Source organism: Nocardioides sp., from assembly GCF_025965415.1.
Classification (GTDB): Bacteria; Actinomycetota; Actinomycetes; order Propionibacteriales; family Nocardioidaceae; genus Nocardioides.
In genome coordinates, this window is the sequence record NZ_JAOPWY010000183.1 from 1 (window position 1) to 53,878 (window position 53,878).

Consider the following 53,878-nt stretch of genomic DNA (forward strand, 5'->3'; position numbering starts at 1 on the left):
CGTACGCCGCCACCACGCTCGGCCACCCAGGCCTGCCCGTGCTCTGGCTGCCAGATCCACCCGCGGACGGTGACCCCGTCGAGCACCTCCGCGATCATCACGGCGTGGTCCTTCGACCCGTTCACGAAGTTCTTCGTGCCGTCGACCGGGTCGACGGTGAAGCCGTGGCCGGCCGCACGGAATTTCCCCATGAGAGAAGGGGATTCGGCGTAGTGCTCCTCGCCCAGGATGACCGCCTCGGGGTAGGCGTCCTGCAGGGCGCGGGTGAGCAGGGCCTCCGCCTCGCGGTCGGCGACGGTGACCAGGTCACCGGGCTTCTTCTCGTGGATCTGGCTCTGCGAGAGCGACCGGAACCTCGGGGTGATCACCTCGGCGGCGACGGACTGCATCAGCTCCATCACGGCATCGGTGGTGAGGGGCACGGCTCGGCGTCCGCTCAGCCTGCGAGGTGGTGCAGCAGGAGGGTCTCGGCCAGGCAGACGCGTTCGAACTCGGCGAGGTGGAGACCCTCGTTGGCTCCGTGGGCGCGGGTGTCCGGGTCCTCGACGCCGGTGACCAGGACGCTCGCCTCGGGGAAGGTCTCGAGGAACTCGGCGATGAACGGGATCGAGCCACCGACGCCCATGTCGACCGGAGCGGTGCCGTCCCAGGCCTCGGCGAACGCGGCGCGCGCGGCGTCGTACGCCGGACCGCTGGCGTCGATCTGCGTCGCCTCGCCGGTGTCGACGACCGTGGTGCTCAGGGTTGCGCCCCAGGGGACGTGCTTCTCCAGGTGGGCCTGCAGGCGCGCCACCGCGTTGGCGGTGGTGTCGCCGGGGGCGATGCGGAGGCTGATGCGGCAACGGGCGGCCGGGACGAGGGTGTTGGACGCGCCCTCGACCTTGGGGGCGTCGAAGCCGGTGATCGACAGCGCCGGCTGGGTCCAGAGCCGCTCGACGACGCTGCCCGTGCCGATCCACTCGATGCCCTCGGCCGCGCCGGACTCCGCGCGCAGGCGGGCCTCGGGGTACTCGACGGCGGCGGCGGGACCGGAGAAGAGGCCCTCGATCGCGACGCTGCCGTCGTCGTGGTGGAGGCTCGCGACGAGGCGGCTCAGCGTCATGATCGAGTCGGGCACCAAGCCGCCCCACATGCCGCTGTGCACGGCGTGGGTCAGGGTGCGGACCTCGACGTCCATCCGGACCAGGCCGCGCAGGCTCGTGGTCAGAGCGGGCACGCCGATGTCCCAGTTGCCGGAGTCGGCGATGACGATGACATCGGCCTCGAGGCGGTCCTTGTGGGCGGCGAGCAGCTCGACGAGGGTGTCGGAGCCGACCTCCTCCTCGCCCTCGATGAACATCACCAGGTTGACCGGCAAGTCGTCGCCGAGGATCCGGACGGCGCCGAGGTGGGCGGCGATGCCGGCCTTGTCGTCGGCCGCGCCGCGGCCGTAGAGGCGGTCACCGCGCTCGGTGGGCTCCCACGGCGGCGAGTCCCAGTCGGCGTGGTCGTTCTCCGGCTGGACGTCGTGGTGGGCGTAGAGCAGGACGGTCGGCGCGCCCGCGGGGCCCGCCTTCCTGGCGATCACCGCCGGCGGGGCGCCGTCGTGGGCCCGGACGATCTCGACCTCGAAGCCCTCCGCGGCGAAGAGGTCGCGCGCGGCCTCGGCGCTGCGCTCGACCTCGCCCGCACGAGCCGGGTCGGCCGACACCGACTGGATGCGGACCAGGTCCTCCAGGTCGCGGCGGATGCCGGGCATGACCTCGGCGAGACGAGCGGGGATGTCGACAGTCATGGCACGACCCTAGCCGGGAGCGACGGAGTCGCTCACGGCGTGGGTCGGGAGGTCGAGCACGCCCGCGCCCGAGCCCGCGGAGGCGCGACAGGCGCGTCGGAACCCGACCAGATCAGGCCTCGTCCATCGAGGCCCACTCACCGCTCCGCTTCTCCATCATCAGCTGGCGCTCGGAGTCGGCGAAGCCGAGGCGGCGGTAGATCCCGATGGCCTCGCCGTCGGTGTCGGCGACGATCACGAGGGTGCGTACGCCGAGCCGGTCGAGCGCGTGCTGCCCGGCCGCGTGGACGACCGCCGAGGCCAGTCCCTTGCGGCGGTGCCCGGGGTGGGTCTCGACGCTCTGGTAGCGGGCGATGCCGTCCTCGGTGACGAAGATCCCGGCCGTCGAGACCAGCGCGCCGTCGACGAAGGCGCCGAAGCGCTGGCCGCTACCGCCCTCGACGAGCCGTCGCTCCTGGGCGTTCTTCTGGCGCGCGAAGGTCATGAACGCCTCCTCGGAGGTCTGCGGGTAGAGCTGCTGGCTCAGCCGGGCCCGCGCCTCCCAGTCCTCGTCACCGGCGAGCACCCGGACCTCGGCGTCGACCTCACGGGGCGGCTGGAGCGTCGAGGCGGTCAGCACGGTCGCGTCGTCGACCGTCAGGCCGGCCGCCTCGAAGGCCGCGCGGGCCTCGTCGGTGAGACCCGCCGCGTCGATGCCGATGCTGACGTGGTCGGCCTGCGGGAACTCGGTGTGGAACGCGCCGACCACCTCGCGCTCACCGCCGGGGACCGGCGGTCGCGCGAGGAGCAGGAAGTTGCCCCAGAAGTACGACGGGTTGTCGGGCGAGCGCACCACCAGGTGCGTGCCGCGGTCCTCGACGATGCTGCCGGAGGCGGTCAGGAGAGCCAGGTCGGTGCGGAAGCCGAGGGAAGTGACGTGCATGGTGCGAAACCTAGTCGCTGACGACGTTGGCCAGCGGAACGCCGGCGACCGCTCGCTCGAGCTGGTCGCGGACGAGCGCCGAGATGCGGGGCAGCATCGCCGTCGTACCTCCCGCGATGTGCGGGGTGATGAGCACGTCGGGGGCGTCCCACAGCGGGTGACCGTCGGGGAGCGGCTCCGGGTCGGTGACGTCCAGGGCGAAGCGCAGGCGACCGGCGTGGCGCAGCACCGCGTCGGTGTCGACGACGGGGCCACGGGCGACGTTGACCACCAGCGCGCCGTCGGGCAGCAGGGACAGAGCTGCGTCGTCGAGGAGTCCGCGCGTCGCGTCGCTGAACGGGACCAGCGCGACCACGACGTCCTGCTCGGGCAGCAGCGACGCGAGGTCGTCGATGCCGCGCACCCGACCGACCAGGTCGTCGTCCCGCTCGCGGGAGGCGACCGCGGTGACGCCGGCCTTCATGGGGAGCAACCGCTCGGCGAGGGCGCGGCCGATCGAGCCGTAGCCGAGGACCAGGACCCGGGAGTCCGCCAGCGAGCGGCGACCGGGCAGCGACCGCCAGCGCCCGTGCTGGCGCACCGACTCCGGGATGCCGCGCAGGCTGGCCAGGACCAGGCCGACGGCGTGCTCGGCGGTGGCGTCGTCGTGGACCCCGGTCGCGTTGCAGAGCGTCACGCCCGCGGGCAGCCGCTCGGCCACGCCGTCGTACCCCGCGCTCTGCAGCTGGACGACCTGGAGTCCCCGGAGGTGGTGGCCCTGGTCGATGACGTCGGCGCGGGTGGCGTAGCGCGGCACCCAGAACTCGACGTCACCGTCGGGGACCGGTCCGTCGCCGTTCCACACGACGACCTCGACACCGGCGACCGGCCCCACGGCCTCCGCCAGCTCGGCGGTCGCGAGCGCGGCCCTCACGGGGTCACCAGCGGGAGGTAGGCGGAGAGGTCGGTGCGCTCACCGCTCGCGCGCACCGAGCCGTCGTGCACGGCCTCGTGCCAGGTCGTACGACCGGTGGCGAGGGCGAGCCACGTGTCGGCGTCGGTCTCGATGACCGCCGGCGGGGTGCCGCGCGTGTGCCGGACCCCGGGCACCACCTGGACGGCCGCGTAGGGCGGCACGCGGACCTCGACCGAGCGTCCGGGGGCGCGCTCCTCGAGGACGGCGAGGTAGTGCTTGACGAGCGCCTTCGTGTCGGCGCCGTCGAGCTGGTCGGCGGTCAGGATCCTCAGGCGGGCGGGCACGGTCCGAGACTAGTCAGGCGATGCGGTCGAGGATCTCGACGGTCGCCGCCCACGCCTCGCTGCCCGGGTCGATCACGACGGGGTGGTCGCCGGGGACCCGGACGACCTCGGCCTGCGCGCCGGCCGCCTGCGCGTCGACGACGTAGCCCTCGGACTGCCCCAGGGGGACGATCGCGTCGTCGATGCCGTGGACGCACCAGACGGGCACCTCGAGGGGGATCTGCTGCTGCGGGTCCCACTGGGCGTCGTCGGGGCCGGGCGTGTGGCCGAGCAGCGCCGCGGCCGCGCCGCCGCCGAGACCCATCCGCTCGGACATGACCAGGTCGAGCACCCCGGCCTGCGAGACCGCATGGGTGACCGCGACGCGCGGGTCCTTGCGGCCGGCCGCCCAGACCGCGAGGTGCCCGCCGGCGGAGTGGCCGAGCGTCACGACGGTGGACGTGTCGAGGCCCTCGACGTCGGCCAGGGCGTCGATCGCGGCGGCCACGTCGTCGAAGGTCTGCGGCGTGCCGCCACCGTTGCCGACCCGGCGGTACTCGATGTTCCACGCCGTCCACCCCTCGGCCACGAGCGCACGCGCGAGCGGCTGGCCGAGGGTGAGGTCGTAGGCCGACTTCCAGAAGCCACCGTGGATGACGACCACCACACCGCGCGAGCGTCCCTCGGGGCGGTGGAGCTCGGCGAGCTGCGAGGGGTCGTCGCCGTAGGCGACGACCTCGGCGCCCTCGCGTCCGTCGGTAGCGGGCCCCGAGGTCGGGTCGGTGGTCACGGCGGACTCCTCGGAGCAGGCGCTGAGCAGGGCGGACGGGACGAGCCCGAGTGCGGGCAGGACGAGCAGCGTACGACGGCGCATGCCGGGGGTTCGGAGCCGAGCGGCGGATCGCTCGGTCGCCTGCCCCGGCCTCACTCGAACGCGGACGCCGTCGTCGTGGCGGCGCTCGGCCTGGTCGTGGGCATGCGCTCGATGCGCCACGCCGACCGAGCCCACTCCCGCCGGTCGAGGAGCGGCGGTGGCTCAGGAGCCGAGGACCGCCGGGAGCGTCGCCTGCCAGACCGACTTCGCCTCGGCCACGGGCAGCTCGAAGGCACCCTCGACCGCGATGGTGTCGCCGCCCGTGCGGCCGAGCGGCGTGATCGGTACGCCGTGGCGCTCGGCCAGGGCGACCAGGGCGTCGGCCCGGTCGTCGGTCACCGTGACGAGCGCGCGGGCGGTCGACTCGGCGAAGAGGGCCACGAACGCGTCGCCGCCGGCGACCGAGGCCAGCGAGACCGAGACACCGATGCCGCGACCGAAGGTCGACTCCGCCAGAGCCTGCGCCAGCCCGCCGTCGGACAGGTCGTGGGCGCTGGTCACGACGCCGTCGCGCGATGCGTCCTGCAGCAGTGAGGCCAGGGCCTGCTCGGCGGCGAGGTCGAGCACCGGCGGCAGCCCGCCGAGGTGGCCGTGCGCGACGTGCGCCCACTCCGACCCGGAGAGCTCCTCCCGGGTCTCGCCCAGGAGGAAGACCCGCTCGCCCTGCGCGCCGAAGCCGGTCGGCGTACGCCGCGTGACGTCCTCGATGACCCCGAGGACCGCGACCACAGGGGTCGGCAGGATCGCCGTGGTGCCAGTCTGGTTGTAGAGGCTGACGTTGCCGCCCGTGACCGGGATGCCCAGCTCGAGGCAGGCGTCCTTGAGGCCGCGGCAGGCCTCGGCGAACTGCCACATCACGTCGGGGTCCTCGGGCGAGCCGAAGTTGAGGCAGTCGGAGACGGCCAGCGGGCGCGCCCCGCCGGTTGCGACGTTGCGGAAGGACTCGGCGAGCGCGAGCTGGGCCCCGGCGTAGGGGTCGAGCCTGGCGAAGCGGCCGTTGCAGTCGGTGGAGACCGAGACACCCAGGTTGGTGTCGGCGTCGACGCGCACCATCCCGGAGTCGGCCGGCTGCGCGAGGACGGTGTTGCCCTGGACGTAGCGGTCGTACTGGTCGGTGATCCACGACTTGTCGCAGAGGTTCGGGCTCGCGACGAGGCGCAGCAGCGTCTCGCGCAGCTCGGCACCGGAGGAGGGACGAGGCAGCGCCTCGGCCCGGTCGGCCTGGAGCGCGTCCTGCCAGCCGGGGCGAGCGAAGGGCCGGTGGTAGGTCGGGCCGTCGTGGGCCACCGACCGCGGAGGTACGTCGACCACGCCCTCGCCGTGCCAGTCGATGTGGAGGCGCCCGCTGTCGGTCACCTCGCCGACCACCACCGCCTCGACGTCCCACTTCTCGCAGATCGCCATGAAGGCGTCGACGTCGCCGGGCTCGACGACCGCCATCATCCGCTCCTGCGACTCGCTCATGAGGATCTCCTCGGGCGCGAGCGTGGAGTCGCGCAGCGGCACCCGGTCGAGCTCGACGTGCATGCCGCCGTCGCCCGCCGAGGCGAGCTCGGAGGTCGCGCACGAGAGCCCGGCGCCGCCGAGGTCCTGGATGCCGGCGATCACGCCGGCGGCGAAGAGCTCGAGGGTGCACTCGATGAGGAGCTTCTCCATGAACGGGTCGCCGACCTGCACGCTGGGGCGCTTGGCCGGACCGCCCTCGTCGAAGGTCTCGCTCGCGAGGACCGAGACGCCGCCGATGCCGTCGCCGCCGGTGCGCGCGCCGTAGAGGACGACCTGGTTGCCGGTGCCGGTCGCGTTGGAGAGGTGGAGGTCCTCGTGGCGGAGCTCGCCGACACAGAGCGCGTTGACCAGCGGGTTGCCGGCGTACGTCTCGTCGAAGACCGCTTCGCCGCCGATGTTGGGCAGGCCGAGGCAGTTGCCGTAGCCGCCGACGCCGGCGACGATCCCGGGCAGCACGCGCGCGGTGTCGGGTGCGTCGAGCGGGCCGAAGCGCAGCGGGTCCATCACCGCGACCGGTCGCGCGCCCATCGCGAGGATGTCGCGGACGATGCCGCCGATCCCGGTGGCCGCACCCTGGTAGGGCTCGACGAACGACGGGTGGTTGTGGCTCTCGACCTTGAAGGTCACGGCGTAGCCCTGGCCGATGTCGAGGACGCCGGCGTTCTCGCCGATGCCCGCCAGCATCTTGCCGACCGGCGTCTCCTGGGGGATCTCGCCGAACTGCTTGAGGTGGACCTTGGTCGACTTGTAGGAGCAGTGCTCGCTCCACATGACGGAGTACATCGCCAGCTCGGAGCTGGTCGGGCGCCGGCCGAGGATCTCGCGGATCCGGGCGTACTCGTCGGCCTTCAGGCCCAGCTCGGCCCACGGCTGGTCACGCTCGGCGTCGGCCGAGGCCAGCGCCACCGTGTCGAGGGTGCCGGTCGCGCCGGAGGTCGTGAGGCCGGCGTTCGTGCGGGAAGGGGACTGCGGAGCGCTCGTGTCGGGCACGGCGTCAATCTACCGGCGATCGATGCGAGGTCGACTCTCGGTCCACCCAGGTCTCGGCACGCTCCGTCCCGGCGGCACGGTCCCGGGGCAGCTCGTGCCCGGGCTGCAGGCGCGACCCGTTCGACCGGTCAGGGCAGACCCACGCGCTCCTCGCCCTCGGCGCCGGCCCCACGGCCGGCGTCGAGGTCGGCGTCGTCCTCCGACGGCTCGAGGTCGTCGGCGCGATCCCGTCCGTCCTGCTCGGACTCGCGCTCGGCCCTGCGGGCGGCGCGCTCGGCACGCTTCTCGGCCAGGGCGGCCCGCTTCGCGTCCTTCTCAGCCTGCTTGGCGGCCTCCTTCTCACGCGCGAGCCGGGCCGCCTCGTCGTCGGTGGCACCCTTGAGCGTTGGCGTGGCCAGCCGGGTGGGCCCCGAGCGACCGCTGGCCATGCCGCGCGACATGGTCCCCGCCCGCGCGCCCATGGCGCCGGCGCCCATGCCCCCGACGGGCGGCACGCCGGTGGTCGTACGACCAGCGCCGCGACGCGCCGCGATGCCGTTGGCTGCCGCGGCGGCGAGGGGCGCCAGCCCTGGCGTGGAGAGGCCGGTCAGGCCGTGCAGGTCGGGCATCGACACCGAGAGGGGGGCGATCGGCGGGAGCGCGGACACCCCGGACTGGGCCGAGCCGAGCACCGACGTGGAGGCCGGCAGCACGGTGCCGACGCCCGACGCCTCCTGGCCCGGCGCCATCCACGAGGGGAAGGCGCCGCCCTTCAGGGTCGTGAGCTCGGTGCGGACGTTGACGAGCTCGGCGCGCGCGGACCGGAGCCGGGTGCTCTCCTGGTCGAGCGACAGCGCCAGCCGGCGCCGGATCTCGTCGGCCTCCTCCTGCCCCCGGGTGACCGTGCCGCGGTCCTCCTCCTCGGTGGGGCGGAACACGAGGTAGCGGGACTCGCCCACGACGTCGTGCGGGATCATCGCGACGGTGGTCCAGGCCTGGTCGAGCTCCTTCTGCGAGGCGGTGATGATCGAGCCGATGGCCCGCAGGGAGCCGGCGATCTCGCCGGCCAGCGAGGTGAACCGGTCGAGGTGGACCAGCACCTGTCGCCGGTGGCGCTCATAGCTCTCGGCAGCCGCCGCGTCCCACCCGTCGGTGGCTCGGCGGGCAGCATCGACGATCTCGTCTCCACGACGCGCCATCAGCACGGCGATCTCGGTCCAGCGCAGCGCGGCAGCCTCCAGCGGACGCACGTCTGCGCGCAGCTCCCACGGGTTGGCCGGCACGGTCAGCGACCTCCGCGGCCCGGCATGCGACCGAAGCCGCCGTCGCCCAGCTGGTGGGTGGTCCGGTCGAGCTCGGAGGCCGCCGTGTCGTCGGCGCGCACGGCATCGTGCGCGGCGTCGACGAGGCCCGCGACGCCGAGTCCCAGGGCCTCCGCGAGGCCGGCCACGACCTCGCCCGCGTCGGCCAGCGAGTCGGCGTACGAGGACTGGACGTTCATCGTGCCCTTGGCGTCACCCAGGCCCTGGCAGGCGCCGGACAGGTCGTCGAGCGCGACCGCCCAGTCCTGCACCATCGAGTCCAGGATCGTCTCGGACGACGCGGCGAGCTCGACCAGCCTGGTCGGCTCGACCTGCATCAGGGAACGTCTTCCGTCTCCGCTCACCCCAGCGGGATACCCGCGATCCGCGGACCCAAACACCGCGCTCCGCAGCCTGTGGGCACACACGTCGAGGGCGGAGGTTTCGCCCCCGGCACATCGGGGAACGTCAGACCACACCCCACCGCCCGCAGGAATGCCCCAGGAGCTGCGATGAACGCCGTGATGACCGTCGACCTCTCCGAGCTCGATGCCTGGTCCACCCAGGTCCAGCGCGCCAGCGACGACCTGACCGGCATCGCCCGCAACGGCGGCACCCATCTCGTCCAGACCGACTTCGGCCCGATCCTCGAGACCATGATGGGCGCCTACAACGCCCTCCTCCCCTCGGTGCACCAGTCGCTCGAGGACAACGGCACGGGGATGCGCGACCACGCCGAGGCGCTGCGCGCCACCGCCCGCGACTTCACGCTCACCGAGGACGGCGTCGTACGCCGCCACCAGGCCACCGGCGTCGACGGCCGCGACGGGTCGAGCGCCTTCTGGGACGTCGCCGACACCACCATCCGCCGTGCAGGACCGACCGAGACCAGCCTCCCGCAGATCAGCTTCGGCTTCCCCTACGACACCGTGTGCGACCTGGTCCGCATGCTCACCGGCTTCGACATCCGCGCGGAGCTGGCCGAGAAGATCGGCGGCGACGTGGTCGGCGCCTCCTCGCAGGGCTCGTCCTTCGGCAGTTTGGGCACGTCGATGAAGGGCGTCGCGGCCAACCTCCAGAGCGGCGGCCAGACCATCTCGAAGACCTGGTCCGGTGGCGCCTCCGACGCCGCGATCAAGCAGATCGGCACGTGGGTCGGCTCGCTCGACACCCAGGCCGGTCAGCTCGTCCAGATGGGCCAGAACGTCGTCCAGATCTGCCGCGACGCCTGGCAGACCGCGCTCTCGGTCGTGCAGTGCGTCAAGTCTGCCGTGCAGACCGTGTCCTCGGCGCTGGCCACGATGAGCATCCCCGGTGTCGGCTGGGCGCGCATCGTGCAGGCCGTCTTCCAAGCCTTCCAGGCGGTGATGAAGGCCTACAAGGCGATCACGAAGCTGATCAACATCCTCAAGCAGGTGAAGTCCTTCATCGAGACCGTGAAGAACTTCTTCGACGGGGACAAGGCGCCGGTGTCGACGCCGACCGCCCCCACCTCGACCGGCACCCCCAGCAGCGTCACCCGCGACCCGAGCACCATCGCCACCCCGACGGTGGGGCAGCGCCCGGCCCCGGTCGCGCCGCTCGCACCCGCTCCCGCCACGGCATGAGCGACGAGCCGCGCAGCCAGGCCGAGATCCTGGCGGCGATCGCCGGGGCCCGCGAGGAGCTCGACGCCAGCCTGGCCGACCTCAAGGCGACCGTCGACCAGCTCAATGCCCGTCCCCTCCTCACCGAGGAGGAGAAGACGGCGCTCGAGGAGCAGGCGGAGTCGGGCGAGCTGGGTGAGGACATGCAGGAGCTCGTGGGCAGGATCAAGGGTGGCGAGGACACCTGGGAGCGGGTCTTCTCGGGCGAGTCGCCCCACGGGTCGCTCCTCCAGGGCCACCTGACGCGGATGTTCGAGGAGCACAAGGAGGACATCGCGCTGGCCTTCGAGGAGCTGATCGAGGAGGAAGAGGCCAAGGGCAACTTCATCCTCGACGAGGTGCCGACCAGCGACTCCTGAACTACACCTCTGTAGTTCACGCGAACCCCTGTTACGGGTGTGACTGGTGTGGTTCTCTGGCGTCTCGTCCCGCCCGCGTCACCCCTTCCCCATGCCGGAGTCACCCATGCGTCGCGCCTCGACCACCACCGCCCGTACGCTCCTCGCCGCGCTCACCCTCATGCTCGCGGCGTCGACCGTGACCTCGGCCCCGGCGAGCGCGGACGACAGTCGTACGACGCCGCGGCTCGCCTCGCAGCGCCAGATCGCCCTGGCGACACCGGGCGACTTCACCGGCCATGGCTTCGACCAGTGCCTCGCACCGACCCAGTCGGCGATGGACGCGTGGTGGAAGAAGTCGCCCTTCTCCGCCGTCGGGATCTACATCTCCGGCGACTCGCGCGCGTGCCGCTCGCAGCCCAACCTGAGCTCCACCTGGGTCGCCACCCAGGTCGCTCGCGGCTGGCGGCTGCTGCCGATCGCGCTCGGTCCGCAGGCGTCGTGCCAGCCGCGCTTCCCGCGCTACAAGGACGACTTCACGATCTCCCCGTCACCCGCCGGCGGCTACGCCAAGGCGGCCGCGCAGGGCGCCGTTGAGGCCGACAAGAACGCCGCGGACGCGATGGCGTACGGCATCGGGCCGGGCAGCACCCTCTGGTACGACCTCGAGGGCTTCGACCTCACCAACACGGCGTGCCGCGAGTCGGCGCTGGTGTTCGTCTCCAGCTGGGTGACCCGCATCAAGGCGCTGGGCTACGTCGCGGGCTTCTACTCCAGCGTCAGCTCGGGCATCAAGATGCTCGACGACGCGCGCGTCCAGCGGCCCGGCCAGTTCGCGCTGCCCGACCGCATCTGGATCGCCCGGTGGGACGGCGCGGCCAACACCTCGTCGTCGTACATCCCCGAGGACGGCTGGCGCCCCGGTGGCCGGATGAAGCAGTACCGCGGTGGCCACAACGAGACCTGGGGCGGCGTGACGATCAACATCGACAGCAACTACCTCGACCTCGGCGCCGGCTCGGTCGCCGTGCCCGAGGGCCGCTGCCCCGGCACGCGGCTCGGCTACTGGAAGTACCCCGCGCTCTCCCCTGCCTCCGCGCAGCCCACGCGCGTCAAGGTGCTGCAGTGCCTGCTGACCGAGCAGGGCACCTACACCGGTGCGATCACCGGCGCCTACGACGCCGCCACGATCGCGGCCGCCCGCGCCTGGCAGGCCTCCCGCAGGTTCACCGCCACCGACACCTTCGAGAGGCGGCACTGGAGGGCCCTGCTCTCCGCCGGAGCCCGTACGACGATCAAGCGGGGCTCCGTCGACGAGTCGGTGCACCGCCTGCAGCGGGCGCTCAACGCGGCCGGTGCCGGGAGGTTCCGGGCGAGCGGCGTGTTCGACGCCAAGACCGAGACCGCCCTGCGTGCCTACCAGTCGCGCCAGCGCATCGTCGTCTCCGGCGTCGCCACGCCCCAGACCTGGAACAAGCTGCAGCAGGGCAAGTAGCCCTCAGGCGGGCGGACCGACGACCAGCGCCACGCCGGTCAGGCCGGCAACGGCCACCAGGCCGACGAGGAGCCCCTGGACGGGCCGGCGGAGCAGCCACGAGACGAGCGACTCGACCGCGCCGCGCGGCGCCTCGGACCGCAGGCGCCAGCGGTCGCCGAGCAGCCCCGAGCGCTCGGCGTACCTCTCGAACGGGACCGTGGCGAAGGGCGGGACGGCCGCCACCAGACCCAGGACGAGGCGGCTGGGCCGCCACCCACGGTCGACCCACAGCAGGACCGTCGTCAGGCAGTAGGCGATGAAGACGACGCCGTGCACCATCCCGAAGACCTGCACGCCGAGCTCGGTCGTCTCGGTGACGTACTTGAGGAACATGCCGGTCAGCAGCAGCGCCCAGGTGATCGCCTCGGCCACCGCGACGGTGCGGTAGAGGGTGCGCGGGCTCATGCGGAGGCGCTCACGCGAAGGCCTGCTCGACGAGCGAGGTGAAGAAGCCCAGCCCGTCGGTGCCCGGCCCGGTGAGGTCCTCGACGGCGTGCTCGGGGTGCGGCATCAGGCCGACGACGTTGCCGCGCTCGTTGGAGATGCCGGCGATGTCGCGCAGCGAGCCGTTGGGGTTGTCGCCGAGGTAGCGCGCGACCACGAGGCCCTCGCCCTCGAGGCGGTCGAGCGTGGGCTCGTCGGCGACGAAGCCGCCCTCGCCGTTCTTGAGCACGATCGTGACCTCCGCGCCGGCGGCGTACGCCGAGGTCCACGGGGTGTCGACGCGCTCGATGCGCAGGCGCTGGTCGCGGCAGACGAACTTGCGGTGGTCGTTGCGGATGAGCGCGCCGGGCAGCAGGTGGGACTCGCAGAGGATCTGGAAGCCGTTGCAGATGCCGAGGACCGGCATGCCCGCGCGGGCCGCCTCGATCACCGACGTCATGACCGGGGCGAAGCGCGAGATCGCGCCGCAGCGGAGGTAGTCGCCGTAGGAGAAGCCGCCCGGCAGCACCACCGCGTCGACGCCGCGGAGGTCGTCGTCGCCGTGCCACAGCGCGACCGCCTCGTGTCCGCCGATGCCGACCGCGCGGCGCGCGTCGACGTCGTCGAGCGAGCCGGGGAAGGTGACGACTCCGACCTTCATGCCGGTCGCACCTGGCCGGCGATCTCCGCGACGGAGTGCTCCTCGACGTGGACCTCGTAGTCCTCGATGACCGGGTTGGAGAGCAGCCCCTCGGCCAGCTTCGCGATCTCCTCGAGCACCTCACCGGTGATCTCGCCCTCGACCTCGAGCTCGAACCGCTTGCCCTGTCGGACGTCGCTCACCCCGGTGAAGCCCAGGCGGGGAAGCGCACCGAGCACCGCCTTGCCCTGGGGGTCGAGGATCTCTGGCTTGGGCATGACGTCGACGACGACTCGGGCCACGGAGTGCTCCTGAGGACAGCTGGGGTGGACAGTGCTGATCCTAGTGAGGATCAGGCACGGACGCCGAGCCGGGCACGCATGTGTGGACCGTTGGCGGGTACGCGTGAGGGGCAGCAGCCGGCTGCCGGAGGAGGCTCCATGATGCGCGTCGGCATCTCCGGATGGCGCTACGCCGGGTGGCGGGGCGTGTTCTACCCCGTGGGGCTGCCGCAGCGACGCGAGCTCGAGCACGCGGCCTCGCGCCTGACGTCCCTCGAGGTGAACGGGTCGTTCTACTCGCTGCAGCGGCCGTCGAGCTGGCGGTCCTGGGGCGAGGCCGTGCCCGAGGACTTCGTCCTGGCGGTGAAGGGGCCCCGCTTCATCACGCACATGAAGAAGCTGGTGGACGTGGAGGCGCCGCTGGCGACCTTCCTGGCCTCCGGGGTGCTGTCTCTCGGCCCTCGCCTCGGTCCGATGCTGTGGCAGCTGCCGCCCCAGCTCGGCTTCCACCCGGACCGGTTGGCGGCGTTCTTCGACCTGCTGCCGCGCCGCACCGCCGACGCCGCGGCCCTCGCCGCTGCGCACCACGAAGCCGGAAAGCTCAAGGAGCCGCCCGTCACCAGCACTCCGGCGGACCGGCCGCTGCGCCACGTGCTGGAGGTGCGGCACTCCTCGTTCCGCACGACCGAGTTCTGCGACCTCCTCCGCGCACACGACATCGGCATGGTCGTCGCCGACTCGGCCGGCACGTGGCCCATGTTCGACGAGGTCACGAGCGACCTCGTCTACGTCCGGCTGCACGGCGACACCGAGCTCTACACCAGTGGCTACGGGCCGGCGGCGCTCGACCGGTGGGCCGAGAAGGTGCGCGCGTGGGACGCCGCCGGGCTGGACGTGCTCGTCTACTTCGACAACGACGCCAAGGTGCATGTGCCGTTCGACGCCCTGGCCCTGCAGGAGCGGCTCGGGATCACGCCGCCGGGCTGACGGAGTGCGTCAGGCCTTGCGACGGCGTACGGCGACCAGGATCAGGGCCACGCCCAGCCCGGCCAGGATCGGACCGAGGACCGCCCAGAGGGTCTGGTCGGTCATGGGGCTGCCCTCGATGTAGCCCAGACCCTGGAAGGTCCACACCGCACCCATCAGCAGCATGATCGCCCCGAGCGCGACACCCAGCGGCCGCATCAGCTCAGCTCCCGCTTCAGGATCTTGCCGGTCGCGGTCATCGGGAGCGCGTCGACGAACTGGACGATGCGGGGGTACTTGTAGCCCGCCATCTGATCCTTGCCCCAGGCCACCAGCTCGTCCTCGGTCACCGTGGCGCCGTCCTTGCGGATGACGACCGCCTTGATCTCCTCGCCGTGGCTGTCGTGGGGCACGCCGATGACGGCGGCCAGGGAGACGTCGGGGTGCGTCAGCAGCACCTCCTCGATCTCGCGCGGATAGACGTTGTAGCCGCCGCGGATGACCATGTCCTTGGACCGGTCGACGATGTAGTACCAGCCGTCGGCGTCCTTGCGGCCCAGGTCGCCGGAGCGGAACCAGCCGTCGACGATGGCCTCGTGGGTGGCGTCGGGGCGGCCGTAGTAGCCCTTCATGATGTTGGGGCCCTTGATGGCGATCTCGCCGACCACGTCCACGGCGTCCTCCACGTCCTCGCGGACGCCGGGCTCGGGGTTGATCAGCTTCATCTCGACGCCGGGGATCGGCTTGCCGATCGAGCCGACGCGCGCGGGCTCGCCCCACACCGAGAAGCTCGAGACCGGCGACGTCTCGGAGAGGCCGTAGCCCTCGAGGATCGTCACGCCGAAGCGGCGCTCGAACTCCTTGTGCACCTCCACCGGCAGCGCCGAGCCGCCCGCAGCGGCGACCCGGAGCGTGTCGGCGAGCTTCTTGACGTCGACGCCGGAGTCGTCGAGGGCGCCGAGGAGGCCCCAGTACATCGTGGGTACGCCGGCGAAGAATGTGACGTCCTCGCGGTCCATCAGGGCCAGCGCCGGGCCGGCCTCGAAGCGCGGCAGCAGCACGACGGTGCCGCCGAAGGCGAAGCCGGCGTTCATGATGACCGTCTGGCCGAACGAGTGGAACAGCGGCAGCACGCACAGCAGGGTGTCGGGGTTGTCGGCGTCGGCGCCGAAGAGCGCGTCGCTCGAGAGCGCGTTGGAGATCATGTTGCGGTGCATGAGCTCGGCGCCCTTGGGCTGGCCGGTGGTGCCGGAGGTGTAGAGGATGACGGCGGTGTCGTCGGACCCGACGTCGCGCGTCTCGAAGACCGGCGACTGACCCTTCAGCGCCTGCCCGAGGGTCTGCGTGCCCTCGATCGGGGACTCCGCGGCCGGGTCGGCGGTGATCACGAAGAAGTGCTCGCAGGCGTCGGCCTGCTCGAAGCCGGCGTGGCCCTCGGCGCCGATCGGCAGCTCGGGCGTCCCCTGGAAGCAGAAGTAGGCCTTCGCGTCGGAGTCGTCGAGGTGGTAGGCCACCTCACGGCCCTTGAGCAGCACGTTGAGCGGGACGACCGTCGCGCCCGCCTTGAGGATGCCGTAGTAGACGTTCGGGAAGTAGGGCAGGTTGGGGCAGCTCAGCGCCACCTTGTCCCCCGGCTCGATGCCGCGCGAGACCAGCAGGTTGGCCACCTGGTTGGCCGCGGCGTTGACCTGGGCGTAGGTCAGGCGGGAGTCGCCCAGCACGACCGCCGTACGGTCGGGGTGGGCCTCGGCGGAGCCTTCGAGCAGCGAGGAGAGGTTCGGCATGGCGCAAACCTACTCAGCGGTCGTGAGCCACGTCACCCGCCGTCTCGCGCGCCGTCACATCCGCGAGCCGAGGATGCGGCTCGCCTTGCGCAGGTCGGCGGCGATGGCCTGCGACGCGAGCAGTCCGGCGGCATGGGCGGGCAGCGCCCACCCGCCGCGGCCGGTCACCTCGCCGTCGGCGCGCACGCGGCACCTACCGGCGACGTCGGTGAAGTGGAGGGTGAGGGTGGCGCTGACGCCACGCCAGCGGCCCACCTCGGTCCAGACCCGGAACGGGGCCAGCTCGGTCGTCTCCATGTGCGGCCGTACGCCGACGGTGGTCGTCTCGCGCCAGGCCTGCCCCAGGTGCGGCTCCTCGTCGGCCGGCACGCTGACGGATCGGAGCGAGGACTGCCACTCCGGCCGGTTGCGCGGGTCGCAGAGGTAGCGGAAGGCCACCTGGGCCGGGACCGGCATCTCGACGGTCGCGGCGATCCGCCGGGGCCTCAGAACGTCTCCCCGGTGAGCAGCTCGAAGGCCTCGACGTAGCGCGCGCGGGTGCGCTCGACGACGGCCTGGGGCAGGGCGGGCGGTGCGTCGCCCGACGTCCGGTCCCAGCCGGACTCCCCGGTGAGCCAGTCGCGCACGATCTGCTTGTCGTACGACGCCTGGGCGCGGCCCGGCTGCCACTGGTCCGCCGGCCAGAAGCGGCTGGAGTCGGGGGTGAGGACCTCGTCGGCGAGGATCGTGCTGCCATCGGGTCGGCGGCCGAACTCCAGCTTGGTGTCGGCCAGGATGATGCCGCGCTCCTTGGCCAGCGCGTGGGCCTTGCCGTAGACCTCCATGGTCAGCATCCGCAGCTCGGCGGCCGCGTCGTCGCCGACGGCCTCGCAGACGGCCTCGTAGTCGACGTTCTCGTCGTGGTCGCCGAGCTCGGCCTTCGTCGCGGGCGTGAAGATCGGCTCGGGCAGGCGGCTGCCATCCTGGAGGCCGGCCGGCAGCGCGATGCCGCAGACCTCACCGGTGCGGCGGTAGTCGAGGAGGCCGGAGCCGGTGAGGTAGCCGCGCGCCACGCACTCGACCGGGAACATGTCCAGGCGCTCACAGATCACGGCGCGACCGGCCACGGAGGCCGGCACGTCGGTGGACACCACGTGGTTGCCGACGAGCCCTTCGAGCTGGTCGAACCACCACAGGGACATCCGGGTGAGGATCTCGCCCTTGTCGGGGATGGTCGTGTCGAGGACGAAGTCGTAGGCCGAGATGCGGTCGCTGGCGACCATCAGCAGCCGACCCTCGTGCTCACCCCCGTCGATCCGGTAGAGGTCGCGGACCTTGCCGGAGTGGAGGTGGGTGGTGCCCTCGATCGCTGGGGCTGCGGGGATGTTCGGCTCGGCCACGGGTCGAGCCTAGTGCGGACGGGCGCCCCCGGGGCGAGCACGGTTGGTGATCGTTCCCTGGAACCACCACGCGACCAGGCCACACGCCAGAGTCGGCTCCCCCGTGGGCGCAGACCCTAGCGGTGGAGCCACCACGACATCCGCCGCGTGATCCACGGCAGGACGGCGTACGTCATGAGCGGGGTCATGACGACGATCGTGGCGCACACCCGGAGCGGGAGCGGCCAGCCCGCCAGCGGCGTGTGGAGCACGGCGTAGTTGACGGCGAGGCTCAGCGGGAAGAAGCCCATGAAGATGATGACCATCTGCTTCCAGCGCGGCGGCGGGGTCGGCGCGGCGCTGAGCGACTCGATCGAGGTGGGCTCGTCGAACCAGCCCTCGATGCCCGTACGACGTTCGCGGCGCTTCTCCTCGACGCTGCCCTGGGCGGCCTCGAGCCACCACTCGCGCTGCGGGGAGGCCTCCCACGCGGCGAGGGCGTCGGCGTCGGCGAAGCGGTAGAGCATGTGCCAGTCGGTGGAGTCCTCACTGGGTCGCACCCACCCCGAGCCGAGGAAGCCGTCGAACTTCTCGGCCAGCGACGTCCCGGCCTGCACCCAGGCGAGCATCTCGCTGGAGCGCGACGGGTCGACGTGGCGCGTGACGGACACTGTGACGGGGGCGCTCATGCGGGGTCCCCGCGGCGTTGTCCGGAGGAGCGCAGCGGAGGAGAAGAACGCCGTGGGGTGCTCATGCGGTCCAGTGTCGGGCGCGGGCCTGCGGCGCGGGTAGCCGACGACGACGAGATCCCGGACACGCTGGCGTCACAATGTTCAGTGACTTAGTCTACAAACTCACCCTTGTCCAGCCCCCCCGGGAGCGACCATGACCCGAGCACCGCGCCCCGACTTCCTCGTGATCGGCGCACCCAAGGCCGGCACCACCGCGCTGCACGCCGCACTCGCCCAGCATCCGGACGTCTTCGTCTCCGACCCGAAGGAGCCGAAGTACTGGCTGTGCGACGGCGCTCCCCCGCCCGCGTGGTGCGGGCCCGGCGACAAGCACTCGCAGCAGGAGTGGATCTGGCGCGCCGACCGCTACTTCCCGCTCTTCGAGCCGGCGCGCGACCACCAGGTCCGTGGTGAGAGCACGCCGTTCTACCTGTGGAGCCGCGGTGCTCACCGCCGGATCGCCGAGGACCTGCCGGACGTCAGGCTGGTTGCCGTGGTCCGTGACCCGATCGACCGCGCCTACAGCAACTGGATGCACCTGTGGTCCGACGGGCTGGAGCCCGAGCCGGACTTCGTCACCGCCTTCGACCGCGAGGCCGAGCGGGTGCGCGCGGGGTGGGCGCCGTTCTGGCGCTACCGCGAGCTGGGTCGCTACGGCGAGCAGCTCGAGCACCTGCACCGCTACGTCGACCCCACCCGTGTCCTGGTCGTGCGCTACCGCGACCTCGTCGACGAGCCCGGCGAGACCGTCGACCGGGTCAGCCGGTTCCTCGGCATCCGCGAGGGACTCGTCGACTCCATCCCGCGGGACAACTCCCGCAGCTTCGTCCCCCCGGGCTGGCGCCCGCGCGTCTTCGGGCCGCTCGTGCGCAGTGGCGCGCGGCTCGGGCAGTTCGCACCGCCGGAGGTCTGGCGGCGCATCCACCCGCTCACGATGGGCCTGCTCAGCGACCACGGCGAGGCCGCGCGGCCACGGCTCGACGCCACCCGACGCCAGCGACTCGTGGACACGTACGCCGACGACATCGGGCTGCTGAGCGAGCTCACCGGGCAGGACTTCGAGGACTGGCTGTCCCCCGAGAGCCGGGGCTCCTACGCGGAGCGCTCCGCGACGGTGACGAGCATCAGCGCTCGTCGCTGAGGGACGTCAGCGCACGCAGGTGACGAGGTCGTGCGCCCCGTCGGGGCGCGCGGCCTCGACGTAGTAGCGCACGCGGCCGTCGGGCAGCGGGACGACGGCGGCGTAGCGGAAGGCACCGTCGGCGTGCGGGGAGGAGATCGGCGGCTGGTCGGTGCGGGTCAGCACCGTGCCGTCCCAGTGCGCAACCCCGGTCGTCTCGAACCAGTTGGACTCCGCGTCGGGGCGGCCGTCGTACAGCACCGTCCCGTCGGGCAGCACGGCGCTGACGCGCGCGCCGCGGGCGTCCCACTCGCCGGGGCGGCCGGCGAGCACCTCGCCGTGGTCCTCCCAGTCGAGCCCGTCGACGCTGGTCAGGCGGCGGGTCGTCATCCGGTCCTCGTGGCCGGGCTCGTCGAGGGGGTGGCAGCACAGCCACATCTCGTAGCCGTCGTCGCCCACCGTGATCACCGGGTCCTTGACACCGGTGTGGCGGTCGCCCTCGTGCACGCGGCGGCGCACGCCGTCCGCCAGGCCCTCGACCGTGTCGGCCGTCAGGCTGTCGACCCACCAGTGCTTGGAGCCCGGTGTGGCGCAGGAGAGGTAGAGCCGCCAACCGCCCTCGTGGAGGGGCACCAGCACCGGTCGCTCGAACGACTCGGCACCGAAGGCCTCCCGCGACACCTCGGTCACCGTCTCGAAGGTGACGCCGTCGCTGGAGCGCGCCACGACGACGGAGACGCCGCGGCCGTCGGTCAGCGGGCGGCGTACGCGCCAGGTGAGCCAGACGACGTCGTCGACCAGGACCGCGCTCGCCGCGCCCGCCCAGTTGCCGGCGCCGCGGCCGGGGGCAGGGACCACGACCTCGACGTCGTCGTAGGTAGGCGGAGCTGCAGTGGTGGTGGTCATGCCTCCCACAATAGTCGACCAGATCGGTCCAGTTTGGGAACCGCCCACGCCTCGTCAGCCGGTGATGTCGAAGGAGGTCGCACCGGAGGTCGCCGCGTCGCGCACCGCGACGTCGCGCACCCGGGCGAGCCCGGGGCCCTGGTGGCACCACGCGACCAGGGCGTCCACGGCCTCGTCGTCGCCCTCGGCGTGCAGCAGCACCGACCCGTCGGGCTCGTTGCGCACCCACCCGACGACGCCGAGCCGGCGCGCCTGCTCCTGGGCGTACCACCGGAACGAGACGCCCTGCACCCGTCCGCTCACCCGCGCCTGCACCGCCTTCATGCCCCCATCATCCGCTGTCGGGGGGGCGCGCGCCGGCCACAGTCGCCAACCGACGAGTTGGTCGACCAACTCGTGAGTTGGCGGGTTGGGGGCCGGGCACGGGCCCGTCGACCCCACCCAACCCACCAACCGACGAGCTGGCACCCCTCCCCCTCACCCCTGGACGCGGTGCGCACACACGTGGAGGCGGGTGCAAGGCTGGCGGGCGATGACCCAGGACGAGCAGGCGGAGCGCACCACCGCCGACGAGACGACGTACGTCCCCGACCCCCAGCGCTGGCGGGTGCTGGCGGTGTCGCTGGTCGTCGGCTTCATGTCGCTGCTCGACGTCACGATCGTCAACGTCGCCGTCCCCTCGATCCGCGCCGGTCTCGACACCAGCGCCGCGACGATCCAGTGGGTGGTCTCGGGGTACGCCCTCGCCTTCGGTGTGACGCTGGTCGCCGGTGGGCGCCTCGGGGACGCCCACGGCCGCCGCCGGATGATGACCATCGGCCTCGTCGGCTTCACCGTCTCGAGCGCCGCCGTCGGACTCGCGCCCAACGCGGCGGCGATCGTCCTCGCGCGGCTGGCGCAGGGAGCGAGCGCCGGGCTGCTGACACCACAGAGCTCCGGCCTCATCCAGCAGCTCTTCCGGGGAGAGGAGCGCGGGAGGGCCTTCGGGATGTTCGGCTTCACCGTCGCGATCGCCTCGGCCACGGGGCCGCTGATCGGTGGAGCGCTGATCGGGCTGCTCGGCGAGGAGAACGGCTGGCGCTCGCTCTTCCTGGTCAACGTGCCGATCGGCCTCGTCGCGCTGGTGCTGATCCTGCGACTGGTGCCCGACAACCCCGTCGGGACCGGGGACGACGTCGAGCGCGACCCACGCGTCGACCTGCGCGGCGCGATGCTGCTCGGCCTCGCCGTGCTGGCGGTGCTCTATCCGCTGATCAGCCTCGAGGGAGGCGTCGGCCTGCCCCTCCTGCTGCTCCTCGCCTTCCCGCCGATGGCGTGGGCGTTCGTGCGGTGGGAGGTCCGGACCGTCCGCCTCGGTCGACCCCCGCTGCTCGACGTCTCGCTGCTGCGAGGGCTGCCCGGGTACGCCAACGGCCTGCTGGTCGGCACCCTCTACTTCACCGGCTTCACCGGCATCTTCCTGGTGCTCTCGGTGCACTTACAGGAGGGCGAGGGGTTCTCGCCCCTGCGGTCCGCCCTGCTGCTGACGCCGTTCGCGGTCGGTGCCGCGCTGACCTCGCCGCTGGCGGGGCGCCTGGTCGGGCGGATCGGGCGCCGGATCACCCTGCTCGCCCTGACGGTGATGATCACCGGAACCGCGCTCGCCGCGTGGCTGGTCACGTCGCCCTCGGACTCGCTGTGGTGGACGCTCGCGCCGGCGATGTTCCTCGCCGGGATCGGCGGCGGTGGCGTGATCTCGCCCAACTTCACCCTCACCCTCGCCGAGGTGCCGCCGCGGATGGGCGGTGCCGCCGGCGGGGCGCTGCAGACCGGCCAGCGGATCGGCTCCGCGCTGGGCGCCGCCTTGCTGATGACCGTCTACCAGTCCGTCGGGACGGTCGCGTCCGCACCCGTGGCGGCGCGCTCGGCCCTCCTGGCCGCGCTCGCCGTGCTCCTCGTCGCGCTCGCTGCCGCCGTACGGTCCTGGCGCCTGGGCGACTGACGGAGGGGCGGGCGCCGGGCGCCCACTCACCCGACCCGCCAACTCACCAGTTGGCTGGCCAACTCGTCAGTTGGCGACGAGGGGGACCGACACGCCGGCCGCCACCCACCCAACCCACCAACTCACCAGTTGGCTCGCCAACTCACGAGTTGGCGACGAGGGGAGGACCGACCCTCACAGGATGGCGCCGGGGACGTACGCCGCGGCGTCGGGGTGACGGGCCGCCAGTGCCTCGACCCGGGCGACGACCGCACGGGTCTGGGCCACGGCCGCGCCGGTGAACTCGATCGGGTCCGCGACGAGCGCGTCGATCTGGTCGCGGGTCAGCCCGAGCCGCTGGTCGGCGGCGAGCTTGGCGAACACGTCGTTGTCGCCCTGGCCGGCGCGCATGGCCAGCGCCGTGCCGACGGCCGCCTCCTTGATCGCCTCGTGGGCGGCCTCGCGGCCCACGCCGTTGCGGACGGCGGCCATCAGCACCTTGGTCGTGGTGAGGAACGGGAGGTAGCGGTCGAGCTCGCGCTGGATCACCGCCGGGAAGGCACCGAACTCGTCGAGCACGGTGAGGAAGGTCTGGAAGAGGCCGTCGGTGGCGAAGAAGGCGTCGGGCAGCGCGACGCGGCGCACCACCGAGCAGGACACGTCGCCCTCGTTCCACTGGTCGCCGGCCAGCTCGCTGACCATCGACAGGTGGCCGCGCAGGACCACGGCCAGGCCGTTGACCCGCTCGCACGAGCGGGTGTTCATCTTGTGGGGCATCGCCGAGGAGCCGACCTGCCCCTCCTTGAAGCCCTCGGTGACCAGCTCGTGCCCGGCCATCAGCCGCACGGTCGTGGCGAGGTTGGACGGACCGCTGACCAGCTGCACCAGCGCCGCGACGACGTCGAAGTCCAGCGAGCGCGGGTAGACCTGGCCGACGCTGGTCAGCACCTCCTCGAAGCCGAGGTGGGCCGCCACCCGCCGCTCGAGGTCCTCGAGCAGGGCTTCGTCGCCGTCGAGCAGGTCGAGCATGTCCTGCGAGGTGCCCATCGGGCCCTTGATCCCCCGCAAGGGATAGCGCGCCAGCAGCTCCTCGACGCGCTGTACGCCGATGAGCATCTCGTCGGCGATCGTCGCGAACCGCTTGCCCAGGGTGGTCGCCTGCGCCGCCACGTTGTGCGAGCGGCCGGCCATCACGGTCAGCTCGTGCTCGGCCGCCAGCCGGGCGAGCCGGACCAGCGCGGCGACCGCGCGGTCGCGCACCACCTCGAGCGAGCGGCGTACCTGTAGCTGCTCGACGTTCTCGGTCAGGTCCCGGGACGTCATGCCCTTGTGGATGTGCTCGTGGCCGGCGAGCGCCGAGAACTCCTCGATGCGCGCCTTCACGTCGTGGCGGGTGATCCGCTCGCGGGCGGCGATGGAGTCGAGGTCGACGCGGTCGACGACCGCCTCGTAGGCCTCGACGACGCCCTCGGGCACGTCGATGCCGAGGTCGCGCTGAGCCTTCAGCACGGCGATCCACAGCTGGCGCTCGAGGACGATCTTGTGCTCCGGCGACCAGATCGCAGCGAGGTCGGCGCCGGCGTAGCGGGTGGCCAGGACGTTGGGGACGCTCACGACCCGCAGTCTTTCATCCGCTGCCCGGGTCCGGCGCCACGAGGCGTCGCGCGGACTCCACCACGGCCGCCCGGCGCTTGGGCCGGGTGTTGTTGCGCGCCGACGGGGTGTACTCCGGAGGCAGCGACGCCCAGGTCGTGGCGAGGCTGATCAGCAGGCCGAGCAGGATGTCGGCGGGGAAGACGTCGGTGACCCGTCCCTCGCGCTGCGCGGCCCGGATCGCGATCAGCTTGGAGGCGTTGGCGCCGATGATCGCGGCGTTGGGCGGGTCGTCCTCGGACCGCTCCAGGCGGTACCAGGTGGCCAGCCGCGCGAGCGCCGGGTCGTCCTCGAACTGGTCGAAGATCCGGCCCATCGACTCAGGGAGGTCGTCGGCGTCGAACGGGTCGGTCTCCACCACGTCGTGCAGCAGTCCGGCCAGGACAGCACCGAAGAGCGCGTCCTTGCTGCCGAAGTAGTGGTAGATCTGCGCCTTGTTGGTCCGCGCCGCGGCAGCGATCCGGTCGACGCGCGCGCCGGCGATGCCGAACTCGGCGAACTCGGCTGCCGCCGCCTCGAGCAGGCGCTGGCGGGTCGCCTCCGCGTCACGTGGTGCCATGCGCGGAACCTATCAACCAACCGTCCAGTTGAGACCCGGCCGAGCCGACCGGCGTCAGTCGAGCGCGGCAGCACCCTCCATGACCCCCAGCGGCTCGGCCGCGATGTCGCGACGCCACTGGGCGCCCGGGAAGCTGATGCTCGCCACCCCTTCGTACGCCTTGGCGCGGGCGTCGGCGACGTCGGCGCCGGTCGCCCGCACCGCGAGCACGCGACCGCCGGCGGTGACCAGACCGGCGTCGGTCCGCGCGGTGCCGGCATGGATGACGTCCACGTCGCTCTCGCGGTCCAGCGTCTCGGTGCCGACGACGACGTCCCCCGAGCGGGAGCCCTCGGGATAGCCGGCACTCGCCATCACCACGGTCACCGCGGCACCCTCGGCGAACCTCGGCTCCGCCACGGAGGCCAGGTCGCCGCGGGCCGCCGCGTGCAGGAGGACACCGAGCGGCGACTCCAGGAGCGCCAGCACGGGCTGGATGTCGGGGTCACCGAAGCGGACGTTGAACTCGATGACCTGCGGACCGGCCGCGGTCAGGGCGAGCCCGACGTAGAGGCAGCCGACGAAGGGGGCGCCCAGGTGCTGCATCTCGGCGAGGGTCGGCGCCACCACTCGCTCCATCACCGTGGCCACGACCCCGTCGGGCAGCCAGTCGAGCGGGGCGTAGGAGCCCATGCCGCCGGTGTTGGGACCGCGTCCGCCGTCGAAGATGCGCTTGAAGTCCTGCGCGGGCAGGAGCGGTCGGCCGGCGGTGCCGTCGCAGACGACGAACAGGGAGAACTCGGGACCGTCGAGGAACTCCTCGACGACGACCCGCTCGCAGCCCGCGGCGTGGGCCACGGCCTCGTCGCGGTCGCGGGTCACCACGACGCCCTTGCCCGCGGCCAGCGCGTCGTCCTTCACGACGTACGGCGCACCGAAGGCGTCCAGCGCCGCCGCCACCTCCTCCGGCGTGGTGCAGGTGCGCGATCCGGCGGTGGGCACCCCGGCATCGGCCATGACCTGCTTGGAGAACGCCTTCGAGCCCTCGAGCCTGGCGGCCGCACGCGACGGGCCGAAGCAGGCGATGCCGGCGTCGCGCACCGCATCGGCGACCCCGGCGACCAGCGGCGCCTCGGGGCCCACCACGACCAGGTCGGCGCCGATCGAGGTCGCGAGCGACGCGACGGCGGGCCCGTCCATCGCGTCGATGTCGTGGACGGTGGCGACCGCGCCGATGCCCGGGTTGCCGGGGGCGGCGTGCACCTCGGTCACCGCCGGATCGCGCGCCAGCGAGAGGGCGAGGGCGTGCTCACGCCCGCCGGTGCCGACGACGAGGACCTTCACGGGTGGACGACCACCGTCTGCTCGCGACCGGGACCCACCCCGACCGCCCAGATCTTCGCGCCCGACATCTCCTCGAGCGCCTGCACGTAGGCCTGCGCCTGGGGCGGCAGGTCGTCGAAGGAGCGGCACCCGGAGATGTCGCTCTGCCAGCCCTCGAAGTACTCGTAGACCGGCGTGGCGTGGTGGAACTCGGTCTGGGTCATCGGCATCTCGTCGACCCGCTGACCGTCGATCTCGTAGGCCACGCAGACCGGGATCTGCTCCCAGGCGCCGAGGATGTCGAGCTTGGTGAGGAAGAACTCGGTGAGGCCGTTGACCCGGCTGGCGTAGCGCGCGACGACGGCGTCGTACCAGCCGCAGCGGCGGGTGCGTCCCGTCGAGACGCCGATCTCACCACCGAGCTGCTGGAGCTGGATGCCGTCGTCGTCGAAGAGCTCGGTGGGGAACGGTCCCGAGCCGACGCGGGTCGTGTAGGCCTTGATCACACCGATCACCCGGTCGATGCGGGTGGGACCGACGCCCGCGCCGACGCATACACCGCCGGCGACCGGGTTGGACGACGTGACGAACGGATAGGTGCCGTGGTCGACGTCGAGCATGGTCGCCTGGGCACCCTCGAAGAGCACGGTCTGGCCCGCGTCGAGCGCCCGGTTGAGCAGCAGCGAGGTGTCGCACACCATCGGCCGCAGCCGCTCGGCGTACGACACGAGCTCCTCGACCACGGCGTCGACCTCGATCGCGCGGCGGTTGTAGACCTTGGTGAGCAGGTGGTTGCGGACGTCGAGGGCCGCCTCGACCTTCTCGCGCAGGATCTTCTCGTCGAAGAGGTCGGCGATGCGTACGCCGACCCGGTTGATCTTGTCGACGTAGGCCGGGCCGATGCCGCGACCGGTGGTGCCGATCTGGTTCTTGCCGAGGAAGCGCTCGGTGACCTTGTCGATGGTGGCGTGGTAGCTCGCGATCACGTGGGCGTTGGCGCTGACCTTGAGGTCGGCCACCTCCACCCCGCGCGCGACCAGGCCGTCGAGCTCGCGGAACAGCGCCTCCGGCGAGACGACCACACCGTTGGCGATCACCGACGTGGCACCCGGCGTCAGGATGCCGCTGGGCAGCAGGTGGGTGGCGTACTTCTCGCCGTTGATGACGATGGTGTGGCCGGCGTTGTGCCCGCCGCTGGTGCGGACCACGAAGTCGATCGGGTCCGTGGTGGCCAGCTGGTCGGTGGCCTTGCCTTTGCCCTCGTCGCCCCACTGGGCGCCGAGCACGACGATCGCGGGCATCTCAGCCCTCCTCGCACGTCAGAAAATGAGAACAGCCCCGGGGCACAAGGCTTCGGGGCTCTTGCGGAGTCACGCTACCGCACCGTGGACTAGTGTCCGCCCCGTGCGCTCCTTGCTCGTGATCACCAACGCCGATGCCGGCACCTCCGACGAGGCGCGCCTCGACGTCGCCCTCGCCATCCTGCGCGAGGACGCCTCGGTCGAGGTCGCCAGGACCTCGAACCCGGGCGAGCTCGACGGCGTGCTGCACCGCGCGGGCGGTCGCACCGTGGTGGTCGCCGGCGGCGACGGCAGCATGCACGCCGTGGTCAAGGCCCTCTACAAGCGCCACGAGCTCGCCGACACCACCTTGGCGCTCCTGCCCATGGGCACCGGCAACGACTTCGCCCGTGGCAACGAGATCCCCCTCGCGATCGAGGACGCCGCACGCCTCGTGCTCACCGGCGAGGCCCGGTCGGTCGACCTCCTGGTCGACGAGACCGGCAGCATCGTGGTCAACAACGTCCACGTCGGCGTGGGGGCCCAGGCCAGCCGCAAGGGTGCCAAGTGGAAGGGCCGGCTCGGCTCCGTCGGTGTCGGCAAGGTCAACCTCGGCAAGCTCGGCTACCCCATCGGCGCGGCTCTCTCGGCCTTCCACCCGCCGAGCTGGCGGATGCGCGTCGAGATCGACGGCACCGTCGTCAACGACGTCAACCGCCCCGTCCTCATGGTCGCCATCGGCAACGGCAGCAACGTCGGCGGCGGCACCGAGCTCAACCCCGACGCCGACACCGAGGACGGGCTGCTCGACGTGATGATCAGCCGCGCCGTCTCCCCGATGGCCAAGCTCGGCTACGTCGCCCGGCTGCGCAAGGGTGAGCACGACGAGCGCGACGACGTGGTCAGCCTGCGCGGGCGGTCGGTCAAGGTCAGCGGCGACGAGTTCTGGCTGTCCGCGGACGGCGAGATCTCGGGTCCCGAGCGCAGCCGGAGCTGGCGCCTCGAGCCGGCGGCGTACTCCATGATCCTGCCCTGACACAGGACACCCGACCCGGAGCCCCGACCCGGCCGGAGCTCAGAGCCAGCCGCGCCGGACCGCCTCGGCCCCGGCCTGGAAGCGCGTGTCGACCCCGAGGTCGGACATGAGGTCGGCCACGCGCCGGCGCACGGTGCGCAGGCTGATGCCCAGCTTGCGGGCGATCAGCTCGTCGGTGGCGCCCGCCATGAGCTGCTCGAGGAGGAACTGGCGCCCGTCCGGATGGCCGTGGCCCGACTCGAGGTCGGCCACCGGCGCTGCACGGGACCACAGCAGCTCGAACCACAGCGTCAGCGCGGCGACGACGGAGCGCTGCCGGACGTGCACCCGCGGCTCGTCGGTGAAGCCGATCGGCTCGGGCAGCACGGCGTGCGCGGCGCCGAAGATGAACATCCGGGTCGGCACCTCGGAGATCACCCGCACCTGCTCCCCCATCCGGGCGCGGATGGCCAGCGCCTCGGGCGCCTCGGTGAGCGCCCTCGCCGGGTAGATCGCCCGGGACCGGCGGCCGGTGGCCATTGCTTCCGCGAGCAGCTCGCTGACCCTCGACTCGCGGGGCATCGCCCAGGCGTCGGGCCGGAGCCACAGCATGTCCCCGCGGCTGGTCCGGAGCATCAGGTGGAGCAGCTCGAGGGGATCGCCGCCGGAGCTGAGCTCGCCGTCCAACGGGCGGATGTCGGTGAGGTCGCTCTCGTCCGGGCGCGTGGTCGAGGCCACGAGGTGGGGCACGGCCCCGGCCAGCTCGCGGAGCTTGTCCGCCGAGGCCGCCGCCCGTCGGGACTCGAGCAGCACCAGCTCGGACAGCGCCTCGGCGAGAGGAGGCACCAGGAGGCGGTCCCCGGTGAGCACCACCAGGCCGCGCTCCTGCAGGGGAGCGAGGTCCCGGAGCAGGTGGTCGGGTCGCGTCTGCACGAGCCGGGCCACGCCCGTGACCGTGTGCCCCGACACGGGAACCAGGCGGAAGTAGAGGTGCTCCGACGTGCGGTCGAGCCCGAGGGACGACAGCACTGAGGAGGGGTCGCCGGGCATGATGGCAGTTTAGTGCCAGCGGCACTCGCGACCCATGTGGCAGCGACCGGCCAGCCCATACTTGGTCCGCCAGCCGCCGCGGGGGTGCGTGGCTGCGCGCTCCACAGGGAGCATGGCGTCGGAGCCGCCGCGGGGGACGGCTCCGGCGCCACTCCGCCCACCGATAGCCTTCTCGCATGGCACGAGGTGGACGGCAGAGTCAGGGCGATCCCGTCGACTGGGTGACGCGCGCGGCGGACGACGCCGTACGTCATGCCGGTGAGGGCAACCTGGTGACGGTCGCCTCCGGCGCGTCGCCCAGCGGTCCGATCCACCTGGGCAACCTCCGCGAGTTCATCACGCCGCACTTCGTGGCCGAGGAGCTCAGGCGCCGCGGCGTGCCGGTGCGGCACCTGCACTCCTGGGACGACTTCGACCGCTTCCGCAAGGTGCCGGCCGGCGTGCCCGCCGAGTGGGCCGACCACATCGGCCGCCCGCTGACCGCGGTCCCGGACCCGTGGGAGTGCCACCCCAGCTGGGCCGAGCACTTCAAGGCACCGCTCCAGGACGCGCTGCGCGAGCTCGGCGTGGAGATGGAGGAGATCTCCCAGACGCAGATGTACACCTCCGGCGCCTACCGCGCGGAGGTGCTCGAGGCCGTCGCGCGCCGCGACGACATCGAGGCGGTGCTCGCCAGGCACCGCACCAAGAAGGTGAGCGCCGGCGAGGACGCCTCGGCGCAGGAGACGGCGGACCTGGCGGACTCGGTGGCCAACGAGGACGCCGAGACGGGCGCGAGCGACGCCGGTGACGCGATCTCGCGCTTCCCCTACCGCCCCTACTGCCGCGAGTGCGGCCGCGACACCGTCACCACCACGGCGTACGACGACGCGACCACGACCCTGTCCTACACCTGCTCCTCCTGCGGCTTCGAGGGCACGACGAACCTGTCCACCGACACCGACGGCAAGCTCGTGTGGAAGGTGGACTGGCCCATGCGGTGGGCCTACGAGTCGGTCAACTTCGAGCCCGCCGGGCGCGACCACATGACGCCCGGGTCGTCCTACACCGTCGGCACCGAGCTCGTGTCCTCGATCTTCGACTGGCGCGCGCCTGCCCGGGTGATCTACGCGTTCGTCGGTTTCGCGGGGGTGCAGAAGATGTCGTCGTCGGCCGGCGGGGTGCCCACCGCCGCCGACGCGCTGCGGATCCTCGAGGCGCCGATGCTGCGTTGGCTCTACGTCCGCCGCACGCCGACGCAGGCCTTCGACATCGACTTCGGCCCGGCCGTCGTGCGGCTGTACGACGAGTGGGACGCGCTCGGCCGCAAGGCCGCCGACCCCGCGAAGGCCGACGTCGCGACGCTGGCCTGGCACCGCGCGGCCGAGACGGCGTCCACCGGTCGGCTTTCCGCCCCGGCCGTGCCGGTCCCCTTCCGCACGCTGTCGTCGGTCGCCGACGTGACGGCCGGCTCGGCCGAGCTCATCTCCCGGATCGTGGAGTCCTCCGGCTTCCCGCACGACTCGGTCGCCGACCTCGAGCCGCGCCTGTCGAAGGCGATGCAGTGGACGGCGGAGCACGTGCCCGCCGAGGAGCGCACCACGGTCCGCGAGGCACCCGACACCGAGCGCCTCGCCTCGCTCACCGAGGACGAGGAGCTGTGGCTGCGGATCTTCCTCGACCGCCTCCCCGACGACGGCGACCTCGCCGCCGTGACGTCCGTCGTCTACGGCGTGCCGAAGGTGGCGCGCGGGCTCGGCTTCGACGACGCCCCGACCGACGAGGTCAAGGCCGACCAGAAGGAGTTCTTCCGGCTCCTCTACCACCTCCTCGTCGCCGCCGACCGCGGCCCGAGGCTGCCGACGCTGGTGCTGGCGCTGGGGCCGGCGAAGGTGCGCCAGCTGCTCGGGGCCTGAATCAGCGGCGCATCTGCGGGGGCTCCCCGGCGTACCGCTCGAGGTCGGCACGCACGGCCTCGCTGATCGGCCAGGCGGACTGCGCGGTGTGGTCCCAGAGCACGTTGACGCACTCCCAGAGCGCGGCCGGGCCGCCGCCTGCCTCGACGCGGAGCTCGGCCGCAACAGTGAAGGAGGACCGGCCGATCCGGGTCACCCAGAGCGAGGCGAGGAACGGCTGGTAGGGGACGAAGCGCATCTCGGAGTGGTACTCGATCGTCTGGGACGCGACCAGCTCGGACACCCCGTCGTCGAGCCCGTGGAGCAGGCCGACCGCGTCGCCGGGCAGCCCCGGGAGGCGCGCGAAGCGCAGGAACTCGTAGCGGGCCTCGTCGAGCACCCGGACCGCCTCGACGTTGTCGACGTGCCCGGCGAGGTTGATGTCGCGGTAGCGCGCCTGGATCTCGGTCGTGAAGGTCTCGCCCATGGGAGCAGTCTGTCGGGTCGACGTGACAGGCTGGCGGCATGTCCCACGTTGACCTGATGGCCGGTCCCCCGCCCACCCACCTGCCCGCCGACCCCGCTGACGCCGAGCTCGCCGGTGGGGACGCCCCGGCGGACGTCGTACGACGCCACCCGGAGTCGCCCGCCGCCTGGGCCGCCCTCGCCCAGCAGGCCCGCGAGGCCGGCGCCGACGCGGTGACGGTCTACGCCTACGCCCGCGTCGGCTACCACCGCTCGCTCGACCAGCTGCGTCGCAACGGGTGGAAGGGCCACGGGCCGGTGCCGTGGGAGCACGAGCCCAACCGCGGCTTCCTCCGCTCCCTCGCCCTCCTCGCCCTCGCCGCGCGCGCCATCGGCGAGACGCACGAGTGGGAGCGGTGCTCGACCTTCCTGCGCGACTCCAGCGCGGCAGCGGCGGACGAGCTGCTCGACTGACCGCTCGTCGCGTCAGACCGACCGTTGATCGCGCGGGCGATTGCTGCGACGCCGTGACGAGCGTCACGGCGCGAGTAGGGTCCGGCTCATGGACCCCGGGAACACCCCTCCACAGTCGCGCCCTGACCAGGGCCCGCCCCCCACCGACAAGGGCAAGATGGCGCTTGCCGCTGTCCTGCTCGCGATCCCGATCGTCGCGCTCCTCTGGGTGCCGAGCTACGCCAGGGCGGAGCCCGAGCTCTTCGGGTTCCCCTTCTTCTTCTGGTACCAGTTCCTGTGGGTCTTCCTCTGCTCGGGCCTGACCTGGACCGCCTACCGGCTGACCCTCTCGGCCCGCAGCCGGACCTCCCCCCGGGCTGGTGAGGACCGATGACTCCGCAGCTCACCGTCATGGCCACCGGCACCGGGGTCAACGGCGTCGCGCTCGCGGTGCTGATCGTGCTGTTCCTGCTGGTCACCGTGGCCGGCTTCATGGCGTCGCGCTTCCAGCGCGGCGAGTCGCTCGAGTCGCTCGACGAGTGGGGCCTGGGCGGGCGCAAGTTCGGCACCTGGATCACGTGGTTCCTGCTCGGCGGCGACCTCTACACGGCGTACACGTTCGTCGCGGTGCCCGCGGCCATGTTCGCGACCGGTGCCGTGGCCGGCTTCTTCGCCGTGCCCTACACGATCATCCTCTACCCGATCATCTTCATCTTCATGGCGCGGCTGTGGTCGGTGAGCCACCGCCACGGCTACGTCACGACGGCCGACTTCGTCCGCGGGCGCTACAACAGCCGGGGGCTCTCGCTCGCCGTCGCGGTCACCGGGTTCGTCGCGACCATGCCCTACATCGCCCTCCAGCTCGTCGGCATCCAGGCGGTGCTCGAGGTGGCCGGGGTCGGCGGCGGCGACAACATCGTCGCCAAGGACGCGCCGCTGTTCATCGCCTTCGCCGTGCTGGCCGCCTTCACCTACTCCAGCGGCCTGCGCGCGCCCGCGGTGATCGCCTTCGTCAAGGACATCCTCATCTACCTCGTCATCATCGTCGCGGTGATCTACCTGCCCGGCCAGGTCGGGGGCTGGGACAACATCTTCGGCTCCGCGCAGGAGAAGATGGCCACCGTCAACGAGGCCACCGGCAAGCCGACGGGCGCGTTCCTGCCCGGCGTCGGCGCCGGCTGGGCGTACGCCACCCTCGCCCTCGGCTCGGCGATGGCGCTCTTCATGTATCCGCACTCGGTGACCGCGTCGCTGTCGTCCAACAGCCGCAACACGATCCGCCGCAACGCCGCGATCCTGCCGGCGTACTCCTTCGTGCTCGGCCTGCTGGCCCTGCTCGGCTGGGTGGCCATCGCGGCCGGCACCCAGCCGATCGGTCTCGACGGCGAGGCCAACGCCCAGCTCGTCATCCCGCAGCTGTTCGAGGACATGTTCCCGGCATGGTTCGCAGGCATCGCGTTCGCGGCCATCGCGATCGGCGCGCTCGTCCCGGCGGCGATCATGTCGATCGCGGCGGCCAACACCTTCAGCCGCAACATCTACAAGGAGTGGCTCAAGCCCGACGCCACCTCGAAGCAGGAGGCCAAGGTCTCCAAGCTGATGTCGCTGGTCGTCAAGGCGTTCGCCCTGGTCTTCGTCCTCACGCTGGACAAGCAGAACGCGATCAACTTCCAGCTCCTCGGCGGCATCTGGATCCTCCAGACCTTCCCCGCGGTCGTGTTCAGCCTCTTCACGCGGTGGTTCCACCGCTGGGCGCTGCTCGCCGGCTGGGCCGCCGCGATGGTCTACGGCACCGTCGAGGCCTACCAGGTGGTCAACCCCGTCACCGGCAAGCACTTCGGCGGCTCCCTCGCCCTGATGCCGGGGATCGAGCAGATGGGCTACATCGCGATGACGGCCTTCTGCCTGAACCTCGTGGTCAGCGTGGTCCTCAGCGCGATCCTCAACGCCATGAAGGTCTCCAACGGCCAGGACGAGACGATCCCGTTCGACTACTTCGCCGACGCGGACGACCCGCGCGTGCAGAAGGACCTCGCCGAGCACGACACGCACGACGAGCCCTACGGCGACCCCGACGACATCTCGGGGAACGCGCCGGCGCGCTGACGGCGTACGACGACCGCCGCGGCGGTACGTGGCGCAGGTCCTCCGGACCGAGAACCCGCCTCACGCACCGCCCCGGTGGATCGGTCCGGGCTCTCGTGGAACCGATGTCGGAGCCCGGGTGTTCACTTGACCCGTGAGCCTGACACGCGGAACAGCCCCGACCACCGGCAGCGAGGTCCGTCCGTGGCCCGCCCTCGGCGCCCTGTGCGTCGGGTTCTTCATGATCCTGGTCGACATGACGATCGTGTCGGTGGCGACCCCCGCGATCCTCGAGACCTACGCACCGCACGGCGCCACGGTCAACGACGTGATCTGGGTGACCAGCGCCTACCTCCTGTCCTACGCCGTCCCGATCCTGATCACCGGGCGGCTCGGTGACCGCTTCGGTCCCAAGCGGATGTACCTCGGCGGCCTGGTCGTCTTCACGCTCGCCTCGCTGTGGTGCGGGCTCGCCTTCGAGCTCTCGACGAGCATCTGGATGCTGGTCGCGGCGCGCGTGCTGCAGGGCTTCGGTGCCGCTGCCGTGGCGCCGCAGACGATGGCCGTCATCACCCGCATCTTCCCGCGCGAGAGCCGCGGGTCGGCGATGAGCCTGTGGGGTGCCACCGCGGGTGTCGCGACGCTGGTCGGCCCGATCCTGGGCGGCGTGCTGGTCGACCTCGCCGGGTGGCAGTGGATCTTCTTCATCAACATCCCCGTCGGCGTCGTCGGGTTCTGGCTGGCCTGGCGGCTTGTGCCGGCGCTCGAGGTCAACGACCACGCCTTCGACTGGATCGGCGTGCTGCTGAGCGGCGCCGCCCTCCTCCTGCTGGTCTTCGGCATCCAGGAGGGCCATGCGTTCGACTGGTCGGCGACGATCATCGCGATGATCGTCGGAGGGCTCGTGATCGGTGCGGTCTTCGTGTGGTGGCAGTCCCGCAACACGCGCGAGCCGCTGATGCCCCTCACGCTCTTCCGCGACCGCAACTTCTCGCTCGCCAACGTCGCCATCGCCGCGGTCGGCTTCGTCTTCGCCTCGATGGGGTTCCCGCTCATGCTCTGGGCCCAGCTCGTCCGCGGCGACTCCCCCACGCAGGCCGGCCTGCTCCTCGCGCCCATGGCCGTCGCGTCGATCGTGCTCGCCCCCGTCGCCGGGCGCCTCACCGACCGCGTGCACCCGCGCATCCTGGCCGGTGCCGGGCTCACCGTGCTCGCCTTCTCGCTGGTGCTGCTGGCCTCGGCGATCGGTCCCGACACCCCGCTGTGGCAGATCCTGGGATCGATGGCGCTGCTGGGCGTCGGCAGCTCGTTCGTGTGGGCACCGCTGACCACGACCGCCAACCGCAACCTCCCGCTGCACCAGGCCGGAGCCGGCGCGGGCATCTACAACGCCAACCGCCAGATCGGCTCCGTCGTCGGCGCCGCCGCGATCGCCGTGCTGATCGACAGCCGGCTCGCGGCCAACGGCCTCTCCGGCGGGGGCGCGAGCGAGGCGTCGCTCGGCGGCACCCTGCCGGCCGTCGTGCACGACGCGTTCAGCACCGCCATGTCACAGGCGATGTTGTTGCTGCCCGCGGTGCTGGTCATCGGCGTCGTGGCCGTGGTCTTCTTCGAGCGCCCCCAGCACTTCACGCCCGCACCGGTCGCGGAGGCCGAGCCCGCCGAGGCAGGGGTGGCTGCCGCGACACCGCCCGCCTGACCGCCGTACGGCGCGGTGCTCCAGCCACCTTCCGACGACCTCGGAGGTGGCTGGACCACCGCTCGTTGGAGCGAGGAGCAGGCTCAGCCCGCGAGCGACGTGCCGGCGGAGCGCAGGTTCTCGCAGGCCTCGACGATGCGGGCGGCCATGCCGCCCTCGGCGGCCTTGCCCCAGGCGCGCGGGTCGTACTGCTTCTTGTTGCCGACCTCGCCGTCGACCTTCAGCACGCCGTCGTAGTGGGTGAACATGTGCGCCGCGACCGGGCGGGTGAAGGCGTACTGCGTGTCGGTGTCGACGTTCATCTTGACGACGCCGAAGTCGACCGCGTCGCTGATCTCCTGGGCGCTGGAGCCGGAGCCGCCGTGGAAGACGAGGTCGAAGGGACGCGCGTCGGAGCCGAGACCGAGCTCGGCGGCGGCGGCCTCCTGGGCGGCCTTGAGGATCTCCGGGCGGAGCTTGACGTTGCCCGGCTTGTAGACGCCGTGCACGTTGCCGAAGGTCAGCGCGGTCATGTAGCGGCCGCGCTCGCCGGCGCCGAGCGCCCTGATCGTGGCGATCGCGTCCTCGGGGGTCGTGTAGAGCTGGTCGTTGATCTCGTTGGCGACGCCGTCCTCCTCGCCACCGACGACACCGACCTCGATCTCGAGGATGATGTGGGCCGCGGCGCACTTGGCCAGCAGCTCCTCGGCGATCTGGAGGTTCTCGTCGAGCGGCACGGACGAGCCGTCCCACATGTGCGACTGGAAGAGCGGGGCCTCACCGCGCGCGACGCGCTCGGCCGAGATGTCGAGCAGGGGCCGGACGAAGCCGTCGAGCTTGTCCTTGGGGCAGTGGTCGGTGTGCAGCGCGATGTTGACGGGGTAGTTCTTCGCGACCTCGGAGGCGTAGGCGGCGAACGCGACGGAGCCGCTCACCATGTCCTTGATGCTCGGACCGGAGAGGTACTCGGCACCACCCGTGGAGACCTGGATGATGCCGTCGGACCCGGCGTCGGCGAAGCCCTTCAGCGCGGCGTTGAGGGTCTGGGACGACGACACGTTGATGGCCGGGTAGGCGAAGGACTTGGCCTTCGCGGCGTCCAGCATCTGCGCGTAGACCTCGGGGGTGGCGATGGGCATCGGGGTTCTCCTCGGGAGCGGTCGTTCCGGCGTCCACAACCCTAGTGGCTACTCGCGAGTCGGATTCTCGTCGCGCGGACGTCTCACTCCGTGACAACCGATCCGTCGTTCGCGTCGTGTCCACCGGTGCGAGACTCACCACGGGGGAAGGACCAGCATGCGCACCGACATCGACTGGCAGCACGAGATCGACACCGCGTTCGGCAGCGGCGAGGACCTGCCCGCCGCGCACTACGTCGCCACGGGCCGGGTCGCCGTACGCCGACGCCGGGTCACCGCGGTCGTGGTGGCCGCCGGCCTCGCCATCGGTGGCGGCACCGCCTGGGCGGCCGGGCCCGGCGGGTCCTGGGACGGCTCGCGGGTCGCGTCGACGCGCACGACCGAGCCGTCGCCGACGTCGGCGGTGCGACCACCGGCCACACCCCCGAGACCCGATCTGGCGCAGTCGCCCGACGACGTGCGCCCCGAGCGTGCCGACGACCGACCGCTCTTCGACGGAGCGTCGACGGTCGCGGCACTGGGGGACGGCGAGCTGGTCGTCGAGCGGGGCTGGAGCGTCGACACGTTGATCGTGATCAGGTCCAGCCCCACGCCTGCTCGCACCTGGGGGCTCGTGACCAGCGAGGACGACGGACCGGGAGCCCAGTGGATCTACCTGAAGTGGACGTGGGGCGGCGACTTCTACACGATCTCCGAGGCCCCCGGTGAGACTGCTGCGACCTTCGGCGCCTGGCTGCCACAGCAGCCGGCACGGGAGAACCTGCGATGAGGAGCGCCGACCGCGATGCGGCCTTCACGGAGTTCGTCGCGGCCCGCCAGACCCACCTGCGCCGTATCGCCTACGCGCTGTGCGGCGACTGGCACAAGGCCGAGGACCTGCTGCAGACCGCCCTCACCAGGCTGTACGTCGCCTGGCCGCGGATCCGGCACGAGGGAGGCGAGGAGGCCTACGTCCGCCAGATCATGGTGCGGGCGAACATCGACGACTCCCGACGGCCGTGGCGCCGGGAGCGCCCGACGCCGGACCTGCCCGACCGGGCCGGGGACCAGCCCACCCCGGTCGAGGAGCGGTCGGCGCTCTTCGACGCCCTCCAGTCCCTTCCGGAGCAGCAGCGCAAGGTCGTCGTCCTGCGGCACTGGTTGGGCCTCTCGGTGCGCGAGACCGCCACCGAGCTCGGCATCGGCGAGGGGACCGTGAAGAGCCACAGCAGTCGCGGGCTGGCGGCGCTGGAGGCGGTGCTCGCACCGCAGCGGTAGGCCGGCTGCGTCGGAAGGGGGGAGGGAGGGAGGCTGCACCCGGATGGGTATGGCTTTGACCCGTCGTCAGGTTTAGGTTGACGGCCATGACACGACGACTGGGGCTCGGCTCCGCGATCACCGGGCTGCTGGCCGCGGCCCTGACGTCCCTCGCCGCGCCGTCCGCGACCGCCGCCGACCCGATGTACCAGGCCCCGGTCGTGGGCCAGTGCTTCGACATGAGCGTCGCCGAGCTCGGCGAGGCGTCCTACGCCGAGGCGGCCGTGGACTGTGCCGCCGAGCACACCTCGCAGGTCATCGCGGTGGCCCAGGTGCCCGACGGCGTGGCCTACGAGAGCAAGGCGCTGGTCCGGTTCGCCCTCGAGACCTGCTTCCCGGCGCAGCGCAAGGCCGTGGGCGCCAGCAAGCTCGGGCTGCGCCTCACCTCCTTCAACCTCGGCTACTTCATCCCGACGGTGGACCAGCAGGCCGCCGGCGCCCGCTGGCTGCGCTGCGACCTCGTCCTGTCCGCGGGCAGCAGGCTCGCGCCGTTGCCGGGCAAGCTCCAGGTGGGCAGGTTCCCCTTCAAGGACACGGTGGCGCGCTGCCTGTCCGGTCGCGAGTTCGTGATCACCGTGTGCGCCGAGAAGCACACCTTCCGCGCCACCGCGGCGCTCCGGGTCGACGCCGAGCGCTTCCCGAGCGAGAGCGCCTGGCAGCGCCTGGGCGAGCGGCGCTGCCGCAGCGCGGTGCGGTCGAGCTACTTCCGCTTCGGCTGGCCGTCCAAGGCCAGCTGGAAGGCCGGCGACCGCGTGCTCGTCTGCTACACGCAGACGCGGCGGTAGGGCCACGTCGGGGCCCGGGGTGTTGTGGGGACATCCCGGGCCTCGTCGTGACCCCTGTGCGAGGGTCGCGACCTAGCCGCGCCAAGCGTCCTCGCCCGCCAGGTCGGCGTACTCCCTGACCCAGCTGTGCATCGCGATGGCGGCCGCCGAGCTGGCGTTGATCGAGCGCGTGGAGCCGAACTGCGCGATCGAGAAGGTGCCGTCGCACACCTCGCGGGCGGACTCCGAGAGGCCGGGCCCCTCCTGCCCGAAGAGGAAGCAGACCCGCCTCGGCAGCGCCATCGTCTCGAGGTGCAGGGAGCCGGGGAGGTTGTCGATGCCGAGCAACCGGACCGGGCCACCGGACTCCGGCGGGAGCCCGTGGAGGTACGCCGCCAGCGCGGCGGCGTCGGGATGGTGACGGACGTGCTGGTAGCGGTCGGTCACCATCGCGCCGCGGCGGTTCCAGCGCCGGTTGCCGACGATGTGGACCTCGGCGGCGAGGAAGGCGTTGGCGGTGCGCACGATCGTGCCGATGTTGAAGTCGTGCTGCCAGTTCTCGATCGCGACGTGGAAGTCGTGCCGCCGGGTGTCGAGGTCGGCAACGATGGCCTCCATCGTCCAGTAGCGGTAGCGGTCGACCACGTTGCGGCGGTCGCCGTCACGCAGCAGGCCGGCGTCCCACTGCTCCCCCTCGGGCCACGGACCCGACCACGGCCCGAGCCCGACCTCGGGGGGACCGTGCGGCATCGGGTCGTACGGCGCCCGCTCCTCCTCGTCCATGCGAGCACCTTAGGGATTGCTCGTTAGGGTGCTCGGGTGAGTGCACTGTGGGACGTCCATGCCTGGTCTGGCGCGATGGTCCAGCCGATGCTGCTGGGCATCGACTGGATGGATCCCAACTGGCTGCTCGACCGGTTCGGCGCGGAGCTGTTCTGGATCAGCCTGCTCATCGTGTTCGTGGAGTGCGGGCTCTTCTTCCCGATCCTGCCGGGTGACACGCTCCTCTTCGCGCTCGGCCTCTTCATCGCCACCGGGCAGCTGGACCTCTTCCCCGGGCCGCCGTTCGTCGAGCTGCTGGTCGCGATCACCGCGCTCACGGCGGCCGCCTTCGTGGGCAACGTCGTCGGCTACGAGATCGGCCGCGCGATCGGCCAACCCCTCTACGAGCGCGACGGCCGGATCATCAAGCGCAAGTACTTCGACCAGACGACGGCCTTCTTCGACCGCCACGGCAACAAGGCGCTGGTGATCGGACGCTTCGTCCCCTTCGTCCGCACCTACATCACCGTCGTCGCCGGCGTGACCCGGATGGAGCGGCCCCGCTTCTTCCTGTGGAGCCTGGTGGGTGCGGTGCTCTGGGTCCTCTCGATCTGCCTGCTCGGCTACTTCCTCGGTGACGCGTTCCCGGGCCTCGGGGAGAGCATCGACAAGCTGATCATCGTGATCGTCGCGTTCTCGGTGATCCCGATCGCGATCGAGTGGTGGCGCCACAAGCGCACCAACGCCCCCGGCGCCGAGATCGGCACGCAGGACGGCGGCCCCGACCGCGACATCACCGGTCGTGACGTCGACTGATCGCCGACGCCGGCCCGTGGCGCTCCGCCGGTCCCGCGTCAGCGGTGGACGGAGTCCAGGTCGGCGCGGGTGAGGACGGACCGGACCTCCAGGCCGACGTCGGCCAGGGGGTTCTCCCCGGCCGGTGACCGGTCGATCGCGCAGACGACGACCTCGACGGTGGCGCCGGCGTCGCGCAGCGCCCGCGTGGCATCGCGTACGGCGCCTCCGGTCGTGACCACGTCCTCGATGATCGTGATCCGCCGACCGGCCACGTCCGGGCCCTCCGCGAGCTTGCAGGTGCCGTACGCCTTGGCCTGCTTGCGCACGAACAGCGCCGGCAGGCCGGACTTCGCCGACACCATCGTGGCTATCGGGATGCCGCCGAGCTCGAGGCCGCCGAGGAGCTCGGTGTCGTCGGGCAGCAGGTCGAGCATCCGGGTCGCGACCCGGTCCAGGAGCGCCGGCCGGCTCTCGAAGAGGTACTTGTCGAAGTAGGTGTCGGCGACCTGCCCGGACCGCAGGACGAACTCCCCGGTCAGGCGGCAGGCCGCGTCGATGTCCTGTGCGAGCGTCTCGTCAACCACGTCGTGCAGCCTAGGGCTCGAGGTCGTACGCCGTCAGCGGCCGGTCGGTACGCGGGACGCCAGGTGCCCGAAGGCCACGAGGCGGTCGTCGGCGTGGAAGAGCTCGGAGCAGGTCGTCAGGGTGAGCAGCCGCTGGCCGGCCTCCTGCACGGGCTGCACCCCGCCCACCGCCATCCCGACGACGTGCCCCACTAGCCTCGAGGCATGTCCGTGACCGCCCGGCGCCTGGCCCACATCCCACCCACCGTGTTCAGCGAGATGTCGGCGCTCGCAGTGCGGACCGGGGCGGTCAACCTGGGCCAGGGCTTCCCCGACGTCGACGGCCCGCAGTCGGTCATCGATGCCGTCGAGGTCGCGCTCGCCGAGGGCGCCAACCAGTACGCCCCCGGCATCGGCATCCCGTCCCTGCGGGCCGCGATCGCGCGCCACCAGCACCGTCACTACGGCCTCGACGTCGACCCCGACCGCGAGGTCGTGGTCACGACCGGGTGCACCGAGGCCGTCGCGGCGGCCCTCCTCGGCCTGGTCGACCCGGGCGACGAGGTGGTCGTGCTGGAGCCCTACTACGACTCGTACGTCGCGATGCTGGACATGTGCGGCGCCCGGCGCCGCCCGGTCATGCTGAAGGCGCCTGACTTCCGGCCCGACCTCGACGAGCTGCGGTCCGTCGTCACCGACCGGACGAAGCTGATCCTGCTCAACACCCCGCACAACCCGACCGGGACGGTCCTCACCCGCGACGAGCTCCAGGCCGTCGCCGACCTCGCGATCGAGCACGACGTGGTCGTGGTGACCGACGAGGTCTACGAGCACCTCGTCTTCGACGACGCCCGGTCGACCGACGGTCACGTGCCGATCGCCACGCTGCCCGGGATGTGGGAGCGGACGCTGACCCTCTCCAGCGCGGGCAAGTCCTACTCGTTCACCGGCTGGAAGGTCGGCTGGGCGTCCGGACCCGCGCCGCTGGTGCAGGCGGTGCTGTCGGCCAAGCAGTGGCTGACCTTCACCTCGGGCTCACCCCTGCAGCCCGCCGTCGCCCACGCGCTCGACCACGAGCCCGACTGGCCGGCCGCGCTGGCGCGCGACCTGCAGGCGCGCCGCGACCTGCTGTGCGAGGGCCTCTCGGCGGCCGGTCTGGCGCCGCGGGTGCCGGAGGGGACCTACTTCGCCACCACCGACATCTCCCACCTCGGCTGGGCCGACGGTCGCGAGTTCTGCCTCGCCCTCCCCGAGCGGGCCGGGGTCGTCGCGATCCCCACTCAGGGGTTCTACGACGACCCCGACGCCGGGCGCCAGCTGGTGCGCTGGGCCTTCTGCAAGGAGCGCGACGTCATCGGCGAGGGCCTGCGCCGCCTCGCCGCCGCCGACCTCGCCCGCTGAGCGGAGCGGCTCTCAGCGGTTGGGGTAGTCCCGCGGCGGGTAGTCGGTGCCGCCCTCGGCCGGCGGCTGACCGTAGGGGTTGTCCGACGGCTGCTGGCCGTAGGGGTCGGGACCGGACGGGCTCTGGCCGTAGGGGTTGTCGACGGACGGGGGCGGCGTGGCGGACTGGCCGTACGGCCCGCCCGGCTGCCCGCCGTAGGTGGCGCCGTGCTGACCACCCGCGTAGCCGCCCGGGTAGCCGCCGCCGGAGTCCCGGCGGTTGAACCAGGCGCCGGCACCGCCGGTGAACAGCAGCACGACGACGGCGATGGCGGCGACGAGCGTCACGGCGGACACCCCGCTGCCGACGCCGACCAGCGAGAAGAGCGCGGTGATGACGGCCGAGATGACGAGGAGGATCCGCGCGACGCTCGAGCGGCGCAGCACCAGGACGGCCAGCACGATCGCGATCAGTGCCCAGATGACCAGGCCGACCAGCACCGCGACCAGCACGCCGACCGCGGCATCGGGGTCGATGTCGGCGTCCTGGAACTCCGGCACCTTCTCCAGCTCGACGATGACCTGGTCGCGCGCGACGAGCAGCGCGAGGGCGGTGAAGCCGAAGAGCGCCGCGACGATGGCCGAGAGGACCATGGTGATCCAGGCGGCCGCGGTGACAGTGCCCGGGCGCCGGTCGGTCGGTTGCGTGGGCGCACCGTAGGCCGGCGCCTGACCGTAGGGGGACGGCTGGCCCGACGGCGGCTGGCCGTAGGGGTCGGACTGGCCGTAGGGCGTGTGCGTGGGGCCCGGCTCCTGCTCGCTCATGGGCGTACTCGCTTCGCTCCGTGCGCCCATGAGGCACAGGTCGCACTGCGCTGGATGACTCGCTCGCTCCGCTCGCTCATGCGCCTATCTCACCACGTCCGCGGTTGTCCGCGCCCGCGCCCGCTCGCGTCAGTGCGGCTCGAGCGAGAACCAGCGGCGGACCTCGATCCGCCTCAGGCAGACGACGGTCGCGACGGCAGCAGCCGCCGGGACCAGCACGAGCACCGTGTTGAGCGCGAAGACCAGGCATCCGCCGGCGCTGAAGGCGGCGATCACCATCAGGCCGCGACGCGCCCACTCGCGTCGCGCCATCGCGAACCCGGCCAGGACCAGCGCCACCAGGCACCACACGATGAAGGCGGAGGCATAGGCGAAGACGGTCGCGCGCACCTGCTGGAAGGTGAGCCCCTCGTCGAACATGTCGGGCTGCTGCTCGAGCAGCGCCCTGAAGAACTCCGGCGACAGTCCCGCGATCGCCACCCACAGCAGCGACAGGGTGAGCAGGCCGCCGGCGGTCACCACGGTGATGACGAAGGCCGCGACCATCGCGGCCGGCCGCTCGAGCAGCAGCTGCCGCTGCTGTGACGGGGTCCGGCGCTGGGCCTGGTCCGCCGTCGAGGCCGGCGGGCGGTGCTCACCGAAGGGCCGGGTCGCCGGCGGAGGCGTCGTCGGGTGCGGCGGCGACACCGGGCCCGGCCCGGAGTGGTCGCCGCGCCCGCCCAGCGGCGTACGACGCAGCGAGCCCTTGTCGCGCGGCTCCTTCTCGGGCGCGGGAGCGGGCGGCGTCCACTTCCCGGTGGCGAACCACTCGCGAGCCGGCATCAGCCACAGCATCGCCGCACCCGCGGCGACGAAGGAGCCGGCCAGGCCACCCGCGGGGAGCCCAGTCACGAAGACCGGCACCGCGAAGAGCGAGAGCCCCAGGCGCGCGGAGCGGTCGGGCGTGCGGACGTACCAGCCGAGGATCGCCGTGGCGCAGGCGCAGGCCGCGGCCACCAGGCACGCGATGCGGAGCACCTCGGAGGCACCCGGGACGTCGAGGCCGAGCGAGGTGAACGGCGGCTCGGCGAGGAAGTCGCGGATCGACTGCTGGGTCTCCAGCGAGCCGAGCGTCGCGATCCGCTCCCAGGCGCTGACCAGCACCATCACGGAGGCGAACATGACGATGCCCGACGCCAGGGTGACCTGGGGCGGACGCTGCTCGGTGGGCTGGCTCACCCGGCCATTCTCCCAAGAGGACCCAATGGCGCCACATCGTGGCCGTGAGGGGTTTCTCAGGGTCGCCCTCAGGGGCGTTCGGGGACCTGTCCCCGATGCGCGCGCCCGTAGGTCGCCGCGAAGGTGGGACCCATGATCAGCGTCGAGTCACTCACCAAGCACTACGGCCCCTTCACGGCCGTCGACCACGTGTCCTTCACGGCCGCGACGGGCCGGGTCACCGGCTTCCTCGGTCCCAACGGTGCCGGCAAGTCCACCACCATGCGCGTCATGGTCGGGCTCACCCGGGCCAGCACCGGCCGCGTCACCATCAGCGGCCGCGACTACCGCGACCTCGTCAACCCCGGGCTCGAGGTCGGCGTCCTGCTGGACGCCTCCGCGCAGCACGCCGGGCGGACGGGTCGCGAGATCCTCACCATCGCCCAGCAGACGATGGGACTGCCCAGGACCCGCGTCGCCGAGACCCTCGCCCGCGTCGGCCTCACCGAGGACGAGGCCTCGCGCCGGGTCCGCGACTACTCGCTCGGCATGCGCCAGCGCCTCGGCATCGCGACCGCCCTGATCGGCGACCCGCAGGTGCTGATCCTCGACGAGCCCGCCAACGGCCTCGACCCGGCCGGCATCCGCTGGATGCGCGACCTGCTCCGCGGCTTCGCGAACGACGGCGGCACCGTGCTCCTGTCGTCGCACCTGCTCCACGAGATCGAGGTCATCGCCGACGACCTCGTCGTGATCGGCCAGGGCCGGATCGTCGCCCAGGGGAGCAAGTCCGAGCTGCTGGCCGCGGCCGGCACGCTCGTGCGAACGGCCGAGCCCGACCGCCTCGCCCGTGCCCTGCACGAGGCCTCCGTCGTCACCTCACCCATCGACGGCGGCCTGCGCGTCGACGCCGAACCCGAGCTCGTGGGCGAGACGGCCCACCGCGCCGGCGTCGTCCTGCGCGAGCTCCGGCCCGCCGACGGCGCGGGACTGGAAGAGATGTTCCTCGAGCTCACCGCCGAGACCGCCCGCGAAGGAGCAGCAGCATGACCACCGCAACGCAGACCCCGCCCCTGCCTCGTACGACGGACGTCGCGCCCGCCACGGCGCGCACCGTCCGCCCGATCCCGATGAGCCGCCTCGCGAGGGTCGAGCTCCGCAAGATGTTCGACACCCGCGCCGGCTTCTGGCTCATGGCGAGCGTCGGCATCGTGTCGGTCCTCGCCACTGCCGCGGTCATCATCTGGGCGCCGGACGAGGCGATCACCCTGGAGACCTTCTCCACCGCGATCGGCATGCCGCTGTCGGTGGTGCTGCCGATCATCGCGATCTTGTCGATCACCAGCGAGTACAGCCAGCGCACCGGCCTCACGACGTACACGCTCGTGCCCTGGCGCGGACGGGTGATCACCTCCAAGCTCGTCGTCACCGTCGCCATCGGCGTGGTCTCGATGGCCCTCGCACTCGCCATCGGCACGCTGGGCAACCTGCTCGGCTCCGCGATCACGGGCCTCGACGCGGTGTGGGACATCAGCCTGGAGACCTTCGGCTACATCGTCCTGGCCAACATCCTCAGCATGCTGATGGGCTTCATGCTCGGCGTCCTGTTCCGCAGCTCGGCCGGCGCGATCGTGGGCTACTTCGTCTACTCGTTCGTGCTCCCGGTGGCCTTCGGCACCCTCGCCGCCTTCCAGGAGTGGTTCCGCGACCTGCAGCCGTGGGTCGACGTCAACTTCGCCATCACCCGGCTCTTCGACCAGACGATGACGGCCGAGTACTGGCAGCAGCTGGGCGTGACGAGCGTGGTGTGGCTGTGGATCCCGCTGGCCCTCGGGCTGCGCGCGGTCCTGCGGGCCGAGGTCAAGTAGTCGGGGCAGCGTCCCCCTGCGTGCCTCGCACGCGTCAGCGGCCACCGGTCGGGGGACCGGTGGCCGCCGACGCCTGTCCGAGGGCGTGGCGGACGGATTGCGGTCCCCGGACCGACCGTTGCGTTCCTCGGATGTCCCTCGGGCTCTGACAGGCTGACCGCATGCACCCCGACGCCTGGCTGGTCGTCATCGACCCGCAGCGGATCTTCGCCGACCCGTCGAGCCAGTGGGGCTCGCCGATGTTCCCCGCGATCGTCGACCCGGTACGCCGCCTCGCCGCCGCCGCGGGTGAGCGCACGGTCGTCACGCGCTGGGTGCCGGCGCGCGAGCCGCGGGGCAGCTGGGCCGCCTACCTCGAGGCCTGGCCGTTCGCCGACGTGCCCGAGGACGACCCGCTGCTCGAGCTGGTGCCCGAGATGACCGGCGTGGGCTCCGAGGTCGTGTCGGTGCCGACGTTCGGCAAGTGGGGTCCCGCCCTGCAGGCGATCACCGGGCCGACCCCCCACATCGTGCTGACCGGCGTCTCCACCGACTGCTGCGTGGTCTCCACCGCGCTCGCGGCCGCCGACGCCGGAGCGACGATCACCGTCGTCACCGACGCATGCGCCGGCTCGACCCCCGACAACCACCGGGCGGCGATGGACGTGATGGCGCTCTACCCGCCGCAGATCACCCTGGCCACCACCGCGGAGGTCCTGGGGCTCGGTGGCGGCGCATGAGCCGCGTCATCCACACCGGCCAGGCCCTGGTCGACGTCGTCGTCGAGGTGCCCGACCTGCCGGCGCGCGGCCAGAACGTGATGGCCGCCTCCGCCACCGACTACGCCGGCGGCGCGGTCACCGTGCTGGTGGCCGCCGCCCGCTTCGGCGCGGACTGCGTGCACGCCGGTGCGCACGGCACCGGGCCGCACGGCGACCTCGTCCGGGCCGCCCTGGAGGCCGAGGGCATCGGCGTCTCCGCTCCCCCGGTGGCCGACCGCGACACCGGCATCTGCGTCGTGATGGTCGAGCCCAGCGCCGAGCGCACGTTCGTCACGACCCTCGGCGCCGAGCGCCGGATCAGCGTCGAGTCGCTCGCCACCTCCGACCCGCGGGCCGGCGACCTGGTGTGCGTCACCGGCTTCTCGCTGGTCCTCGGGAGCACGCGCGATCCCCTGCTCGCCTGGCTGCCGACGCTCGACCCCGACGTGGTCGTCGTACTCGATCCGGGAGCGGCGTTCGCCGGCCTGCCGGAGGACGTGCGGGCCGCGATGCTCGCGGTCACCGACGTCTGGTCGAGCAATGCCGAGGAGGCCGAGCACCTGCTCCGCGAGGTGGGCGCGGAGGCGCCGGAGGACCTCGCCGCGCTGACGACGGCCATCGCCCCCCTGCTGCGCGGCGACGCGATCGCGATCGTCCGCGACGGCCCGGAGGGCTGTGCCGTCCACGTGGCCGGCGAGACCACCGACGTGCCGGGCTTCCCGCAGAAGCCGCTCGACACCAACGGCGCCGGCGACACCCACACCGGCGCGCTGCTGGCGGAGGTCGCGGCAGGTACGCCGTGGGTCGAGGGCTGCCGGCGGGCGAATGCCGCGGCCGCCATCAAGGTCACCCGGCGCGGGCCGGAGTCGGCACCGACGGCGGCCGAGGTCGACGACTTCCTGGCGACGGCGGCCGAGCCTCAGCAGTAGGCCGCGAGCTTGGCCAGGGCCGGCGCGGTGTGCTCCGCCAGCCGGGCGCGCGCGTCGTCGAGGGCGGCCGATCCCGGGTGTCCCGGGGGCACCCGGGCCGGGTTGAGCGCGACGCCGTCCGCCCACTCCTTGATGGCCGGCTCGGAGGAGAAGGCCTGGGCGTTGCGGGTGCCGAGGAGGTTCATCGCGGCCCACTGCTGCAGGGAGTTGCCGTAGCCGGACGGGCCGCAGACCCGGTTCTTCTCGACGTCGTCGGTGCGCGTCGCCTCGACGTATCCCGCGAGCGCGGCCCCGAAGCTCGGGAAGCCGGCCCGCACCGGCTGCAGGGTGATGTCGGCGGGCCGCCAGATCGGCACGAGAGGCGGGTTCTTCAGGCCGTCGGCGGCGCAGTGCACGACCAGCGCGTCCTCGGCGATGCGCACCGATCCGTCGGAGAGGTCGAGCCGGCCACGGGAGACCGACCGCACGTGCCCATGCCGTACGACGTCCTCGACGGTGCGCAGCTCGTCGAGCTCCCACCGGGCGAGCGTCGGGGCCTTGGCCATGGTCGGCGCAACCGAGCGGTCGACGCGCAGCATCACGCCGGCGTCCTCCAGTCGGAGGAACGCGTCCTCGAGCGAGGACGACACGGCGACCGACTGCATGAGGTCGGCGGCCAGGCCGAAGAAGATCGAGGGGTCGGGCTGCACCCGGGCCCGGTCGAGCATCCAGGGGTCGCGCGGGCGGACCCAGCAGATCGCGTCGGGGTCGGTGCCGCGGGCGAGCAGCCAGACGATCGCGTCGGTCGCGGTCTTGCCGGACCCCACCACGACGTACTGGCTCGGCTCGTCCTCGAGCCCGACGAGGTCGTTGACCGGCAGCACCCGGGCTCCCTCGGACACCGCAAAGGGTGGCGGCACCTCCGCCGGAATGGTGGGCGCGAGGTAGTGCGCGTTGACGATGCGGCACGACTCGGACACCTCGACGTGCTCCCCGGTCACGCGCGAGGTCACCGTGCGGTGGCCGTCGAAGTCGCTGTCGGGAAGGAAGTCGACCCGCCCGGTGCCCACCAGCCGGTCGAGGACCCGCGCGTAGTAGGCCACGATCTCCGGCTGCGAGGCACGCTCCTGCAGTCCCGCCTCCGGACCGCTCGTCTGCAGCGCGCCGCCACCCAGCAGCGACGAGGCGACGCCGTAGAAGCACGACGACTGGTGCAGCCGGACGAAGGGATAGGCCTCAAGCCAGTGCCCGCCGACCCCGGACCGGCGGTCGACCAGGACGACGCGCGCGGACTCCGAGTGGTCGACGAGCGCGTCCGCGAAGCCCATGCCGAGGGCGCCGGCGCCGACCACGAGGTAGTCGGCCTGGAGGATGCGAGCCACGGCTCGACCCTAGCCGGGCGGCGCGACGGCGTACGGTGCGCGCGTGAACCCTGATGTCCTCCTCGTCGGGTGCGGCGACCTCGGTGCCGCGGTCGGGCTGCGGCTGGCCGACCCCGGCCACGACGTGCTGGCGCTGCGGCGCCACGCCGACCGCGTCCCGGCGCCCCTGCACGGGCAGTCGGTCGACCTGACCCGGGAGGCGCCGGACCTGGCCGGCCTGCGCCCGCGACTCGTCGTCGTGGCGCTGACGGCGCGGCCGCGCACGGAGGAGGCCTACCGGGCGACGTACGTCGATGGCATGTCGCGGGCCCTCGACGCCCTCGAGCAGGCACCCGAGCGGGCCGTGCTGGTCTCCTCGACGGCCGTTCAGGCGAGCCACGACCGGCCCCCGCTCGAGGACGAGACCTCGCCCGCCGCACCCGCCGACGGACCGGGGCGGATGCTGCTCGCGGCGGAGGAGGCGTTCCACGCGCGACTCCCGCACGGCACCGTCCTCCGCCTGTCCGGGCTGTACGGCGGCAGCAGCACGCGGCTGCTCGACCAGGTCCGCGAGGGACGGATCGCCGACCCGCACCGCTGGACCAACCGCATCCACCGCGAGGACGCGGCGGCGGCGGTCGTCCACCTGCTGACGATGCCCGGGCAGCCTGCGCCGCTCTACCTCGGCACCGACGACGAGCCGGCCCAGATGGGGGACGTCGCGGCCCACCTCGCCGGACTGCTCGGCGCGCCCGCGCCCCCGCGCGCCGACCCCGACCAGGGACACGGCAAGCGGCTCTCCAACGCCCTGCTCCGGTCGACGGGCTGGGCGCCGACGCGGCCGAGCTATCGCGAGGGCTACGTCCAGGCCTGACGATCGTGGAGCTCCGGTGCCGACATGCGACACGGGAGCTCCACGGTCAGCTGCGGGTCAGGCGATGACCGCGTCGATGGTCTTCTTGAGCGCGCTCGGCTGCGACGGCTTCTTGGGCGCCTTCTTCTTCGCGGCGAGCATCTCCTCGCCGATCTCCTGCAGCTGCTTGCGGCCCAGCCCCTCGCGCACCTTCGGGAACCAGTCCTGCTCCTCCTCGTCCATGTGGTGCGTGACGTTCTCGATGAGGACGGTCGTCTTGGCGTCGAAGCGCTCGTCGGACGGCTTCATCGCGGCCAGCTCGGTGACGAGCACGTCGGCCACGTGGTGCTCCTCGTAGGACTCGAGCACGTCGTCCTCGAGCTCCGGCAGCAGCTCGCGCACCCGCGGGTACATGACCTCGTTCTCGATGTAGGTGTGCTGGGTCAGCAGCTCGATCATCGTCGTGACGAGCCTGCCCTTGCTGACCGTGGCGTCCGGACCGGCCGCCTGGAAGTCCCGGAACACCTTGCGGATCTGCTTGTGGTCGTCCTTGAGGATGACGATGGCGTCGTTGGACATGCTGGTGTGCCTCCCGGCCTCGGTCGTGCGTGTCCTCCCCCGGTACCCCGTCGGGCGCCAGCCAACGGGCCCATCATGGTGGCGTGCACCCGACGATCTCGCGCGCCGACTTCACCGACCCCCGGCTGGCGGCGTTCCTCCAGGCCCACCTCGACGACCTGGCCCCGACCGCGCCGCCCGAGAGCAGGCACGCGCTCGACCTGGCAGCCCTGGACTCGCCACGGGTCCGGATGTGGGTCGCCGCCGCCCCCGACGGGATCGTCGGCACGACGGCGCTGGCGGCGCTGGACGCCGGCCACGAGGAGCTCAAGAGCATGCGCACCGAGCCCCGCGCGCGCGGGCGCGAGGTCGCCTCCGCCCTGCTGGTCCACGCCCTGGACGACGCGCGCTCGCGCGGGGTGGCGAGGGTGTCGCTCGAGACGGGAAGCATGGAGTTCTTCGCCCCCGCGAGGTCGCTCTACGCAGGGGCCGGGTTCGTCCCGTGCGAGCCGTTCGGGTCCTACGTGGAGGACCCCCACAGCACCTTCATGACGCTGGAGGTCACCCGGCGCTGACGGCGTCGTCGGGACGGGCGGGCAGCGTCACCGTGGCGGTGGTGCCGCGGCCCAGCTCGGAGGTGAGCTCGACCCTGCCGGAGTGCCGGCGGACGACGCGGTCGACGATCGCCAGCCCCAGGCCCGTCCCCGGGCGCGCCATCGCATCGGGGTTGGTGGAGCGGAAGAACTCGCGGAAGAGGTGGTGCTGGTCGACGTCGGAGATGCCGATGCCTGCGTCGCTGAAGCTGACGACCACGTCGTCGTCCTCGCGGGCGAGGCGCACGTCGATGCGTCCCCCTTCGTGGGAGTACTTGATCGCGTTGCTCGCCAGGTTGGCCAGCATCCGGTGCAGCTCGTCGCGCCGGCCGGACACCAGGACGGGCTCCTCGGGGACGTCGAGGACGCACGCCTGGGACTTCTCGGCGGCCGCGAGGTGGCACTCCTCGGCCACGTCGAGGAGGACCTGCCGCAGGTCGACCCGCTCCGGCACGAACTCGTGGAGGGGGTCGGCCACCTGGGCCATCGCGAGGAGGTCCTCGATCACGGCCTGCATGCGCGCGGCACCGCGGCCGGCGGCGGCCACGGAGCGACGGTCCTCGGGACCGAGCGAGTCCACGTCGAGGAGCTCGAGGTTGGCGGTCATCGAGAACAGCGGTGTGCGCAGCTCGTGGCCGAGCGTGTTGACCATCTCCATGCGATAGCCGTCGAGCTTGCGCAGCCGGTCGGCCACCGCGCGCTCGCGCTCGATCTGCCGGGCGTTGGCGACGGCGCGGCCGAGGTCGCGCCCGATGTCGAGGGCGGCGACCCGCTCCGTGGTCGTCCAGGCGGGGGTGTCGCTGACGCGCGTCAGGACGAGGAAGCCGAGGCACTCGGGACCGGCGCCGAGCGGGACGAAGAGCACCGACCCGATGCCGATCCGGTCGAGGAAGCCCAGCAGGCGCTGGGCGTCGTCGGGTGGCAGCCCGGGCTGGTCGGCCCGCGCGTGCGAGAAGTGGGCGACGTACTGGTCGGTCCAGTAGCGGTGGGCCAGCCGGATGACGACGTCGTCGACCTCGGACAGGGACGGCGCCACGTCGCTGCCGCGGGAGTACGACGTGGTGGAGGTGCCGCCGTCGCTGTCGAAGGCGGTCAGCCACATGCCGACGGCGCCGAAGCAGGACGTCACCCCGGCGCGGCACGCCTCCAGCACCAGCTCGAGCGAGGGTTCGCCCAGCGCGCGGCGCACGATCTCGCGCGCCTCGTCGGCCATCCGCACCCGCTCGGCGAGCGTCTCGCGCTCCAGCGCCAGCAGGACCAGCGTGCGGGCCACGCCGGCGTACTGGGTCAGGACGGCCAGCTGCTCGGGACCCGGCAGCCGGCCGTCGCGCGGGCTGTCGACCGACAGCAGGCCGCGCAGCTGTCCCTCGTCGTCGTGGAGCGGCGCGAAGAGCATGTCGAGCGGGTGCCACGCGTCGGGGCCCTCGAGCGGGGTGACGTCCGGGATGTGGCTGTACTGGAGCACCTCGTTGGTGACGCGGTCGTGCGGGACGAAGCGCCACGCACCCCAGTCGTCGGCCCGGTCGATCTCGGTCTGCATCGCCGACACCGGCACGTGGGTCCCGGCGAAGCCGTCGGCGACACCCGCCGCCACGAGGATGAGGAAGTCGTCGTCCCGGCGCAGGGTGATCGCCGACTGCTCGAAGCCGGCCAGGACCGCGACGCTCTCAACGAGCACCTGGAGGTGCTGGCGCGTCTGGTCGTCGGCCCACGGTTCATCACCCCGCGCGGCCCCGCCTGCTCCGTCGTCCACTGTCTCCCCTGTCGTGCCGAGTCACTCCGCACCGACCACCCTCACAGATGCGTGGGCGCAGGGGAACCGAATCACGTGTCCCACTCCGGTGTGGGCGAGGATGTGGCCCACCGCCCCTCGCCGTCGTGCTCGGCCCGGCCTCCCCCGCCGGACCTCGAAGGAGAACCCGTGACCGACCTGCTCGCCCGCCTCCGATCCGCCGTCGGTGACGACCACGTCCTGACCGAGGCGGCCGACGTCGCGGCGTACGTCGTCGACTGGACCGGCGTGCACGAGGGCAGCGCCCTGGCCGTGGTCCGGCCCGGCTCCACCTCGGAGGTGGCCCAGGTCGTGGCGGCCTGCCGGGACGCGGGGACCGCGATCGTCCCGCAGGGCGGCAACACCGGGCTGGTCGGCGGCGGCGTCCCCGACGGCTCGGGCGGCCAGGTCGTGGTGTCGCTCGGCCGAATGCGCGCCGTCCGGGACGTCGACCCGGTGGCCGGGACCGTCACCGTCGACGCCGGCGTGGTGCTGGCCGACGTGCAGGCCGCGGCCGAGCGGGTGGGGCGGCTCTTCCCGATGTCGCTGGGCTCCGAGGGCAGCTGCACCATCGGCGGCAACCTCGCCACCAACGCCGGCGGCACCGCGGTGCTCCGCTACGGCATGACCCGCGAGCTCGTCCTCGGTCTCGAGGTCGTGCTGGCCGACGGCCGGGTCTGGGACGGGTTGCGCGGACTGCGCAAGGACAACACCGGCTACGACCTCACCCAGCTCTTCGTCGGCTCCGAGGGCACGCTCGGCGTGATCACGGGAGCGGTGCTGCGTCTCTTCCCCGCGACCCCGCGGCACGCGACGGCGTGGGTGGCCGTGCCC

General features: G+C 72.4%; 58 protein-coding genes. 24 read left to right on the forward strand and 34 right to left on the reverse strand.

Annotated elements, in window-relative coordinates:
- From JWN97_RS18775 to JWN97_RS18815, 9 genes are all read right to left on the reverse strand, one after another.
- The coding region (locus JWN97_RS18775; protein WP_297626395.1) for an inositol monophosphatase family protein at positions 1-422 on the reverse strand (422 nt) is incomplete at its 3' end.
- A gap of 14 nt (positions 423-436) precedes the next feature.
- The gene (locus tag JWN97_RS18780; RefSeq protein WP_297626398.1) at positions 437-1,774 is read right to left on the reverse strand and encodes a dipeptidase; all 1,338 of its coding nucleotides are present in this window, start codon (positions 1,772-1,774) and stop codon (positions 437-439) included.
- A gap of 112 nt (positions 1,775-1,886) precedes the next feature.
- The gene (locus JWN97_RS18785; RefSeq protein WP_297626401.1) at positions 1,887-2,696 is read right to left on the reverse strand and encodes a GNAT family N-acetyltransferase; all 810 of its coding nucleotides are present in this window, start codon (positions 2,694-2,696) and stop codon (positions 1,887-1,889) included.
- A gap of 10 nt (positions 2,697-2,706) precedes the next feature.
- Positions 2,707-3,609: a 2-hydroxyacid dehydrogenase gene (locus tag JWN97_RS18790; protein WP_297626404.1), complete on the reverse strand. Its 903-nt coding sequence runs from the start codon at positions 3,607-3,609 to the stop codon at positions 2,707-2,709.
- Positions 3,606-3,935: a sterol carrier family protein gene (locus JWN97_RS18795; RefSeq protein WP_297626407.1), complete on the reverse strand. Its 330-nt coding sequence runs from the start codon at positions 3,933-3,935 to the stop codon at positions 3,606-3,608. Before JWN97_RS18795 ends, JWN97_RS18790 begins: the two co-directional genes overlap by 4 nt.
- Positions 3,936-3,948: 13 nt before the next feature.
- Positions 3,949-4,788: an alpha/beta hydrolase gene (locus JWN97_RS18800; protein ID WP_297626409.1), complete on the reverse strand. Its 840-nt coding sequence runs from the start codon at positions 4,786-4,788 to the stop codon at positions 3,949-3,951.
- 162 nt (positions 4,789-4,950) lie between these two features.
- Positions 4,951-7,200 carry a phosphoribosylformylglycinamidine synthase subunit PurL gene (purL, locus tag JWN97_RS18805; RefSeq protein WP_297626558.1) on the reverse strand — a complete coding sequence of 750 codons (2,250 nt, stop codon included), beginning with the start codon at positions 7,198-7,200 and terminating at the stop codon, positions 4,951-4,953.
- Between the two features lie 212 nt (positions 7,201-7,412).
- Complete coding sequence (locus JWN97_RS18810) at positions 7,413-8,546, reverse strand: hypothetical protein (protein ID WP_297626411.1); 1,134 nt, start codon at positions 8,544-8,546, stop codon at positions 7,413-7,415.
- Between the two features lie 2 nt (positions 8,547-8,548).
- The gene (locus JWN97_RS18815) at positions 8,549-8,902 is read right to left on the reverse strand and encodes a hypothetical protein (RefSeq protein WP_297626414.1); all 354 of its coding nucleotides are present in this window, start codon (positions 8,900-8,902) and stop codon (positions 8,549-8,551) included.
- 174 nt (positions 8,903-9,076) lie between these two features.
- Between JWN97_RS18815 and JWN97_RS18820 the strand changes: the two genes are divergently transcribed.
- From JWN97_RS18820 to JWN97_RS18830, 3 genes are all read left to right on the forward strand, one after another.
- Positions 9,077-10,171 carry a hypothetical protein gene (locus JWN97_RS18820; protein ID WP_297626417.1) on the forward strand — a complete coding sequence of 365 codons (1,095 nt, stop codon included), beginning with the start codon at positions 9,077-9,079 and terminating at the stop codon, positions 10,169-10,171.
- Positions 10,168-10,569, forward strand: coding sequence for a hypothetical protein (locus tag JWN97_RS18825; protein WP_297626420.1), 402 nt, complete (start codon positions 10,168-10,170; stop codon positions 10,567-10,569). Before JWN97_RS18820 ends, JWN97_RS18825 begins: the two co-directional genes overlap by 4 nt.
- Positions 10,570-10,660: 91 nt before the next feature.
- Positions 10,661-12,043, forward strand: coding sequence for a glycoside hydrolase domain-containing protein (locus JWN97_RS18830; protein ID WP_297626423.1), 1,383 nt, complete (start codon positions 10,661-10,663; stop codon positions 12,041-12,043).
- Positions 12,044-12,046: 3 nt separating this feature from the next.
- Here JWN97_RS18830 and JWN97_RS18835 read toward each other — a convergent pair whose 3' ends face one another.
- Genes JWN97_RS18835 through purS form a run of 3 tightly spaced genes read right to left on the reverse strand, consistent with a single transcriptional unit; the run spans position 12,047 to position 13,450 of the window.
- Complete coding sequence (locus tag JWN97_RS18835; protein WP_297626426.1) at positions 12,047-12,490, reverse strand: DUF3817 domain-containing protein; 444 nt, start codon at positions 12,488-12,490, stop codon at positions 12,047-12,049.
- 10 nt (positions 12,491-12,500) lie between these two features.
- Positions 12,501-13,169, reverse strand: coding sequence for a phosphoribosylformylglycinamidine synthase subunit PurQ (purQ, locus tag JWN97_RS18840; RefSeq protein WP_297626429.1), 669 nt, complete (start codon positions 13,167-13,169; stop codon positions 12,501-12,503).
- Positions 13,166-13,450, reverse strand: coding sequence for a phosphoribosylformylglycinamidine synthase subunit PurS (gene purS, locus JWN97_RS18845; protein ID WP_297626432.1), 285 nt, complete (start codon positions 13,448-13,450; stop codon positions 13,166-13,168). Before purS ends, purQ begins: the two co-directional genes overlap by 4 nt.
- Positions 13,451-13,588: 138 nt before the next feature.
- On the opposite strand from purS, the gene JWN97_RS18850 reads away from it, so the two are divergent.
- On the forward strand, positions 13,589-14,416 hold the full coding sequence (locus tag JWN97_RS18850) for a DUF72 domain-containing protein (protein ID WP_297626435.1): 828 nt from the start codon (positions 13,589-13,591) through the stop codon (positions 14,414-14,416).
- Positions 14,417-14,425: 9 nt separating this feature from the next.
- On the opposite strand, the gene JWN97_RS18855 is transcribed toward JWN97_RS18850, so the two are convergent.
- The 5 genes from JWN97_RS18855 to JWN97_RS18875 all read right to left on the reverse strand — a co-directional run bounded on the left by JWN97_RS18855 (position 14,426) and on the right by JWN97_RS18875 (position 18,226).
- On the reverse strand, positions 14,426-14,614 hold the full coding sequence (locus JWN97_RS18855; protein WP_297626438.1) for a hypothetical protein: 189 nt from the start codon (positions 14,612-14,614) through the stop codon (positions 14,426-14,428).
- On the reverse strand, positions 14,614-16,179 hold the full coding sequence (locus tag JWN97_RS18860) for a long-chain fatty acid--CoA ligase (RefSeq protein ID WP_297626441.1): 1,566 nt from the start codon (positions 16,177-16,179) through the stop codon (positions 14,614-14,616). The genes JWN97_RS18855 and JWN97_RS18860 overlap by 1 nt, the downstream gene beginning before the upstream one ends.
- Before the next feature lie 54 nt (positions 16,180-16,233).
- The gene (locus tag JWN97_RS18865; protein ID WP_297626561.1) at positions 16,234-16,776 is read right to left on the reverse strand and encodes an SRPBCC family protein; all 543 of its coding nucleotides are present in this window, start codon (positions 16,774-16,776) and stop codon (positions 16,234-16,236) included.
- Entirely contained in the window at positions 16,665-17,558 is an 894-nt protein-coding gene (locus tag JWN97_RS18870; protein ID WP_297626444.1) for a phosphoribosylaminoimidazolesuccinocarboxamide synthase, read from the reverse strand. Before JWN97_RS18870 ends, JWN97_RS18865 begins: the two co-directional genes overlap by 112 nt.
- A 116-nt stretch (positions 17,559-17,674) precedes the next feature.
- On the reverse strand, positions 17,675-18,226 hold the full coding sequence (locus JWN97_RS18875; protein ID WP_297626447.1) for an antibiotic biosynthesis monooxygenase: 552 nt from the start codon (positions 18,224-18,226) through the stop codon (positions 17,675-17,677).
- A 196-nt stretch (positions 18,227-18,422) separates the two neighbouring features.
- Here JWN97_RS18875 and JWN97_RS18880 point away from each other — a divergent pair, with 196 nt between their 5' ends.
- Positions 18,423-19,409, forward strand: coding sequence for a sulfotransferase (locus JWN97_RS18880; RefSeq protein ID WP_297626449.1), 987 nt, complete (start codon positions 18,423-18,425; stop codon positions 19,407-19,409).
- Between the two features lie 6 nt (positions 19,410-19,415).
- Here the strand turns inward: JWN97_RS18880 and JWN97_RS18885 are convergent, their stop codons facing one another.
- Together JWN97_RS18885 and JWN97_RS18890 are read right to left on the reverse strand one after the other, a co-directional pair.
- A complete protein-coding gene (locus tag JWN97_RS18885) occupies positions 19,416-20,294 on the reverse strand; it encodes a hypothetical protein (protein ID WP_297626453.1) in 879 nt (292 codons plus the stop codon).
- A 54-nt stretch (positions 20,295-20,348) separates the two neighbouring features.
- On the reverse strand, positions 20,349-20,618 hold the full coding sequence (locus JWN97_RS18890; protein ID WP_297626456.1) for an acylphosphatase: 270 nt from the start codon (positions 20,616-20,618) through the stop codon (positions 20,349-20,351).
- Between the two features lie 208 nt (positions 20,619-20,826).
- Here JWN97_RS18890 and JWN97_RS18895 point away from each other — a divergent pair, with 208 nt between their 5' ends.
- The gene (locus JWN97_RS18895) at positions 20,827-22,275 is read left to right on the forward strand and encodes an MFS transporter (protein WP_297626459.1); all 1,449 of its coding nucleotides are present in this window, start codon (positions 20,827-20,829) and stop codon (positions 22,273-22,275) included.
- A gap of 174 nt (positions 22,276-22,449) precedes the next feature.
- On the opposite strand, the gene purB is transcribed toward JWN97_RS18895, so the two are convergent.
- The 4 genes from purB to JWN97_RS18915 are packed head-to-tail and all read right to left on the reverse strand — an operon-like array spanning position 22,450 to position 27,069.
- Positions 22,450-23,868: an adenylosuccinate lyase gene (gene purB, locus JWN97_RS18900; RefSeq protein ID WP_297626462.1), complete on the reverse strand. Its 1,419-nt coding sequence runs from the start codon at positions 23,866-23,868 to the stop codon at positions 22,450-22,452.
- Positions 23,869-23,881: 13 nt separating this feature from the next.
- A complete protein-coding gene (locus JWN97_RS18905; protein WP_297626466.1) occupies positions 23,882-24,466 on the reverse strand; it encodes a TetR family transcriptional regulator in 585 nt (194 codons plus the stop codon).
- A gap of 54 nt (positions 24,467-24,520) precedes the next feature.
- On the reverse strand, positions 24,521-25,789 hold the full coding sequence (purD, locus tag JWN97_RS18910) for a phosphoribosylamine--glycine ligase (RefSeq protein ID WP_297626469.1): 1,269 nt from the start codon (positions 25,787-25,789) through the stop codon (positions 24,521-24,523).
- Complete coding sequence (locus tag JWN97_RS18915; protein ID WP_297626472.1) at positions 25,786-27,069, reverse strand: adenylosuccinate synthase; 1,284 nt, start codon at positions 27,067-27,069, stop codon at positions 25,786-25,788. The genes purD and JWN97_RS18915 overlap by 4 nt, the downstream gene beginning before the upstream one ends.
- Before the next feature lie 103 nt (positions 27,070-27,172).
- On the opposite strand from JWN97_RS18915, the gene JWN97_RS18920 reads away from it, so the two are divergent.
- The gene (locus JWN97_RS18920; RefSeq protein WP_297626474.1) at positions 27,173-28,084 is read left to right on the forward strand and encodes a diacylglycerol kinase family protein; all 912 of its coding nucleotides are present in this window, start codon (positions 27,173-27,175) and stop codon (positions 28,082-28,084) included.
- Between the two features lie 39 nt (positions 28,085-28,123).
- Here the strand turns inward: JWN97_RS18920 and JWN97_RS18925 are convergent, their stop codons facing one another.
- Positions 28,124-29,113, reverse strand: coding sequence for a helix-turn-helix domain-containing protein (locus tag JWN97_RS18925; RefSeq protein ID WP_297626476.1), 990 nt, complete (start codon positions 29,111-29,113; stop codon positions 28,124-28,126).
- Between the two features lie 176 nt (positions 29,114-29,289).
- Here JWN97_RS18925 and lysS point away from each other — a divergent pair, with 176 nt between their 5' ends.
- Entirely contained in the window at positions 29,290-31,008 is a 1,719-nt protein-coding gene (lysS, locus tag JWN97_RS18930) for a lysine--tRNA ligase (RefSeq protein ID WP_297626479.1), read from the forward strand.
- Between the two features lies 1 nt (position 31,009).
- Here lysS and JWN97_RS18935 read toward each other — a convergent pair whose 3' ends face one another.
- Complete coding sequence (locus JWN97_RS18935) at positions 31,010-31,474, reverse strand: thioesterase family protein (protein WP_297626481.1); 465 nt, start codon at positions 31,472-31,474, stop codon at positions 31,010-31,012.
- Between the two features lie 38 nt (positions 31,475-31,512).
- Between JWN97_RS18935 and JWN97_RS18940 the strand changes: the two genes are divergently transcribed.
- The 4 genes from JWN97_RS18940 (at position 31,513) to JWN97_RS18955 (ending at position 35,689) form a co-directional block, all read left to right on the forward strand.
- Positions 31,513-31,926, forward strand: coding sequence for a DUF3151 domain-containing protein (locus JWN97_RS18940; protein ID WP_297626484.1), 414 nt, complete (start codon positions 31,513-31,515; stop codon positions 31,924-31,926).
- Positions 31,927-32,014: 88 nt separating this feature from the next.
- Positions 32,015-32,299, forward strand: coding sequence for a DUF3311 domain-containing protein (locus tag JWN97_RS18945; RefSeq protein WP_297626487.1), 285 nt, complete (start codon positions 32,015-32,017; stop codon positions 32,297-32,299).
- Complete coding sequence (gene mctP, locus JWN97_RS18950; protein ID WP_297626491.1) at positions 32,296-34,011, forward strand: monocarboxylate uptake permease MctP; 1,716 nt, start codon at positions 32,296-32,298, stop codon at positions 34,009-34,011. The genes JWN97_RS18945 and mctP overlap by 4 nt, the downstream gene beginning before the upstream one ends.
- Before the next feature lie 133 nt (positions 34,012-34,144).
- Positions 34,145-35,689 (forward strand): MDR family MFS transporter, encoded by a 1,545-nt coding sequence (locus tag JWN97_RS18955; protein WP_297626494.1) that lies wholly within the window; start codon positions 34,145-34,147, stop codon positions 35,687-35,689.
- Between the two features lie 83 nt (positions 35,690-35,772).
- On the opposite strand, the gene fbaA is transcribed toward JWN97_RS18955, so the two are convergent.
- Complete coding sequence (gene fbaA, locus JWN97_RS18960) at positions 35,773-36,807, reverse strand: class II fructose-bisphosphate aldolase (protein WP_297626497.1); 1,035 nt, start codon at positions 36,805-36,807, stop codon at positions 35,773-35,775.
- Between the two features lie 157 nt (positions 36,808-36,964).
- Between fbaA and JWN97_RS18965 the strand changes: the two genes are divergently transcribed.
- The 3 genes from JWN97_RS18965 to JWN97_RS18975 all read left to right on the forward strand — a co-directional run bounded on the left by JWN97_RS18965 (position 36,965) and on the right by JWN97_RS18975 (position 38,888).
- On the forward strand, positions 36,965-37,576 hold the full coding sequence (locus JWN97_RS18965) for a hypothetical protein (RefSeq protein ID WP_297626500.1): 612 nt from the start codon (positions 36,965-36,967) through the stop codon (positions 37,574-37,576).
- Complete coding sequence (locus JWN97_RS18970; RefSeq protein WP_297626503.1) at positions 37,573-38,064, forward strand: SigE family RNA polymerase sigma factor; 492 nt, start codon at positions 37,573-37,575, stop codon at positions 38,062-38,064. The genes JWN97_RS18965 and JWN97_RS18970 overlap by 4 nt, the downstream gene beginning before the upstream one ends.
- A gap of 86 nt (positions 38,065-38,150) precedes the next feature.
- On the forward strand, positions 38,151-38,888 hold the full coding sequence (locus JWN97_RS18975) for a septum formation family protein (protein ID WP_297626505.1): 738 nt from the start codon (positions 38,151-38,153) through the stop codon (positions 38,886-38,888).
- A gap of 72 nt (positions 38,889-38,960) precedes the next feature.
- On the opposite strand, the gene JWN97_RS18980 is transcribed toward JWN97_RS18975, so the two are convergent.
- Positions 38,961-39,650, reverse strand: a complete 690-nt coding sequence (locus JWN97_RS18980; protein WP_297626508.1) for a TrmH family RNA methyltransferase — start codon at positions 39,648-39,650, stop codon at positions 38,961-38,963.
- Between the two features lie 36 nt (positions 39,651-39,686).
- On the opposite strand from JWN97_RS18980, the gene JWN97_RS18985 reads away from it, so the two are divergent.
- Positions 39,687-40,445 (forward strand): VTT domain-containing protein, encoded by a 759-nt coding sequence (locus JWN97_RS18985; RefSeq protein ID WP_297626511.1) that lies wholly within the window; start codon positions 39,687-39,689, stop codon positions 40,443-40,445.
- 38 nt (positions 40,446-40,483) lie between these two features.
- Here JWN97_RS18985 and pyrE read toward each other — a convergent pair whose 3' ends face one another.
- Both pyrE and JWN97_RS18995 read right to left on the reverse strand, forming a co-directional pair.
- Positions 40,484-41,011 carry an orotate phosphoribosyltransferase gene (pyrE, locus tag JWN97_RS18990; RefSeq protein ID WP_297626514.1) on the reverse strand — a complete coding sequence of 176 codons (528 nt, stop codon included), beginning with the start codon at positions 41,009-41,011 and terminating at the stop codon, positions 40,484-40,486.
- Positions 41,012-41,044: 33 nt separating this feature from the next.
- The gene (locus JWN97_RS18995; RefSeq protein ID WP_297626517.1) at positions 41,045-41,170 is read right to left on the reverse strand and encodes a hypothetical protein; all 126 of its coding nucleotides are present in this window, start codon (positions 41,168-41,170) and stop codon (positions 41,045-41,047) included.
- A gap of 45 nt (positions 41,171-41,215) precedes the next feature.
- On the opposite strand from JWN97_RS18995, the gene JWN97_RS19000 reads away from it, so the two are divergent.
- Positions 41,216-42,391, forward strand: a complete 1,176-nt coding sequence (locus tag JWN97_RS19000) for a pyridoxal phosphate-dependent aminotransferase (protein WP_297626520.1) — start codon at positions 41,216-41,218, stop codon at positions 42,389-42,391.
- Positions 42,392-42,403: 12 nt separating this feature from the next.
- Here JWN97_RS19000 and JWN97_RS19005 read toward each other — a convergent pair whose 3' ends face one another.
- A complete protein-coding gene (locus JWN97_RS19005) occupies positions 42,404-43,195 on the reverse strand; it encodes a hypothetical protein (protein WP_297626522.1) in 792 nt (263 codons plus the stop codon).
- A gap of 129 nt (positions 43,196-43,324) precedes the next feature.
- Positions 43,325-44,413 carry a hypothetical protein gene (locus JWN97_RS19010; RefSeq protein WP_297626525.1) on the reverse strand — a complete coding sequence of 363 codons (1,089 nt, stop codon included), beginning with the start codon at positions 44,411-44,413 and terminating at the stop codon, positions 43,325-43,327.
- Positions 44,414-44,545: 132 nt separating this feature from the next.
- On the opposite strand from JWN97_RS19010, the gene JWN97_RS19015 reads away from it, so the two are divergent.
- The 4 genes from JWN97_RS19015 to JWN97_RS19030 all read left to right on the forward strand — a co-directional run bounded on the left by JWN97_RS19015 (position 44,546) and on the right by JWN97_RS19030 (position 47,929).
- Positions 44,546-45,442 (forward strand): ATP-binding cassette domain-containing protein, encoded by an 897-nt coding sequence (locus JWN97_RS19015; protein WP_297626528.1) that lies wholly within the window; start codon positions 44,546-44,548, stop codon positions 45,440-45,442.
- Positions 45,439-46,260 (forward strand): ABC transporter permease, encoded by an 822-nt coding sequence (locus tag JWN97_RS19020; protein WP_297626531.1) that lies wholly within the window; start codon positions 45,439-45,441, stop codon positions 46,258-46,260. Before JWN97_RS19015 ends, JWN97_RS19020 begins: the two co-directional genes overlap by 4 nt.
- A gap of 161 nt (positions 46,261-46,421) precedes the next feature.
- Positions 46,422-46,979 (forward strand): isochorismatase family protein, encoded by a 558-nt coding sequence (locus JWN97_RS19025; RefSeq protein WP_297626534.1) that lies wholly within the window; start codon positions 46,422-46,424, stop codon positions 46,977-46,979.
- Entirely contained in the window at positions 46,976-47,929 is a 954-nt protein-coding gene (locus JWN97_RS19030) for a PfkB family carbohydrate kinase (protein WP_297626537.1), read from the forward strand. The genes JWN97_RS19025 and JWN97_RS19030 overlap by 4 nt, the downstream gene beginning before the upstream one ends.
- Here JWN97_RS19030 and JWN97_RS19035 read toward each other — a convergent pair.
- Positions 47,920-49,290 carry an NAD(P)-binding protein gene (locus JWN97_RS19035; protein WP_297626539.1) on the reverse strand — a complete coding sequence of 457 codons (1,371 nt, stop codon included), beginning with the start codon at positions 49,288-49,290 and terminating at the stop codon, positions 47,920-47,922. The genes JWN97_RS19030 and JWN97_RS19035 overlap by 10 nt on opposite strands.
- A 43-nt stretch (positions 49,291-49,333) precedes the next feature.
- On the opposite strand from JWN97_RS19035, the gene JWN97_RS19040 reads away from it, so the two are divergent.
- Entirely contained in the window at positions 49,334-50,143 is an 810-nt protein-coding gene (locus tag JWN97_RS19040; protein WP_297626542.1) for a hypothetical protein, read from the forward strand.
- Positions 50,144-50,200: 57 nt separating this feature from the next.
- Here the strand turns inward: JWN97_RS19040 and JWN97_RS19045 are convergent, their stop codons facing one another.
- Positions 50,201-50,701, reverse strand: a complete 501-nt coding sequence (locus tag JWN97_RS19045) for a hemerythrin domain-containing protein (RefSeq protein WP_297626545.1) — start codon at positions 50,699-50,701, stop codon at positions 50,201-50,203.
- An 83-nt stretch (positions 50,702-50,784) separates the two neighbouring features.
- Between JWN97_RS19045 and JWN97_RS19050 the strand changes: the two genes are divergently transcribed.
- Positions 50,785-51,255, forward strand: coding sequence for a GNAT family N-acetyltransferase (locus JWN97_RS19050; protein ID WP_297626548.1), 471 nt, complete (start codon positions 50,785-50,787; stop codon positions 51,253-51,255).
- On the opposite strand, the gene JWN97_RS19055 is transcribed toward JWN97_RS19050, so the two are convergent.
- Positions 51,242-53,026, reverse strand: coding sequence for a HAMP domain-containing sensor histidine kinase (locus JWN97_RS19055; RefSeq protein WP_297626551.1), 1,785 nt, complete (start codon positions 53,024-53,026; stop codon positions 51,242-51,244). The two genes, JWN97_RS19050 and JWN97_RS19055, sit on opposite strands and share 14 nt — an antisense overlap.
- Positions 53,027-53,194: 168 nt before the next feature.
- Here JWN97_RS19055 and JWN97_RS19060 point away from each other — a divergent pair.
- The coding region (locus tag JWN97_RS19060) for an FAD-binding oxidoreductase (protein WP_297626554.1) at positions 53,195-53,878 on the forward strand (684 nt) is incomplete at its 3' end.

What these genes read in the sequence shown, in the direction of transcription:
- JWN97_RS18780 (WP_297626398.1), bottom strand. Translation starts at nt 1,774, where the DNA reads ATGACTGTCGACATCCCCGCTCGTCTCGCCGAGGTCATGCCCGGCATC.
- JWN97_RS18785 (WP_297626401.1), bottom strand. Translation starts at nt 2,696, where the DNA reads ATGCACGTCACTTCCCTCGGCTTCCGCACCGACCTGGCTCTCCTGACC.
- JWN97_RS18800 (WP_297626409.1), bottom strand. Translation starts at nt 4,788, where the DNA reads ATGCGCCGTCGTACGCTGCTCGTCCTGCCCGCACTCGGGCTCGTCCCG.
- JWN97_RS18815 (WP_297626414.1), bottom strand. Translation starts at nt 8,902, where the DNA reads ATGCAGGTCGAGCCGACCAGGCTGGTCGAGCTCGCCGCGTCGTCCGAG.
- JWN97_RS18820 (WP_297626417.1), top strand. Translation starts at nt 9,077, where the DNA reads ATGAACGCCGTGATGACCGTCGACCTCTCCGAGCTCGATGCCTGGTCC.
- JWN97_RS18825 (WP_297626420.1), top strand. Translation starts at nt 10,168, where the DNA reads ATGAGCGACGAGCCGCGCAGCCAGGCCGAGATCCTGGCGGCGATCGCC.
- JWN97_RS18830 (WP_297626423.1), top strand. Translation starts at nt 10,661, where the DNA reads ATGCCGGAGTCACCCATGCGTCGCGCCTCGACCACCACCGCCCGTACG.
- JWN97_RS18835 (WP_297626426.1), bottom strand. Translation starts at nt 12,490, where the DNA reads ATGAGCCCGCGCACCCTCTACCGCACCGTCGCGGTGGCCGAGGCGATC.
- purQ (WP_297626429.1), bottom strand. Translation starts at nt 13,169, where the DNA reads ATGAAGGTCGGAGTCGTCACCTTCCCCGGCTCGCTCGACGACGTCGAC.
- JWN97_RS18850 (WP_297626435.1), top strand. Translation starts at nt 13,589, where the DNA reads ATGATGCGCGTCGGCATCTCCGGATGGCGCTACGCCGGGTGGCGGGGC.
- JWN97_RS18855 (WP_297626438.1), bottom strand. Translation starts at nt 14,614, where the DNA reads ATGCGGCCGCTGGGTGTCGCGCTCGGGGCGATCATGCTGCTGATGGGT.
- JWN97_RS18860 (WP_297626441.1), bottom strand. Translation starts at nt 16,179, where the DNA reads ATGCCGAACCTCTCCTCGCTGCTCGAAGGCTCCGCCGAGGCCCACCCC.
- JWN97_RS18875 (WP_297626447.1), bottom strand. Translation starts at nt 18,226, where the DNA reads ATGAGCGCCCCCGTCACAGTGTCCGTCACGCGCCACGTCGACCCGTCG.
- JWN97_RS18880 (WP_297626449.1), top strand. Translation starts at nt 18,423, where the DNA reads ATGACCCGAGCACCGCGCCCCGACTTCCTCGTGATCGGCGCACCCAAG.
- JWN97_RS18885 (WP_297626453.1), bottom strand. Translation starts at nt 20,294, where the DNA reads ATGACCACCACCACTGCAGCTCCGCCTACCTACGACGACGTCGAGGTC.
- JWN97_RS18890 (WP_297626456.1), bottom strand. Translation starts at nt 20,618, where the DNA reads ATGAAGGCGGTGCAGGCGCGGGTGAGCGGACGGGTGCAGGGCGTCTCG.
- JWN97_RS18895 (WP_297626459.1), top strand. Translation starts at nt 20,827, where the DNA reads ATGACCCAGGACGAGCAGGCGGAGCGCACCACCGCCGACGAGACGACG.
- JWN97_RS18905 (WP_297626466.1), bottom strand. Translation starts at nt 24,466, where the DNA reads ATGGCACCACGTGACGCGGAGGCGACCCGCCAGCGCCTGCTCGAGGCG.
- JWN97_RS18915 (WP_297626472.1), bottom strand. Translation starts at nt 27,069, where the DNA reads ATGCCCGCGATCGTCGTGCTCGGCGCCCAGTGGGGCGACGAGGGCAAA.
- JWN97_RS18925 (WP_297626476.1), bottom strand. Translation starts at nt 29,113, where the DNA reads ATGCCCGGCGACCCCTCCTCAGTGCTGTCGTCCCTCGGGCTCGACCGC.
- lysS (WP_297626479.1), top strand. Translation starts at nt 29,290, where the DNA reads ATGGCACGAGGTGGACGGCAGAGTCAGGGCGATCCCGTCGACTGGGTG.
- JWN97_RS18935 (WP_297626481.1), bottom strand. Translation starts at nt 31,474, where the DNA reads ATGGGCGAGACCTTCACGACCGAGATCCAGGCGCGCTACCGCGACATC.
- JWN97_RS18940 (WP_297626484.1), top strand. Translation starts at nt 31,513, where the DNA reads ATGTCCCACGTTGACCTGATGGCCGGTCCCCCGCCCACCCACCTGCCC.
- JWN97_RS18945 (WP_297626487.1), top strand. Translation starts at nt 32,015, where the DNA reads ATGGACCCCGGGAACACCCCTCCACAGTCGCGCCCTGACCAGGGCCCG.
- mctP (WP_297626491.1), top strand. Translation starts at nt 32,296, where the DNA reads ATGACTCCGCAGCTCACCGTCATGGCCACCGGCACCGGGGTCAACGGC.
- fbaA (WP_297626497.1), bottom strand. Translation starts at nt 36,807, where the DNA reads ATGCCCATCGCCACCCCCGAGGTCTACGCGCAGATGCTGGACGCCGCG.
- JWN97_RS18965 (WP_297626500.1), top strand. Translation starts at nt 36,965, where the DNA reads ATGCGCACCGACATCGACTGGCAGCACGAGATCGACACCGCGTTCGGC.
- JWN97_RS18970 (WP_297626503.1), top strand. Translation starts at nt 37,573, where the DNA reads ATGAGGAGCGCCGACCGCGATGCGGCCTTCACGGAGTTCGTCGCGGCC.
- JWN97_RS18975 (WP_297626505.1), top strand. Translation starts at nt 38,151, where the DNA reads ATGACACGACGACTGGGGCTCGGCTCCGCGATCACCGGGCTGCTGGCC.
- JWN97_RS18980 (WP_297626508.1), bottom strand. Translation starts at nt 39,650, where the DNA reads ATGGACGAGGAGGAGCGGGCGCCGTACGACCCGATGCCGCACGGTCCC.
- JWN97_RS19000 (WP_297626520.1), top strand. Translation starts at nt 41,216, where the DNA reads ATGTCCGTGACCGCCCGGCGCCTGGCCCACATCCCACCCACCGTGTTC.
- JWN97_RS19005 (WP_297626522.1), bottom strand. Translation starts at nt 43,195, where the DNA reads ATGAGCGAGCAGGAGCCGGGCCCCACGCACACGCCCTACGGCCAGTCC.
- JWN97_RS19015 (WP_297626528.1), top strand. Translation starts at nt 44,546, where the DNA reads ATGATCAGCGTCGAGTCACTCACCAAGCACTACGGCCCCTTCACGGCC.
- JWN97_RS19020 (WP_297626531.1), top strand. Translation starts at nt 45,439, where the DNA reads ATGACCACCGCAACGCAGACCCCGCCCCTGCCTCGTACGACGGACGTC.
- JWN97_RS19025 (WP_297626534.1), top strand. Translation starts at nt 46,422, where the DNA reads ATGCACCCCGACGCCTGGCTGGTCGTCATCGACCCGCAGCGGATCTTC.
- JWN97_RS19030 (WP_297626537.1), top strand. Translation starts at nt 46,976, where the DNA reads ATGAGCCGCGTCATCCACACCGGCCAGGCCCTGGTCGACGTCGTCGTC.
- JWN97_RS19045 (WP_297626545.1), bottom strand. Translation starts at nt 50,701, where the DNA reads ATGTCCAACGACGCCATCGTCATCCTCAAGGACGACCACAAGCAGATC.